This window comes from Microcoleus sp. N3A4 (assembly GCF_036701805.1).
Taxonomy (GTDB): Bacteria; Cyanobacteriota; Cyanobacteriia; order Cyanobacteriales; family Microcoleaceae; genus Microcoleus.
Window position 1 is genome coordinate 57,672 of the sequence record NZ_JAUBRJ010000001.1, and the last position, 57,157, is coordinate 114,828.

A 57,157-nucleotide genomic window follows, 5' to 3' on the forward strand; every position below is an offset into this window, starting at 1 on the left:
GCCCGCACCAAAACCCCAACCCTCGACGAGTTCGGTGCCAACCTGACTCAAATGGCGGTCGATGGCAAACTAGACCCAGTAGTCGGACGGCAAAAAGAAATCGAACGGGTAATTCAAATCCTCGGTCGCCGCACCAAAAATAACCCGGTGCTAATCGGCGAACCCGGAGTCGGCAAAACCGCGATCGCCGAAGGTCTGGCCCAACGCATCGCTAACAACGACATCCCAGACATCCTCGAAGAAAAGCGCGTCGTTACCCTCGACATCGGCTTGCTCGTCGCCGGCACTAAATACCGGGGCGAATTTGAAGAACGCCTCAAAAAAATCATGGACGAAATCCGCACTGCGGGTAACGTCATTTTGGTGATTGACGAAGTGCACACTTTGATCGGTGCAGGTGCTGCTGAAGGCGCGATCGACGCAGCGAACATCCTCAAGCCGGCTCTGGCAAGAGGCGAACTCCAGTGTATCGGCGCTACCACCCTCGACGAGTACCGCAAACACATCGAGCGCGATGCAGCCCTAGAGCGGCGCTTCCAGCCCGTTATGGTCGGCGAACCCACCGTTGATGAGACGATCGAAATTCTCTTCGGTCTGCGGGAACGCTACGAACAGCACCACAAGCTGAAAATCTTGGACACGGCCCTGGAAGCCGCAGCCAAACTATCTCACCGTTACATCTCCGATCGCTTCCTACCAGACAAAGCAATTGACCTAGTAGACGAAGCAGGTTCGAGAGTCCGCCTGATCAACTCGCAACTGCCCCCTGCCGCCAAAGAACTTGACAAAGAACTGCGCCAAGTCCTGAAAGATAAAGACGAAGCGGTGCGTTCTCAAGACTTTGACAAAGCCGGAGATTTGCGCGATCGGGAAATGACCATCAAAGCCGAAATTCGCGCTATTTCCCAAGCCAAAAAAACCGACTCGGCCCGCACCGGCGAAACCGACCCATCGCCAGTAGTTACTGAAGAAGATATCGCCCAAATCGTGGCAAGCTGGACGGGCGTCCCGGTCAACAAACTGACCGAATCTGAATCCGAAAAGCTGCTGCACATGGAAGACACGCTGCACCAGCGCTTGATCGGACAGGAAGAAGCAGTCAAAGCCGTTTCCCGCGCCATCCGCCGCGCCCGCGTCGGCTTGAAAAATCCCAATCGCCCGATCGCCAGTTTCATCTTCTCCGGGCCCACCGGCGTCGGCAAAACCGAACTCACCAAAGCCCTAGCCGGCTACTTCTTCGGTTCAGAAGACGCCATGATTCGGCTGGATATGTCCGAATACATGGAACGTCACACCGTCTCCAAACTCATCGGTTCTCCTCCGGGCTACGTCGGCTACAACGAAGGCGGCCAACTCACAGAAGCAGTGCGCCGCCGTCCTTATACCGTCGTGCTGTTCGACGAAATCGAAAAAGCCCACCCCGATGTCTTCAATATGCTCCTGCAAATATTGGAAGACGGCCGCTTAACCGATGCCAAAGGTCGCACCGTGGACTTCAAAAACACGCTGCTGATCATGACATCAAACATTGGTTCTAAGGTCATCGCAACAGGCGGCGGCGGCCTCGGCTTCGAGTTCAGCGAAAACCAAACCGATGCAAATTACAACCGCATTCGCTCCTTGGTTAACGAAGAACTCAAAAACTACTTCCGCCCAGAATTCCTCAACCGGCTCGACGAAATTATCGTCTTCCGCCAGTTGAACAGAGAAGAAGTCAAGGAAATCGCCGTCATTATGCTCAAAGAAGTATTCGGCCGCTTGACAGAACAGGGAATCACGCTGGAAGTGACCGAAAAATTCAAAGAAAGGCTGATAGAAGAAGGCTACAACCCCAGCTACGGAGCCAGACCCCTGCGTCGCGCCATTATGCGGTTGCTGGAAGACAGCTTGGCTGAGGAAATCCTTTCTGGCCGCATCAAAGACGGCGACATCGCCCTTGTGGATGTGGGCGAGGATGGAGTTGTTAAGGTGCTGCAAGGTCAAAAGCGGGAATTGCTACCCCAAGGTGCTGAGTAAGTGCCAAGGCGTGTGAAGTTTTGAAATAACAAATTTTGCAGCCGCAAACAACTCAAAATCCTCACATAAAAAAAGGTAGAGAATTTTAATTCTCTGCCTTTTTTATGAGTTAAAATCAAGAGAATGCACTACACTTTTCTAAGTATCTTCGTCTCAAAAAATATTAGACCGATCGACTCGGTTTCTGTAGGGCGGCGCCCCCGTGTTCGCCCTTCCGGGTTTCTGAATACCCCAACAAAGTTTTACGTTTAATTAGAGCGAGCTACTTCAACGGCAATTAGATAATTAGCAAGAACTATATAGTGGAGAAATAAATGACATCTGAAAAAAAAAAATTGGGTACAGAAGTAGCAGAAAATCCGGCTGATACTTCGACTTCGCTCATCACAAGAACCTGGTGGCAGAAAGCCTGGAAGTCGCAGCGAGAAAATCTTCAAATAGTAATTATTGCTTTGAGTTTAGCAATAGTTATTCGAGCGTTGGTCGCCGAACCGCGCTTCATCCCCTCAGATTCTATGGTACCAACTCTCCACGTGGGCGATCGCGTCGTAGTCGAAAAAATCTCCTACTACCTCGAACCTCCAAAAACTGGCGACATCATAGTATTTGCCCCGCCCGAAAAGTTGCAAGAACAAGGCTTTACCCAAGACCAAGCATTCATCAAGCGGATAATTGGCTTACCGGGTCAAACCGTCGCTGTTAAAAAAGGTTTAGTCTACCTCAATGACAAACCAATCGTCGAAAAATATATTGCCGAACCTCCTAAATACCAGTGGGGGCCTTATCGCGTCCCGGAAAATCAATACTTCGTGATGGGAGACAACCGCAACAACAGCAACGACTCCAGCAGGTGGGGATTTTTACCTAAGCAGAATATCATCGGCCGCGCTGTAGTGCGGTTTTGGCCTCTAGAACGCATCGGGGAAGTTTGAAGAAGTCAGTTGTCAGTTGACAGTTGACCGTTGTCAGTTGACAGTTGTCAGTTGACAGTTGTCAGTTGACAGTTGACAGTTGTCAGTTGACAGTTGTCAGTTGACAAGTTAAGACTTAATTGCATTTGTCAATCAGTAATATTACTCAAAAAAACTGCTTTTTTAGGAGTGGAAAATTCACGATTTGAGAGGGAGTAGGTATAAATATCACCCTCGGCACGATCGCACGATCGCCCAAATCTCAGTTTTCGGCCCAAAATCCGAGTAAATGTTGAGCATAATTTGCTGATTGACAAATGCTTTCTCAGCTTAACTTGTTACCAATGGTTGACAGTTGACTGTTGTCAGTTGACTGTTGTCATCGCAAGCTCCATTCCCAATGCCCCATTCCCAATGCCCCATTCCCAATGCCCCATTCCCAATGCCCCATTCCCATGCCTTATCCTGTACGGAAATTTCTACTGATTCTTGTGCCTTGAGGGGTAGGGACTTCCTCCGGCAACTGATAAAATAGTACAAATAGCAGCGGGAGTTCTCGCCTCGATCGAAATTAGTTAAATATTAAAAAATTAGGAAAGCTATGGGATTTTTTGATTCAGAAATTGTTCAGCAAGAAGCCAAGCTGTTGTTTGAAGACTATCAATCTCTCATCAAACTAGGCGGCAATTACGGCAAATTCGATCGCGAAGGCAAGAAAATGTTCATCGCTCAGATGGAATCAATGATGGAGCGCTACCGTATTTTTATGAAGCGCTTTGAGCTGTCTGAGGACTTCATGGCTCAGATGACTGTAGAGCAGTTAAAAACACAGCTCAATCAATTTGGCATCACGCCCCAGCAGATGTTTGAGCAAATGAACTCAACCCTAGAGCGGATGAAATCTGAGCTGGAAAAACAATCGTAAGATCGGAGAAAAAAGGAAGGCACAACACGGATTTTGACACGGATACACGGATTAATTATCGAGTGTGAGCCAGAAGCCAGAAGTCAGAGGAGAAATAATGGGTAATTGTCAACTGTCAAACACCAACTGCCAACTGCCAACAGTCAACAGTCAACTGACAACTGACAACTGACAACTGACTGATAATTAAGGCCGCTCAAAATTTGAAGCAGGTTTGAAACTTTCTGCGGGAACGCCCTGCAAAGCTTGGCTCATAAAATCGCGCCAAACAGGGGCGACAATAGTACCGCCAGTAGCACCGTAGCTCATCGGTGTGTAATCGTCATTGCCCATCCAAACAGCCACCGACAACTGCGGTACGTAACCCACAAACCAGATATCCCGTTCTGAGGAAGTTGTACCAGTTTTCCCAGCCGCCGGTCGCCCAAGTTGGGCCGCCCTTGCGGTTCCGTTGTTAATCACCCCTTGGAGGGCACTGTTGACAGATGCAGCAGCCCAGGAATTGAGAACTAATTTGGGTTTGGGCGTATTGTCGAGCAAGACGTTGCCGCTGCTGTCAGTGACTTGCACGATAAACGTGGTGTCAGAATGCCAGCCGTTATTCGCGAAGGTAGCAAAAGCTCCGGCCATTTCTAAAGGAGTCAGGTCAACTGCACCCAAGGGCAAAGAAATCACCGGTTCCATCGGACTTCTGATGCCGAGCACCCGGCAAATCTCAATCACTTTATTCAATCCGACTTCTTGACCGAGCTTGACGGCGGGAATGTTCAGCGATACTTCCAATGCTCTGCGGATGGTGACGGCACCGGAGAAGCCGCCGCCGTAGTTTTGAGGGTAGTAGTAGCCGTCGCCGTCGCGGTAGCCGACCGGGGAGTCGTAGACAACTGAATCGGGGCTGTATTTGCCGCTAGCAAAGGCAGCGTAGTAGATAAAAGGCTTAAAAGAAGATCCGGGCTGGCGGCGTGCTTGAATGGCGCGGTTGAACTGACTCTTTTTGTAATCGACGCCCCCAACCATTGCTTTGACGAAGTGGGTGCGGGGATCGACGGCGGCTAGGGCAATTTGACCTTGGTCGCGATCGTAAAACAGCCCTTGGTAGTAAAGCCGATCGTGCCACGCTTTGACGGTTTCTTCGGCTATGCGCTGCATTTTGAGGTCGATCGTGGTTTGAACGCGCATTCCTCCCTTGAGCACGGCATCTCGCCCGAAACGCCTAGTTAGCTCTTGGACTACGGCTTGTGTTACGTAAGGAACTTGAGAGGTGCCAAAAGAGGTAATTTGGCCTAGCTTAATTTTTTGTTTGCTGGCGGCAACCTTTTGGGCGGGCGTAATCCATTTGAGATCCTCCATCCGGGTTAAAACTCTTTCCTGCCGCTCTTTTGCCAACTTGTAATTGACGAAAGGACTGTATTCTTCGGGGGCGGAAATTAAGCCGGCCAGCATCGCTGCTTCTGAAAGAGTCAAACTATCTGCTGACTTGTTGAAATAGCTGCGAGAGGCTGTCTCTACGCCGTACAAGTTGTGACCTAAGTAGATTTGATTCAGGTACAGTTGCAGAATTTGGTCTTTGTTGAGAATTTGCTCCAAGCGGATAGACATTACCGCTTCAGCTATCTTGCGGCTAAATTTTGACTGGGGAGATAGAAATAGGTTTTTGACTAGCTGCATAGTCATCGTCGAGCCGCCTTCAACGGTTCTACCTTTTTCTAGGTTGACTATGAGAGCTCGGGCTATCCCGCCGGGGTTGATGCCTTTGTGGGTGAAGAAGTTGCTATCTTCGATCGCCAGAACAGCCCGTTTTAGGTTCGGGGAGATTTTGTCAAGGGGTACGACATCCCGGTTGGCTTCGTCGTGGATGCTGGCTAGGGGCTTGCCGTTGATGTCGTAAATGTGGGTAGTTTCTGTGGGAGAGTAGGTTTGCAAGATGCGAACATCTGGCAAATTGCGGAAGCTGATCGCTAAGCCAACCAGTCCGCCTGCTACTACGGAACTGGCAAGCATTGTCATGCTGAGTATGGTTCCGGCGGTCACTTTACTGACTGACTGAACAAACTCGAATACAGGGGCTGAGTTTTCCGTATTTTTGCGGACTGCGTTGGTTGACACGTGGATTTCACTTCCTCAATCGATGTGGGGCTTAAGACTTTTAATTTTAGATGCGAACCCTAGAGACTGTCAGTCGATTTTAGATTTTAGATTTTAGATTTTAGATTTATTCCACAGATGAATCTGGGAGTTTGAACAAGAGTCTAAAATTTGGGGATCTCCACGACTGTTGTCGGGGGCTGGTATCCGTTTTTGGGCGGGGTCAGCTAATGAAAGCCGGTCAGCTTTGGGATTATAGTAGCTTCATAGTTATGTTTTTATGCGTCAACCAGTGAGTGTAACTAATTCTGCTGCACTTTGGCAAAATATGATGGACGATCGCTCCCCTATGATTTCTCCTAACTTTTCTGGAATTTACCGCGGCGTCAGCGAGATTTTTCCCGATCGACCTGATTCTAGCAACCCTGACGAAAATTTAGCCCAATTGCTGGCAAAAGTCGATCGACCGTTGCGCGTCAAACTCGGAATTGACCCGACAGGCAGTGACATTCACTTGGGACACAGCATTTGCGTCCGCAAGCTGCGAGCATTTCAGGATGCCGGTCACACAGCCGTACTGCTCATCGGAGATTTTACCGCAAGAATTGGCGATCCGACAGGGAAGTCGGAGATGCGAAGCCAGTTGACGGCCGAACAAGTGGCGGAAAATGCCAAGACTTATTTAGACCAAGTGCGTCCCATTTTAGATTTTGACACACCCGGACGTTTGGAAATTCGCTACAACTCCGAGTGGTTGTCGAAATTGGACTTGGCGAAGATTTTGGAACTGCTGGGGACGATGACGGTGCAGCAAATGCTCGCTAAAGAGGGATTTGATAATCGGATGCAGCAGGAAAATGCAATTTATCTGCACGAGTTTCTGTATCCACTAATGCAGGGTTACGATTCGGTGGCTTTGGAAGCGGATGTGGAGTTGGGGGGAACCGACCAAAAGTTTAATATTGCGGTGGGGAGAGATTTGCAGCGACATTTTGGGATGAAACCGCAGTTTGGTTTGCTGATGCCGATTTTGATCGGGACTGACGGCGTACAGAAGATGTCGAAATCTTTGGGAAATTATGTAGGTTTGTCGGAAGACCCGCTGACGATGTATTCTAAGTTGGAGAAAATTGCCGATAGTTCGATCGCCCAGTATTTTGAACTATTGACAGATTTGCCGCTTGATGAATTGCCAGAAAATCCGCGAGAAAAACAGAAGCTTTTGGCGGTCGATGTGGTAAGTCAGTATTGCGGGAAGGAAGCAGCCGATCGCGCACAACAAGATGCAATGGCGCTGGTTAAAGGTGCTGCGGGACAAGCGGATGCTGTGCCCGAGTTTTCTTTGGCAAACGTGCAGTTTCCGGCTAAGTTGTTTTATATTCTGAGTGCTAGCGGACTTTGCAAAAGCAGCGGTGATGCGCGGAAGTTGATGCAGGGCGGCGGGGTGAAGTTGGAGGGCGATCGGGTTTCTGATGTTAACCTCACTTTTGAATCACCTGTTGATTTATGCGGTAAGGTTTTGCAAGTGGGCAAAAATAAGTTTGTTCGATTGGTGTCTTGAGTCTATTTTTTTACCGCCGATAAACGCAGATGAACGCTGATAATCGAATTATTGTTGCTTTGGATGTTTCGAGTCAAGAAGATGCGATCGCCCTTCTTGACAAACTGCCTGATGTATCTTTCTGGAAAGTGGGTTTGGAACTGTTTGTGAGTTCCGGGCCGGGGATTTTGGAAATTTTAAAACAGCGGGAAAAGCGGATTTTTCTCGATTTGAAGTTTCACGATATCCCGAATACTGTGGCTGGTGCTTGTCGGGCTGCTGCTAAGTACAATGTGGATTTATTGACTATCCATTCTACTTGTGGTAAAGATGCTTTGAAAGCGGCACAGTTGGCTTTGACTGAAGGGGCGGCGGCTGTCGATCGACCGACTCCTAAGTTGATTGCAATTACTCTATTGACGAGTTTGAATTCGCGACAGTTGGCTTTTGAGTTGAAAATACCTTTGGAGTTGCCGGAATTTGCTTTGCACATGGCATTGTTGGCTAAGGAAACGGGTTTAGCTGGGGCTGTTTGTTCTCCGCAAGAAGTGGAACAGTTAAGAATGAGTTGCGGGGATGATTTTCTGTTAGTTTGTCCCGGTGTGCGTCCGAAATGGGCCGATGGGGGCGATCAAAAAAGAGCGATGACTCCAAAGGCAGCTTTGAAAGCTGGTGCGGATTATCTGGTGATTGGGCGGCCGATTACTGCTGCACCCGATCCGGTGGCGGCTTTTGCGCGTATTTGTGAAGAGTTGGAGTAACAATAGAAATGTTTTTTTTAACCGCAGATCAACGCCGATGAACGCCGATGGAATTTTATCTGCGTTCATCTGTGTTTATCTGCTGATATCTGCGGTTGCAACTCCGACTTTGGCAGTTAATTTGGTGACAAATCATGCTAACAGTATCAATGCAAGTCGGTATGGTTTGTTAGCCAGATCGCCCTGTCCTGCTGATTTAGAAACTCTGGTCGATCGCCTGTTGCAAGATTTGCCTAGTTATGCTAATCGCGTAATTGTGCGATCGCACTTTTCTCCTAACAAAAACACACCGCCCGGTTACGCGCTGCCTCAAATAATTTTAGCCGGTCGCCCGGAGTTTGAACCGTTACCTTTAAATTCTGGGGATGCACTTCCTGAAAATGCCAGTCAAGTTTTCATTACGACTTTGGAACGGCAGTATCGCGGGGGAAAACGAGTTGAGATTCAGCAGTATCACTGGCTGTTTCTAAGTAAAACGGAGAACGGATGGGAGTTAGTAAAAATTGTTTCTAGGTATGGTACGGTGGCGGATGTTCGTCCTTTATTCGGACAAGATAGCGATCAAAGCGAAATTGCTGAGGCAATTCGTTTGTGGCTGCGAGATTGTCAGGCAAAGCCATAACTTTCGCTGGTTCAGATGATTTTTTTTACATTTAAAAATAGCCTCTTGACAGCACGTCATCTTCGTCTAGTTCATCTTTACCAATCATCCCTTCAATCTCACTTAAAAATCTCATAAAAACTTCCGGTGCAAAGGGGTTGTTATCGAGATGGCTTACAAAATAATCTCGATTTTTCTTTCTTCCCTCTACTGTACTAAAAGCACTTCTTATATTAGACGATAAGCGTTTTGCTTTTCTCAGAATTAGTATCTCATCAATAGCTGTGAGTGATGAGCTAATCGGCGACATATCAAGCCACTCACATAGCAAGAAATACTTGGCTCCTGGTACACTCAATTTTACATCCAGGGCAGTTGCTGCGCCCTCTTGAAACATGGTTTTATCAAGATTTGTTTTACACTCAGCCGCAACATAAGCAATATTTGCCTCGCGGGAGGTAGTCTCCTTAAAATCTTGGTTATGAGAGGCTTTTAGAAATATTTTTCTACTAATCGCAAAATCTTGATCCTTGGCTCGAATACTCATCCCACCGCCTTTTGGACTGAGTTTTAAACTTGACTCAAATCGTAGTGATGAAAAACACTGTGTTGGGCCAAAGGATAATTCTTTGTCCTTTAATGAATCTGCAAATACGGTTGTAACTAAGATAGGTATAAATTCTTCAATAATTGAGTTGTCAAGTTTTAATTGCCCTTTTTGACGGTACAAAAAATCATTGTCACTGTCAAAAATTAGTTCAACGTCAATGTATCGCTTATAGGAGGTTAGATGGGATACCATCTCTGAAACAACTGTCAGATCGTCCCCCCTGATGTTTTTAAGCGTTTCCAACCATTTTTTATAGTGTTCGATTGCTTGATTAACACGCCGTTTATCTGTAGGAGGTAATTTCTCGTTATCAAGTAATGCTGCTAGTTTGTCCCCATGTGGTTGAGCTAAATTAAACATAATTTTCTTCTTTTGGGTTGAGTATTTCAATGGTTTTCCGTGAACGATGCAGATCGAAATAAGGTGAGGGCTGTACTGTGGCCACCTTATCGATAGCATCCTTGATTTCATATTTTACTTGTTCATTCGCTACGGAATAAGCCGATATTAAAGCTTCTATAGAAAGAGTTCTGGCTTGATGTATGGCAAAATAATACTGTAAGTCTTCTCTTTTTGTAAAGTGTAGTATATCTTCTTTGATAATTTTTCCATAACGATTTAGAAAACTTCTTTCTTGACGGATATCTAAGCTAATTCCCAATACTTGACAAGCAACTTCTGCAACTAACTCCCCGTTTAAAAAAGGCGTTCCTCTAATATTTGATTCTTTACCTACTACAAATATCATTCTACTGTTAGGGCTGCATATTCTTAACAATTCTTGCAAAGTATAGGCGATGTCTAAGCAATATTGAATGACAGTTAGAAATCTATTACTTCTATGCTTGCGATTAGAACCAAACTCTGATTTTGCCACCTCTAAAATTTTCCAGTTTAGTGCTTCAGTAGAACCGCGATACTGCTGATGATAGTTAAATACATTGATATAAGGGGGGGAGGTAATCACAAGATTGACGCTGGAGTTTTGTAAGGGAACGTGTCTTGCATCGGCATTGTAGGCATTTATCTGCTTTTTACTATAGGGTAGTTTAAGGACAAAAGTAGCGATATTTGTCGCAATTGTAAAAACTCTTGATTTGGTAAGTTTTTTGTTTTCTAAGTCGAGCAATATCACTAATACTTCATTTAGAATATTAAGGAACTTTTCTTCATCATCAACGGCTACGTCTACAATTTTATCTATTAAATCATTGGGTGTAAGTTCTTTTTGTATTGTTTGGAAGAGTGGCATTCTCTCCCATATCTCTGTTTTTAGTTGAGCGAGAAAACAATTGATACATTTTTCACGCTTTATTGGTGAAAGAGTGATGAATTTATAAGTGTTAGCTAGGATTAAACCTGCTGGGTTGATTTCTGTTCCGCAGGCTTCCAGTCCGAATCTTCCTGCCTCATATAAAACTGTTCCACTACCTAAAAATGGATCAAAAATCACACTATTTTTATTAGCATATTTATCAATCAAAGTTTCGATGAACTGGGGTGAAAATTGCCCTTTCCAAGGAAGTGGATTAGTACGTTGCTTATCTTCAATGTCTAATAGTTCTTGAGCAATTTCTTGTCTATTGATAGGAGTTTCACTAAAAATACTAGAGACAACCATAATTCGGATTTTTACTGCGGGGCGTGAATTTGTGAATGGAAAGCGGGAACTTGTTTTGTAGATGGCAGGTAAAAATCAGAGATTGTTGGTGAAACCCGCCCGCTACAAATTGCAAATGAAAATTAATTATAATTTTTCGATGGTTGGGGCGGGTTTTAAGATTGTGGGTAAAAATCAGAGATTGTTGGTGAAACCTGATCCGACAAATCAACAAGAAAAATTCATTACATTACAATTGCTCTTTTAATTCATCCAATTTAGCCTTGATAGCCTGCATATCTTGCCACATAAACCATTTCGGAGTTTCCGGTTCGCGGGAGGGATTTCGCAGCAAGTACGATGGGTGAAAAATTGGCATACACAAACGATTTTCCCATTCAATCCACTGACCTCTGATTTTACTTATCGGCCGCTTGTCGTTTAGCAAACCTTTGAGGGCTGTTGCACCGGTTAATAAAATAATTTTGGGGTCTAAGATGCGAATTTGTTCTAGCAAGTAAGGTTTGCAAGCTTCGATTTCTTTTGCTGTCGGAGGGCGGTTGTTGGGAGGGCGACACTTGATGACGTTGGCAATAAATACGTCGGTTTCTGCACTCAATCCCACGGATTCTAAAATCTTATCTAACAGTTGGCCCGATCGCCCGACGAAGGGCAATCCGGTTTCGTCTTCGTTTTGTCCGGGCGCTTCTCCCACAATCAAAATTGAGGCTTGAGGATTGCCGCGCCCGATGACAGCGTGAGTGCGCGTATTGCCCAATTCGCAGCGGTGACAGCGGTTGCAGTGCTCGCCGATTTGTTCCATATTTTGATAAGTGCCGGGAGGAATCGGAATTTTGGCATTTGCTGGTATTGAGTCAGTTTGGAAAGTGGCACTTTGATTGTTGTCAAAAAGGCTCAGTTGCAAGTCGCTGGACATACATTTTACAATTAGGGAGATTTTTTTGAGTCTAGAGTTTATAGTTTAGATCGGGTTTGGTGATTTGAGATTGGCTAGAAGCTTGTATGCGATGCTGTCGATTCCCTACGGGATAGCTACGCTCGCGCGTACAATCTCAAATTAATACTCGCAAGTCTCACATTATTTCGTTGAGCTCGTACAGGCAAAAATATGTTCTCTAACCCGTTTTTTGACGATCGCGCCGATGCAGGCGAAAAACTGGCCGAGGCAGTTCTGGGCGAGCTCGGCAAGTTGAATTTAACGGCACAGGAGGCTGTTAAACCGATTGTTTACGCCTTGCCGCGCGGAGGTTTGCCCGTTGCGGTGCCGGTGGCGCGCCGCTTGGGCTGTCCTTTGGATGTGGTTGTCGCCAAAAAAATTACTCGCCCAGATAATTTAGAATTGGCGATCGGGGCTGCAACTGCTGACGGCCATGTTCTCTGGCAAAAGCAAAAGCAGCACAATTTGCGCTTGCAAAAATTAGCACTGCCCCTGGCTCAAAATAATGCTCAATCTCTGCTGGCGGATTTATCTCCGGGACGCCCCAATGTCAGCGCGGGGGGGGCTTTGGCGATTTTGGTGGACGATGGCATTGCTACGGGGATGACGATGGCTGTGGCGGCGCTGGCTTTGCAGTCGCAGCAACCGGCAGCTTTGTGGATTTGCGCGCCTGTCGCCCCGGTAGATTTGATGGGATTTTTGGCCGAAATGGGCGATAAGTCGATTATTTTGGAAACCCCAGACCCTTTTTACAGTGTCAGCCGCTTTTACGGGCAATTTCCGCAGGTTGAGACGGCGGAGGCTTTAAGGTGTTTGCAGCAACAAACTGAGTGGCGATCGTAGGTTAAGCTAGAAGGCTAAATCCAAAAGTTCGATCGCTAAAACATGAGACCTTGGCAATATTGGTTGGACACTTTGATTCTGTCTACTCAGCACAATCCGCCTCGCTTTGTTGAGTTGGTGATGTTGACTTTGGCGATGATTTTGCTCGGGCTGTGGAGTGTAACACGGCAGTGGCAGTATTTAGCACTGTCTTTGAGTTATATAATTGGTTCGTCTTTTTCAATTTTGGTGCGGGAATCCATCGGCCCGCGGCCTCAATTTCAACTAACTCATCTGACAGCATTGTTGTTATTAATTATCAGTTTTTATAGTTTTGCTGAACTGATGAGATAGTTAAGGCTGTTTTGAGTTGTAGAGGCGGGTTTTAGAATGTCATTGCGAAGGTCGTGAAGCAATTGCATAACTTATATAGAGCAGTAGGTTGGGTTGAACGCAGTGAACCCTGCGCTTCGCTCCGCCCAACATCCATATGTGTTGGGTTTTCACTTCGTTCAACCCAACCTACGTATATTATAGTAATCGACCGGACATGATATGAACTAGATGTTTTTTTGAACGAACCGCGAAGACGCGAAGGAAGAGAAGAGAAGATCGAGAGTTCACAAATCATTAGCCATCATCCTACATTCTCATGGGATTGATGTAAAATTATGCGGTTGCCGGCGGGATCGAAGGCATAGATTTCTAGACCGTGAGCAGCTTTGATGATTTCTCCGGCGGGCGGATATCCTAAAGCCCAAATTCTGGCGATCGCAGTTTCGATATCGCTAACTTCCAAACACAAACTCATGCCTGTTTTGGCTCGATTTGCAAATTCCGATTTGTGGGAATCTTTGGGTTTGAATATGCCGAGTCTTAAGCCTGGGAGTTGAAATTCAGCATAAGTATTGGGAATGTAGGGGTTTGGTTCTAGGTCGAGAAATTTTGTGTAAAATTTAACGAGAACTTCTCGATCGAGGTCTGCTAAAGTCACTAGGGCAGCGCGGTATTGGAAACTCATATAAATTGGTAATGGCAAATTAGTAATATTATACAACATTCACTGCGATATCAAAACTTCGGAACTCAAAGGGGAGTGACTGTGCAAGTCTTGGTATAATCAATTGCTTCCCTGCAATCCCTTTACTCTTCAAAGTGAGATGAATCCAAAAGGAAATCAAGAGAAAAAGAATCTTAGAACACTCAGAGTTACTGCAACAACCCCAGATTCTAGGTTGATTGAGAATCCAGCATCTAGCTTTCCGCGTGCAGTTGCTACGGCGATAGATGATGCTCAAGAGGTTATGAACGATCTCTATCGAGCAGAGGCAGAGTACGGAGATGGAAGTTGTGCTTTTATGGTGATGAAGGAACAATTTGAAGCTGGAGTAGAAAAAAAGTCAAAGCCCCTAAAAAAAGACACTTTACACGATACAAAGTGCCGTCAATATATTTCATATTTTAAAAAAAGATTGCTAGATTTGCCCTCTGAGCCTAATGAGCCTAAAGAAAAGATTACTGGAGAAATTGAAAAAATGGAAGAGGCGCTACAATGGGCTAAAGACTACCGCAACGGAAACGATCCGGTGATTCCTCGATGGGCAAACTCTTGGAAAGATCAGTTAGGAAAATAATCAATGGATATTATTAAGCGAGAGAGCACTTACAAAACACAGTATCAGGGCAGGAACTGGCGGGATACAAAGCATGAGCTTCCTATCAAGCCAAAGGACACTCTGAGTTTCTGTGACTTAAGAAATTGCAGTCTAGAAGGACTCGACTTATCAATGGTAGAGTTCTTTGGTTGCCGTCTGAATGGTACCTTATTTAAAGGTGCAAAGTTGGATAAAGCGGGATTTATTGGCTGTTTTTCTTCCGATGATTGTCCGCCAACGGATTTTAGTCGTGTTAGTGGCCATGCGTCTGTAGTACATTCTCACCTTCACTACAAAGGCGAATTTATGGGAGATTCTGTTTATATGGACGATAATTTTTGGATGGGAGACAGTCTAGAGTCCAAGTGGCCTGATGTTGTGGCTGCTGCTGCTACCAAAACACTTTCCGATCGCAATGATGTCAGATATAATGCTGCGGCCAAATTAGGAGATTTAGATAATCCTGTTGTTGCTCCCATACTGGCTTGTCTCCTCGCTGACGATGAGTGGGATGTGCGATCGATTGCCCTCGAAACATTAGGAAATCTACGGCATCAGGAATTCCCGCAGGGTGACAATATTTTATTGCAGTGGATGTTCTTACGTCTCGGAGATCGACATTCGATTGTACGGCAGACAGCGAGAAACCTGGTTGAGATTCTATCACCACCAAACGATGTATTGCTTGCTTCTATTAACCGGATGATGTCGTCGGAGTCTGAGGAAAGAATTTCGGGCGTACTTGCTGCTATTGAGTTGTGCAGGCTAGACGAACAATATTCGAGTTTACTGGAGCCCCAAATTATTGAGAGTCTCTTGTTGGATGAAGCACCTGATGTTCGGCAAGAATCTTCCTATCTTCGAGAAATTTTAGACGATTGTTAGAAACTTTAACCGCAATCTGCTGTAAATTTATACCTCCTTAAAATCCTCCAATTCGTCCGACAATTTGGATTTTACCTTGTGGAGATCCTTTGAGAATCACAGCTTCGCCGCTTTGCGGTACAATATCAGCGATCGCGGTAATATTTACTTGATGAGTTACCAGAACAATCGCGCCTTTCGTGTTTCGATTGTCAACAATTAATTTGCGGAGTGTGGCTGTTTGTCTGGCTTCTTTGCTGCTGTCCCTAAAGAACGAGTTCAGTGCTGGGAAAGGTTCGACTTTGCCTAAATTTATCAGTTTTGCTGTTTCCAAACACCTACACCACTGACTCGATAAAATTCTGGAAACTTTGATGTTGCGGCTGCGAAATTCGGCTCCAATTTGCTTGGCTTGAGTTCTTCCTTGTGCTGATAAATTGCGCTGGGTGGAACAGTCACCCAACTTAAAGTTAGCAGGATCTCCCGTACCTGGGGCGATCGCGTGTCGCATTGCTACCACCAACCCCGTCTCGCCCCGCTGCAACAATTGCCACCCCGCTTGAGTTTGCGCGTTGGTTGCTGCGTCAGAAGTTGCAGTTGCAGTAATTAAGCCGATCGACAATACTAAAGCTAGCAACCCGAAAAAGCTTTTCCAGTTGAGGTAAATCCGCTCAGCCATGTTCCAGAAGTTAGAAATTAACTTATCATATTCTAATACAACAAATATTGCTCTATGGAACTCACCAATTTTATTGCTCTGTCTGTCATTGTTGCTCTCGTGCTGGGGATTGGGTTTGGAACAATGACTTGGGCTTACTTCGGCAAGGGCAGCATTTCTGTACTCTTTAAAGAACCAATTTTAACTTACCCAGAATTTCCAGATACCGACAGCGGCAGTAAAGCTTCCGTTTATTTTCAACAAGGAATTGAGGCTTATCAGTCGGGAAATTACCGCAAAGCCAAAGATAAATTTACCAGCGCTTTAGAACTGGTTTCAACCTTGGCAGAAGCGTACCACAATCGCGGCTTGGCTTTTGCGAATTTGCGATCGGATGACGAAGCTGTTGCAGATTTAATCCGTGCCAGCGAATTATACCAACAGCAGGAGGCTGGATTTGCGATCGACACGATTAAACAAAATCTTGCCGCCTTGAAGCAGCGCAAATTAGAACGAGAAAAACAAAAAGCAGTAGCGACATAAATTATTAGCTTGGGCCCGTGGAACTCAACCCAACCCTAGAATTTTGGTTTGAAAAACCCGGTTTCTTTAAGGGTTGGGAGAAACCGGGTTTGTTTGCAAAATTTTTATTAAAGTTGAAAATCTAGATTTAACATTCTCCCGATCGACTAAATTTTTCTAGCAGCTTCTATTTGGTCGATTTGAGAAATCATCATTTCTCGGCTAGATGCCACAACTCGATAATTAGTAATGGGATCGTAAGCTTCCCACTCTTGAGTCACTTCGCTGTCTTGCCACAAAAACCATTCCCGGTAAATTTCGCCGTCATCAATATCGCCGCACAATGGCAGCCAATCATCTCCTCCCAAGCTATCAAAATCTCCTCCTACTAAATCAATCCAAGCTGCAACAATACAAGATTCAATAGCATTATTGTTAACAGAAACGGTGTTAGATTCAATAGAAGTTTCGGGAAAACAAAGTGTGGATTTCATAAGCTGTACCTGAATGTTATGTTATTAATTTATAAAAATTTACTCAACGGCAGTGAAAGCAGAATGCCGCTATCTCAACCTCCACAGTTCCCACCTGGAAACACCTTGACAACCAAAGCGCTCAAATGCTTCTGCTGTATGACTTGATAGCGCTTTGACTCAAGTCGCGACAGAGGCTGAATTGAGCCAATTTGCCAAGTGGCATAAGAGAAAGCCCGATCGACCAAATGTTGCTAGCGAAGGATCTCGCGCATTAAGGAGCAAAGACAGCGCGACTGCCAATTGTATACTGGGTAAGTTGGCGAGTTTCAGTACAGTTTTTGTGGTAAAATTAGCAGCAACCGGACTTTCGTACCGACAGCGCGGTTTTGTCAAAAGCTTTCCAACGAGCTTTCCAACAGTGGTGCGATCGCCTGTTTGGATTTATTGTTAATTTTGCGAAATGCCGATCGACTGTTAAGGGAAAAAATTTATGCAAGCAACCAACCAAGAAAGAATTATCAATCTGACAATCCACTATACCAACGGCAAACAGCAACACTTCGAGTTCATTGCGCCAGAGGGAACAGTAGGAGAGCAAGCAACTTTAGGCACTCGCCTGCACAAAATGTTGACGGCAGACCCGATAATTCTCGAATTGGCAGATAAACTGGTAGTTATCCCAGTTCACAACATACAAAGTATTGAAATATCGCCGATTCCTTCCAAATTGCCAGAGGGTGTCCTTCACCCAATGCGAGAAATCAACAAATAGCTAAGCTGTTCTGCATCCAAATTCAACTGAAAAGGCGGGCTGAATACCCATGTCATGCCGAGTTTGAATAAACATAAATGTACCAATTAAAAACGCAACAAGTTATTACAAATAACGATAAAAATAAAAAAAATGTTGCGGGCAGTGAAACCTGTTACGAAAAAAAATGCAACAGTATACAAACTCCCAACCCTTATATCATCACTAATTCCCAATCTAAAATCTAAAATCTAAAATCTAAAATCGCATGACGATATATCTCACATGAGTGAGGGGAATAATTGCAGGTTTTACAGACTTAAACTTACCGAAAAAAATGCTAGAACTCCACTGCCACACAACTTATTCCGACGGCACTCTCACCCCTGCCGAACTCGTAGCCGCCGCCGCGTCTTCGGGGGTTCGCGCTTTGGCCGTCACCGATCACGATACGATGTCGGGTTGGGATGAAGCCTTCGCCGCGGCGGCTTTGTACGGTATAGAAATAGTCCCAGGACTCGAACTCAGTACCGTTCACAACGGCCGTTCGCTGCACATTTTAGGTTTTTATCCCGATGCAAATAAGTTGCGAGTTCCTTTGAACGATCGCCTGGAAGGAAGGTTTCGCCGATCGCAGGAAATGGTCGAAAAATTAGCAGCAATGGGATACGCGATCGAACTGCCAAAAACATCCCCAGGAATGGCACCGGGACGGCCTCACATTGCCTCTGCGCTGGTAAAAGCCGGTCACGCCAAATCATCGCGGGAAGCATTCGATCGCTGGCTGGGAGATGACGGCCCGGCTTACGTTCATTACGAGAAATTCTCGATCGCCGAAGGCATTGATTTACTGAAGAGTTGCGGCGCAGTACCAGTGTGGGCTCACCCTTATTTATTTCGCGGGGGCGCTGTGGAGGAAGTTTTAAAAGAATTAGTAGATGCGGGTTTAATGGGAGTTGAAATATACCATCCCAGCCACAGTTCCAGCCAAATCCAAAAGTTGAAAGATTTGTGCCTTCACTACGGTTTGCTGGCAACTGGTGGCAGCGATTATCACGGCCCAGATCCTGAAAGGAAAGCAGCAGATAGCACTCAATTGAATATGCTGCATTTGCCGTTAGAATTACTGGAACCGATTAAAGTTGCTGCGGCGAGTTTGAAATAGTTGTTTATGACGCATTTTGCACTATTCTCAAGAACGGGCAAGATGCCCGTTCCACAAAAGATAAATTTTTTTGTGGAACAGGAATCTTGCCTGTTCATAAAAGCCGTTCCACAAAAGATAAATTTTCTTCTTGTGGAACAGGCATCTTGCCTGTTGATAAAATCCTAATTGAGAATGGTGCAATATCTAAGTTATGACGAATTTTGCCGATTTTGCCGATGTATACAGTTGTCAAAAAAAAATCCTTGGCTTTTTGAGTGACGAGTTTGCTGGAAGTAAATCATCAGCAGAAGACCGAGGTCAAGCAGAATATAAATTAATATGAAGTTAAAGGCAATTGCAGGCGAGTTGATTTTACAATTTTAGTATAGCAACTTGCCAAACGGAGCTTATCATGAGTACAGAAGACAGAGCGAAGGCGATCGGCAAAAATTTAGAAGGCAAAGCTCAGGAAATTTTCGGCAACATCACGGGCAACAAAAAAGACCAGGTTGAAGGCCAAGCCAAACAAGCGGAAGCTGCTGCCCGCCACGCAGCAGAAGATGCTAAAGATGCTGTGAAAAATCTGACAGATAAAGCCAAAAGGTCGATCGACAAATTGTAGAAACCGCGCTATACCAAATCCCGGCTAATAGTATTCGATTCATATCAAACCCTGTGTCATCAATTGGGTTTGATATGATTTATTTTTGGAATGTGCATAAAATTGGGTGACTCCTGCGATATCCCTTCAAAAGCGCAGTGGAGAAGTCCCTATGATGATTAATTTTACAACAGAAACGGAGAAAGTTTGGTACAAGTCTCCTGCGATTGTAGCTGCTGTGGGTGTCAGCTCGATCGCCCTTGCAATGTTCGTTTACCCAGAATTCGCCGCTCAACCGATCGTACACTACCGCGCTGACGATAATTCGCTTTCAGCCGATCGCTACACCTTGCAGCGACAAACGCACTGTCAACTCAGCAGCCAACATTATAAACCGGGAGATACCGCTGTTAGCATTCCGTTTGCCGATCGGGCCGTCGTCACCAAAACCATCTCAATTGCCAACAGTTTAACCCTAATGGGGGAATGTCAACACAACGGGCGATCGATTACCAACAAACAACCGGGAACTTCTCTTGTTGCCTTATTGGAACGGAGTCAAAGTGCCATTCAACAACAGCATCAAACCAACAAAAATCCCGGCATACTAACCATTGTAGCCAATGACTTTGAGCCGCGTCAAGGGGAGCGGGCGATCGATTTTAGTCGAGTCAAAACCTTAGTTGACGATATCGAAAAACAGGGAGTACTCATCTCTTTTATCGTGCCTAAAGGTCAATTATACGAAAACTTGAGTAACGAGTTGAGCGGCAAAGAGAGCATTTGTGTTTTAGACGAAGGCAAAGATGAAGATGCAGTTAGGCGATCGATGACACCTTGCATTGATGCAGCCTTTACCAAAGCGCGAAAAATGACGGCTAAATCAAATTAATTCGGTTCAGAGTATAGCTTAAATATCCCCTGTCTTAGTCCGCGAAGGCGGACTTTGTGTGTGTAGACGCGGTTTCAACCGCCGAGTCATAGAAGGGATAGCCAAACAATTTATCAAAATTCTGCCTAAATCTTCAACCTCTAGCGACACTATCTTATCAAGCAAAAAAATAGAGGTAAAACCAATGAATTCCACCAATCACAACCACAATTCTGCCGCCAGCATCGTAGCATGGCAATACCTGCACCAAGAATTGACCGCCCTACTCCCCAAACAAATCAAATCCCAAATGAGTCAGCGGGAAAAACGATATGCAGAAGGAGAAAAAGCGAAAACTCGCATTAACGATTTAACTCCTTTAGCGAAACGCACCCCCAACCCTCAAACCAAGAAAATAGTGAATATTGTGGTAGGGGTAATGAGTGCGTTTACTTTCAGTGCGGGAGCGCAAATACTGACTTCTCGCTTGGGAAGTATGAGCATTCCAGCGAGTTTGTTAATCGGGGGCGCGGCGGGGGTAGTGGCGGATAAAAAAGTGATGAAAGTCATGGAGCATTCTCGCAAGAAAAACGGCACTCAGCAAGTATTGAAGGATATAGTAAAACAAAAACAAGCTCATCCCGCCAAAAATGAATTTGGCGAACTATTTTACGAAGCTCAAACTGCATTAGTTCTGAAAGTGGAAGGCCAATTTTTGGATAAACTACCCCTTACCGATGTAGGTTTAGCCATTGGATTGAGCGGCACGGAGTATGCGATGTCTCTGGGGATTGTCATCGGGTTGGGATTGCCGGGAGGAATTGTCTTAAATGCGATCGCCGCCAGCCTGCCCGTGGTAATGTTATGGGGAGCAGCCTCCCTGCAAAATGATGCCTTTGAAATGCCGGGGCACGCCCGCTCATTAATTGGGCAATACGAAGATAGTCTCCCTAAAGAAATCACCCAATTGGAAGCAAATCAGATTGCCGAAATAGACGAAGAAGTTGCTATGAAACAGCGAGAACTCGCCTATGAGCAAGTCTTAAACCTGCGTCGCGAAAAATTTGTCAGCGAAGGCGATACCAGCGGGCGATTGAAGAATTGGAACATGGTAGAAGCCGACTTTCAAATCGGGTGGTATGAGACCGAAAATCATCAAATTGAAAAAGAACAGGACGAGAAACGGGAACAGCGGTATTTTAAGTTTAAAGCTGATATTGCTCAAATTGCCGAACAGTATAAACCGCCCGCTGGTACTTATTCGCCGGAACAAGTGGCTCAGTTAAAAATTGAATGGATGGAAGTCCAAGAACAAAAATTGAAGGAAAGTTTCGCCCATGACATTCAGTGGTTGAATCACAAATACAGTAACAAAATCAAGCATTACGAGGAGGAAATCGCCGCCGCAGAACGACGGTATGCGGAAGCTGAATCTCGGTGGCGGGAAGAACGGCATTCTAATGCAATGAAGGATACTGTTTAAGACTGAAACCCTCTGTATCTCTCGTTTGTATCGCAGTCTAGATCCCCCTAAATCCCCCTTAAGAAGGGGGACTTTGAATGCTCTTTTCCTCCCCTTAAACAGACTTTGAAAGCTCTTGTCCCCCCCTTTTTAAGGGGGGCTAGGGGGGATCTGGCCTTAATCGTCAAACAGTTGTCTGTAAATGGGTTTAACGTTAAGTTGACACGAAGAAGAGCGCGGTGCGATGTCCTTCCATCGGGGACACCACTAAAAAAATTCCCCTCAATCTGCATAAACCCCCCGACACCTGCGACATCAATATATCAACCCCAAAAAATTCCACTATGACGAGACATGATACCCCCGTCGAACCTTTACCAGGCTTAGTTCCTGTAGCCGCAAGTTTCAACTTGTGGCTGGATTGGGAACTCAAGCCGATTTCCTTGACTTTGTTACTGCTGGCACGTTACAGCACTATTTTCTCTGGGATAATCGAATTACCCCGATGCTATCCGAACGTGCCTGTGAACACCGAACTCGATTCAAAGGTCAAAAGCCTGATATTACAAGCTCTTGCTGAGTCTGAATACTCCCAGCGACTCAAAACGATTCAATCTCTACTCGATTTAATTGACTACTTGCCAAAAAGCAAGACTAAAGAGCGCATCGATATGGGTTTACAAACCTATTACGATGAGGCACTCCAAATGACTGTCAAATACATCACAGAAAATTTGGAAAATTTTTCAGAAAGGTACGATATTGATGTTGACAATGCCACTCCTTCTGATGTGTGTCAGTGTTTTGTTCGGTGGTATAACCTCAATATAAAAGGTGATTGCATAGATGTGCGACGCAAACACAAAAAAATCAGATTTGTCAATTTAGACGAACCTACAAGCGAAGAAAATGCCACAACAAAAGAAGATATTATACCCGATCCGCGACCAAAACCGCCCATCGATTATGTAGAACAACAAGAGCGTTTTCTGCAACTAAAAGCTTATTTAGAGCAAGACCCGGAACAAAGATTGCGTAACTGCTGTAGTCGGAAATACCCGATTTGCAACTGTTGGGAACTGATTAAGCGAAGGATTTTAACATCTCCGCCCCAGACCTTTAAACAAATCAAAAAAGACCTGAATATTCCTCCTGACAATGTTACCAGACTTTGGTACAATAACTGTGTCCCTCTATTGGCCGAGATAGCTCAAAAGATTGGGTACGAAATTGATGCCAAAAGATTACAACAAATAGAGGAGGAATAGTCATGACTAATGCTACTGAATATTGCATCACAATTCGTTTCAAGGAACAAGACTGCGAGTTAGCTCGAAAATTCGCAGATTCTCAACCCAATGCTGAGAAAAATCAACAAGTTTATCGCAATACTCTTGCTGTTCTAGCAGTTAATACTTTTGTGCAAGAACTTCGCTATGAAACTGACTTGGATGCTGGGGAAAGTTGGCATCCGGTGCTCAGAATGTTTCACAATGTCGCCGATTTGGTTTTGCCGGGAATTGGCAAGATAGAATGCTGTCCGGTTCAGCTTGGAGAAACCGCGATTTCTCTGCCGGAAGTGCGGGAAAATCGCATTGCTTATGTCGCAGTTGGGTTTGCCGAACCTTTCGATAAAGTCAAACTTTTGGGGTTTATTCCGGCTGTGGAAATTCTGGATGAAACTGAAGAAATTTCTCTAACTAATCTCAAACCTGTTGAGGAATTGTTGGATTATTTGGATCGGATTGAGTTGGCAATTCCGCTGTTGCAAGGTGAAATTGAAGAGTTGCTATCGGATTTGGCAGCAGATGACCCCGTACAAGCACGAGTTCGGGAGAAGTTGCAACACAAATCTATTGCTGAAATGGCTGCAATTTTAAATGGCGTTTTTCACAGTAGCGAGAAATCTGACTGGGGATATGAAGGGGGGAAGGCTTTAGCAGGAAGTAGTTCTAGTCGTGGCGGTTTGGGAAATCGAGATTCATATTTTTCAAGTCATAAATCTTCACCTGGTGAGAAGGTTTCGGATATTGAGGAGGAGGTGAAAGCGGAACTGAATCTGATTGCTGAAGAGTTGTTGGAGAAGTTAGCTGAGATTTGGGGAGATGGTGATGATTTGTAGGGATTTCACCGACTAAAGAAACCGGGTTTTTGGCCACATCTGCGGGTGGAAACGAAATATTGTCGTAAAAACCCGGTTTCTGGGTTCCCACAAATCAACCCTAAAATTCATTACAATGAATCAATGGAAAATATCTCATTGAACAGATATGACTCAAAATAATTTACTGTCTCGCATCTCAATCGACTCGAATATCTGCTTTGGCAAACCTTGTATTCGCGGCCATCGCATTTGGGTTTCTCTGATTCTTGACTTTCTCGCTAGCGGCATGACTGTGGAAGAATTGCTTGAGGAATATCCGGGAATTGAACGAGAAGATATTTTGGCTTGTATTGCTTATGCGGCTGAGTTGGCAAGAGATTGTTATGTCGAAATTCCTGTTGGTGAAACAAAGGTAGTTGCAGGGTGAAGTTAAAACTTGATGAAAATTTGGGCAGCATTCGCGTTGTTTCGCTGTTACGTTTAGCTGGCCACGATGTGGCGACTGTACGGGAACAAAATTTGACTTCAACGGCGGATGGATTGTTGATTGATATCTGTCGGAGAGAAGGTAGATGTTTGGTGACTTTGGATAGGGGGTTTGGCAATCGCCTCCGCTACAATCCTTCTGATTATTCTGGGATTGTGTTACTGCGTCTGCCTTCTCAAGCGAAACCGCAAGATTTGCAAGCGGCAGTAGAAATATTAATTCGCGGATTGGATGCGGCAGAAGTTGCGGGTAAATTGTGGATTATCCGAGGGGAACAGCTTTTGGAATATCAAGCAATATCGGAAGATGAATCTGATTAAGAAATTACTAGAGATAGTGTAGGGTGCATCGCTACTGACAATCTCCGAAACTGAATCGAAAATCTCTACCCTACAAAACAAAGAAACCGGGTTTTTGGCCGCATTTGCTCGCTCTAACGAAGTCTTTTTGTCAAAAACCCGGTTTCTGAGCCCGCCGAAAAATTTTTTCTGGAATTTTGCGTAAATTTTCCCCAAACTGGCGATATATATACATACACCATTAAAGGTAAATTCCTATGAGTCTCTTGGATTTGTGGTTAAAACTTTATCGAAAAGTACACAAAATAGGTAATGAAATCACTGAAATTCTTACGCCAAAACACATAAGCTATATCAATCACCGGATAGCCAGGAGAGCCATTCCTATAGACGAACAACGCTTGAACGCCTATCTCCAACTGATTCAAGCCCTGCTGGCGTGCGATAACGGTGAAGAAAATGATATCCTTAACGCCAATCGAGAGTTAGTTGATGCAGATTTTGTGCGAATCATAGAAGCGGTTGCGGAGCAGATGGCGGCAGAGGGTAACTCGAATGCAGCTTGGTTGCAAAATCTGGCGGCACAATTGGCAAATTATGTCGGCTATACAGTAACTCTTGAAGAGTATTTATCTTTTTTGGCGGAGGTGTTGCAAACAAGGTCAGATAGTGACCTAAATCCTCAACTTGTCTATCCTATTTTACAACAAAACTTCGATAAATTGGATTTGAAATTTGCTAAATTTTTACAAGCTTGGGCAACATCCAGATTCACAGAAATTACCTTAGAAGAAGCTACATTTAGTGCAGCAGTTATTGTCAATTTTGGTAATTTAATTAATCAGTTTACCCTGGGAACGCGATCGTGGAATTTAGAAATAGGCATTGCTTGTTATACTGCTGCATTAGAAGTCTACAAGCGCGAGAATTATCCCGAAGAATGGGCAATGATTCAGAAGAATTTGGCGATTGCCTATAGTGACAGAATAGAAGGAGTCAGGGCGGCGAATATAGAACGGGAGATCGAGTGTTATACTGCTGCCTTAGAAGTCTACAAGCGCGAGAATTATCCTGAACAATGGGCAGAGACTAAAAACAATTTGGCGATTGCCTATAGTGACAGAATAGAAGGAGTCAGGGCGGCGAATATAGAAGGGGCGATCGAGTGTTATACTGCTGCATTAGAAGTCTACAAGCGCGAGAATTATCCCGAACAATGGGCAGATACTCAAAATAATTTGGCGATTGCCTATATTTACAGAATAGAAGAAGTCAGAGCAGAAAATATAGAATGGGGGATCGCCTGTTTTACTGCTGCATTAGAAGTCTACAAGCGCGAGAATTATCCCAAAGAGTGGGCAATGATTCAAAACCATTTTGGGTACGCCTATATTTACAGAATTTCAGGAGTCAGGGCCGAGAATAGAGAACAGGCGATCGACTGCTTTACTACTGCATTAGAAGTCTGTACCCGCGAGAATTATCCCGAACAATGGGCAGATACTCAAAACAATTTGGCGATTGCCTATATTTACAGAATAGAAGGAGTCATAACAGAAAATAGAGAACGGGCGATCGCCTGTTTGACTGCTACATTAGAAGTCCGTACCCGCAAGGATTATCCCGAAAAGTGGGCAGCTACTCAAAACAATTTGGGGGAAGCCTATAGTTACAGAATAGAAGGAGTCAGAGCCGAGAATATAGAACGGGCGATCGCCTGTTACCGCTTAGCCTTAGAAATTTATACTCCTACTGCTTTCCCTTTAAACTGCTTGGAATCGGGTAGAGGCCTCGGCAATACCGCTTTCACTGCTGGTTTCTGGGATATCGCCCTAGAAGGATTCGAGAAAGCAATTCAAGCAGTGGAAACCAGCAGAAGTTGGGCAACTTCCGACGATATCCGCCAACAGATTTTAGCAGAATCCATTGGCGTTTACGAAAAGGCAATTCAAGCTGCCGTCAACAACAACCAACTGGAAAAAGCGATCGAATATTGCGACAGAACCCGTGCTCAGCGGTTAGTCGATTTGATGCACAGCAATGACTTGTATGCTAGCGGCGAAATCCCGCCGGAAGTGCAAAAATATTTGCAGGAATTTGAAGCGAAGCAGCGGGAAATTGACGCAGAAGTCGAACAACTCCGCAATCCATCTGAGGGGAATAAGGGATTAGCTGGTGTGGGGAGTCAGTCGCGGAATCGGGCGCATACTGAGGCTTACAGTGACAAGATTCAAGAATTGGAAGCCCAGAAACAGCGAATCTGGGAAAACATCCGCAGTTTAGATCCGGTTTTAGCGGGACAAGTTCAAGTAGATCCGATGCAGTTTGCGGCGATGCAGCAGTTGATTGATAATTCCCAGACGGCGATTCTCTGTTTTTACACGACGGATGATGACACTCATGTTTTTGTGATTTACAAGGATAAAGCGCCGCAGATTCACACTTGTCATGGAGAGGGTTGGGGGAATTTTCAGCAGTGGATTCGCGAGAGTTGGCTGTCGCCTTATTTGGGGGATCGGAAAGCTTGGAAACAGGGGATGGGTGAGTTTTTGTCTCAGTTGTCGCAGCGGTTGAAGGTTGATGAGTTGATTGGTAATTGTTTGGAGGGGATTGAGGAATTGATTGTGATTCCGCATTTGTTTTTGCATCAGATTCCGCTGGCGGCTTTGCCGGTAGAACCCCCCCAACCCCCCCTTAGTAAGGGGGGGCTTAAGAATCAAGATTCTGCCCTTGGTGTTGAGGAAGAACCCGCTCTTTCTCCCCCCCTTAGCAAGGGGGGGCCGGGGGGGGTTCTTAGCGATTATTTCCTAATTCGTTATGTTCCGAGTTGCCGAATCTTGGAGTATTGCCGTCAACGTCCAGCCATCGAATCGCCGAAATACGGGATTGTAGAAAATGCAACTGATGACTTGTATTTCACTCCTTTCGAGTGCGAACAAATTGCCAATATCGTGCCAGTAACCCAGCGCTTACAAGGCAGTCAACAAGCAACAGTCGCCGCCTATCGAAAGCTAGCCCAAAATGTGAATGTCATCCACTCCAGCCACCACGCTGTCTCGCGTTTGGACAATTCTTTGGAATCGCGGTTGTGTTTAGGTGGTGATACCAGTATCACGTTAGGAGAGTTAATGACTCCCGGTTGGCGGTTGCCGGAATTATTAGAGGTGTTTCTGGCCTTCTGTGAAGCTCATTTAGGTTCCACGGAAATCACCGACAATCTGCTCAGTTTGGGAACGGGATTTTTGTGTGCGGGGGCGCGGAGTGTGGTCAGCACTTTGTGGGCGGTGGATGATTTTGCTACGGCTTTGTTTGCGATTTTTTACTATGAGTATCGCGGGCAAGGTTTGAGTCGTCCAGAGGCTTTGCGGCGGGGACAGGTGCGGTTGCGGACAATTTCAGGGGCGGAGTTGCAGCAGCTTTATCAGCCGCAAATCGATCCGTTGCTTCAGACAATTATTGGGGATTTAGAGGGGGAATTGGCTGCGGTTCAACAGGAAAGGAAGGAGTTAAGATTGCGGCAGAAATCCTACAATAAGGGGACGGATGAGTTTAAGGAGTTGGATAAGAAGTTGAAGGAAATAGCGAAGCAGGAAAATCAGATTCAGGAACGGAAGAAAGGATATGAAAGTTTGGCAAAAAATCTTTATAATATGTCAAATCCTTTTGATGATTTGATTTATTGGTCGGGGTTTATTTGTCAGGGTTTGCATTGATTTCTGGTGTTTGATTGTTTCAACAAACACGTTATATCATGTCCGGTGATATCGGAATTAATATAACCCACAGTCAGGACACGGCAGTGCCGTGTCCCTACAATTGATCGGGCGATGGTTACATAAAAAGCGAGGAAGATTGATTGTTTTGGGGTAGGGAAACGGCATTGCCGTGTCCTCCATTCCTCAATGAGTCGATCGCACAAATTATCCAATAACAAATCAACATATTTCATCCGCCCTAATTCCCGTTCACCTGCGCTTAAAAATCGGGTTCCGCGGCCAAAAGCTCGATCGACAAATCCATCTGTTCCTTCCCCCGCGCCAAAAAGCTTTCGCACTCCTGCAAACACTCCACAGCCACCGCAAACTGCTCGAAAACCTCCTCTAGAGGCAATTCTCCCGATTCCACCCGATCGATAATCGCTTCAATGCGATCGACCGTTTCCTCATAATTCCAGTCAGACTGGCGCAACTGCGAATCAATCATAACTTTTCTTCTGCATCTAATACTTCTACAATCTTAACTTTCAGCACGCCCCGACTCAACCTCACAGTCAATTCCTCTCCCAATTCCAAACCGTCGGTTGTGCGGACGATCGTACCGTCACTTTGGATTACCGCCGCATAACCCCTTTGCAATACCGCAGCCGGATTTAATGCGGATAATTTTTCTTGCAATACTTCCAGTTTACCAGTTGCTTGCCGCAAAGTTCGGGATGTCGCAGGCAAACCTTTTAATCGGTTTTGTAACAGTTGCAAATGCTCTTGTTCTGTCTGAAATCTTGCCCGCACAGCGTTTGCTAAATTGACCATTCGCTGCTTGTGTTCAAAGTAAATATCTGCTAAAATTGGTACAGCTTGAGCCGCCGCGGCAGTGGGAGTGTGGGCTCGTTTATCTGCTACTAAATCGGCGAGAGATTCGTCTCTTTCGTGTCCGATGCCTGTAATAATTGGAATCGCACAATTCGCGATCGCCCTGACAACTCTCTCATCATTAAAACAAGCCAAATCTTCCGCAGAACCGCCGCCCCGCCCTAAAATTATGACATCGGCCCTACCGTCCAATTCTACACGGGCGATCGCCCTAGCAATGGCAGCAGCAGCCAATTCTCCCTGCACTCCTGTCGGCGACAGCAACACCCGCAAACCGGGATATCTTTGGGCTAGAGTCCGCTGAATGTCTCCCCAAGCAGCGCCAGTATCGGATGTCACCACGGCAACAATTTGCGGGTGTGCGGGAATCGGGCGCTTTCTGGCGGGATCGAAGAAACCCTCAGCATCCAAGCGCGATCGCAATTGCTGCAACCGCAAAGCCTGCAACCCTTCCCCAGCCGGCAGCGATTGCACAACAGTCAACTGGTACTCGCCGCGATTTTTGTAAACCCGGATGCTTCCCAAAACCAGCAACTGTTCCCCTTTTGCGGGCAACTTCAATAATTTTTGCCGCTGAGAATTCCACACCACGCAGCGAATCGCAGCGCTTTTGTCGGTGTCGCACAGAGTGAAAAAGCAGCCGCTGGGGTGGTGCGAAACGTTCGACACCTCGCCTGTCAGCCAAACTGATTGCAGGTTGCGATCGCCCTCCAACAAGTCTTGCAGGTAAGATGTTAGTCCGGCAACAGATAAAGCTGTATCGGGAAAAATTGAAGTCATCCAATTTTAGATTTTAGATTTTAGATTTTAGATTTAGGCTACTATATCTAAAGTAATTTATTTGTAGGTCGATCTGGCGATCGTAAATTAACTGCAAACAAACTAATGATATCAGATACAATGACTTCGATGAATGTGCTGCGCCAAGAGGCGGCGGCGCTGGGCATTACTGAGGCCGAAGCTAGAAAATATGGCGACCTCCGGCATAAAAGAACTTGGTCTTTGGCGATCGAACATCACCTCTCAATGCAAGATTTTGCCGATCGAATAGAACCATCCTTCACAACTTCCGAACCCGATTCCTCCAGCGCACTCAACCAATCTCAGACTGCGGAGTCGAAAGACTATGGTATTCAGCTAACTGCGAACCTAGGCGAATCTAGAGTAACCAGGGAGAACCAAACAGCATCTCTTGCTTCGTTTCCACAACCAACAGAAGAAATCGGGCGATCGCACAACAAATCCATCCAGGGCATCAAGCAAGCTCGAAGTTTTGAACAAGTAGTTCAAAATCACATTAAAGCCTTAAAAACTGCATCTAATGCTCGCACAAATGAAGCACATTCATCGCTCGGCAATTGGGTTTGTCCTGAGTGCGGCCCGCAAGGTGAAATTAGCTGTCACCTGTGTGAAGGTACGGGCAATATCAGCGACATTGCAGCTATTGGTTGGACGCTAGCTTATATGGAAATGTTGGGCTGTTCTGCTCGCGAAATTGAACCGATCAGGAAATTTTCGCCTGCGTCCAACACTCTAGAATTGAATTTCAAAGTTTGTATTGCTATCAAACACAGTACCGAAGTTTTAGCCCGGACTGAAAAATGGGTAATAGGGAATCGGTAATTGGGAATTGGGCGGAGCGAAGCGGAGGGATGGGGCATTGATTATTAGTTGCGCTCCCCACAAATAACAAATAACAAATAACTAACCTAAAAATTACTCCAAATTAAGTATTGATTCTAGCTTTTTCAAAGCAACTTCTAAATCATCGTTGACAACCTGAAAATCAAATTCCCCCGCAGCTTCAATTTCCTCTTTAGCCCGCAGCAACCGACGGGCGATCGCACTTTCGGAATCTTGACCCCGACTCCGCAAGCGCCGTTCCAACTCATCCCAAGAAGGAGGTAAAATAAAAATTCGCAGCGCCTCTGGAAACTTATTCCTAATTTGCCTCGCCCCTTCCAGCTCAAGTTCCAGGATTACCGATTTTCCCTCACCGATTCCTTGTTTGAGACCCAAATAAGGAGTACCGTAAAAATTACCGGCAAACTCGGCCGATTCGGCAAATTCTCCAGCCTCAACCATTTGTTGAAAGCGGCTGCGGCTGACAAAATAGTAATGCTTTCCCTCAATTTCTCCCTCACGGGGCGATCGAGTTGTCACCGATACCGAAAGATACAATTCGGGATGGCGATTGAGGAGCGATCGTACTAGGGTGCCTTTCCCCACACCGCTAGGCCCCGTCAGAACAATTAATTTACCAGATTTCATTTTTAGAATAGAAACGTGTAACAATTTAAGTTTCCGCTTACTTTAGACTGTAAACGCTCAAATTGCAACTGACAAACCTCAATCATCCCGACCTTGACCGTCTTTGCCGATCGCAAAACGATTAGCAACCGTTTCCGGCTGAATCGCCGAGAGGATGACATGACTCGAATCTGTAATAATTACCGCTCTCGTGCGGCGGCCGTAAGTCGCGTCAACCAGTTGTCCCCGATCCCGCGCATCAGTAATAATCCGCTTAATTGGCGCTGACTCGGGACTGACAATCGCAATCACTCGATTAGCAGACACAATGTTACCAAAACCGATATTAATTAATTGAATATCCATGAAAATCTTAATCTATGGGTGAACGACTAACTATCAATCCTTACTTTTTATCATATATACAAAGATTTTTTCTGACAATCCTAAAATTAATCCCAACTAAGTTTTTTAGTTAATACTTGATTTTTTTTACATTTTGGACGCCGAGTCCCCCGCTCTTTATCAAAACTTTAAAAAACTACCGCTGTTGCCGCTCTATATTAAAGATTCGGTAAAAGCCTAGATTTTTCGTTGCCAATAAAAGCATTAGCTGTATCGATCAAACAGCCGATCAATGTTGAGAAATATAAAGCTAATTTCAGGGAGAGGGAAAGTTAAGTATAATCAGTGTTAAATGACAACAAATATTCGCAAATGCTGCTTTGATGAGCCTTCAACCTAAACTAAAAGCTGCTGGCGATCGCACTTTATGCCCGATTTTCCACAAAAATAGGACTAAGGCCAAGTGGCACAAAGGTATGTAGTTGCGCTTCAGCGCTCTTTCCTAAACTAAGAGCGCTGAAGCGCAACTACATACCTAAAATTTAATACCAATTTGTGACAGTTGGCCTTAGTCCTAAAAAAGATTGGGGATGATGTGCCAAACTACAGAGGTTTCTGGCATCATGTTCTACAATAAAATTGGTTTGTAGTGAGGAATGCAAGTCTTATTAATACCAATAAAAAAAGTGTCGATCCAATTATCAATTTTATACCAATAAAAGTTACGCAAAAAGTGATTTTACGCATGAATTATAGCGGATTCCAGGTTTATGAAGTGTAGGGACACGGCAGTGCCGTGTCCCTAGGGATATCGAACGATCTGGGGTGTAATTTATAAACCTGGAATTGGCTGTATAGCGGTAAGACTCCATGCACACCGCACCCTACGCATACAGGATATGCGTAAATCTTGTTCAACAAAAAACCGGGATTAATGCAGATAAATTCACCCAGATTAATCCCGAGTTATTCCACACTTAATTAAGCCGCAACTAAACCGCTGTGCCTCAACAAAGCTTTAGTGCTCGGTTCGCGTCCCCGGAAAGTTTTAAACACTTCCATCGGGTGCAAACTGCCGCCCAATCCTAACACTGTATCTCGGAAGCGCTTGCCTGTAGAGGCGATCGCACTTTCATCTTCCAAACCCGCTTCCTCAAACGCCGCAAAAGCATCAGCGCTGAGCACTTCCGCCCATTTGTAACTGTAATATCCCGCCGCGTAGCCGCCCGCAAAAATGTGTCCGAAAGCGCACAAAAATGCGTCTTCTTTTAGAGGAGACAAAACAGTCGTAGTTTTAGCGATGCGGTTGCGGACATCGGCCACAGTTTCGCTGCCGCCCGATCGGTAGCGGTGGTGCAATTCGATGTCAACGCTGCTAAAATGTACTTGCCTGAGCATGGCGGTGCCGCTCATGTAGTGGCGCGCTGCTAGCAGTTTTTGGTAGTAGTGTTCCGGCAAAGTTTCCCCAGTTTGGTAATGCTTTGCCATCCCGAACAAAGTAGCGCGATCGTAACACCAATTTTCCATAAATTGACTGGGCAATTCCACCGCATCCCACTCAACATTATTGATGCCCGAGGCCCCCGGATAGTCTACCGTTGTCAGCATATGCTGCAAACCGTGACCGAATTCGTGAAACAAAGTTTCTACTTCCAAAAAAGTCATTAAACTCGGTTTACCGTCAACAGGAGGACTTTGGTTGCACACCAAATAAGCCACCGGCAACCGCGTGGTTGTCTTGGACGCTTCCACAAATTTAGCGCGCACCACGCACTCATCCATCCAAGCACCGCCGCGCTTTTCCTCGGGGCGGCTGTAGGGGTCTAAATAGAAATTGGCGATCGTATTTCCTGCTTCATCATCTATTTGGAAATAGCGCACATCTTCGTGCCACACAGGAGTTTGACCGTCTGCCGCAGTTACTGTCACGCCGAACAGCCGATTTACTAATCGAAATAACCCCTCTAATACCTGCGGCAAAGCAAAGTAAGGGCGCAATTCTTCGGCACTAAAAGCAAATTTTTCTTCCCTGCGCCGTTCCGACCAAAAACCGATATCCCAGTGCTTCAAATCCCCAGCTTCCGGCGCGCCTTTTTCGGCAGCAAAAGCTTTCAATTCTTCTAAATCTTTGACAGCCGCACTGTAACTAGCTAAGCGCAATTCTTCTAACAAAGCTTCCACTGCTGCAACGTCGGGAGCCATTTTGCTCGCCAAGCTCAATTCGGCATAACTGCTAAACCCGAGCAAAGCAGCTTTTTCGTGGCGCAAAGCTAAAATGCGATCGGTCAACGGCCAGTTATTCAATTCTCCGCTACTGGCTCTGCCGATAAAAGCTTTGTACAACTTTTCGCGCAAGTCGCGGCGGGTGCTGTGCTGCATGAAAGGGCCGTAACTCGGAAAGTCTAAAGTGATCCGCCAAGGGCCGTTTTCGGCATCCGCATTTTCTTCGCCCGCGCTGCGAGCGGCTTGAGCTGCTAAACTCAACAAACTCGGCGGCAAACCGTCAATTTCGTCTTTGTTTGTGAGGGTGATGCTGAAAGCTTTGGTAGCGTCGAGGACGTGATTGGAAAATTGGGTAGTAATTTCGGCTAATTCTAATTGAATGGCATTAAAACGCTCTTTTTGCTCGCCTTCTAAACCGACGCCGGAGAGTTGGGCGTCTCGGAGAGCGGCTTCGACAATTCGCTTTTGAGCTGACTCTAAGCTGTCCCAATTTTCGCTTGCCCGCAGTGCTTTAAAAGCTTCATAAAGCGGTTTGCTTTGACTGAGCTTGCTCCAAAATTTTACTACTTCCGGCTGCACTGTTTCGTGAGCCGATCGCAGTTCCGGGCTATTTTTCACGCCCATCAAATGTCCGACAATGCTCCAGCTCCAATTTAAACGTTCTCCGAGCCGCTGCAACGGTTCTACTAAGCCGCTCCAAGTCGGCTCTACAGACGATTCTAAGGTAGCTAGCGAGGCTTCTAATTCGGTCAGCAGTTGGGTAACAGCGGGGATTACGTGCTCCGCTTCGATCGCGTCAAATGGAGGCAGTCCTTGACCGATTAGTAACGGGTTATCAGCAATAGTTACGGTTGCAGTCATTTAATTTTCTTGTAACAGGTTGAAGACAGGTGAACTAAGCAGATTAGCTTTTCATTTTGTAACACAATTGTCGAAAAATTTGGGTTCGATCGGGCGAGAGTCATTCGATTTTAGATTTGAGATTTGAGATTTTGGATTGACCCCACGGATAAATTCGGGGGCTTGAGGATTTTAGATTTGAGATGCTTTCGATTGACTCCACGGTTCGATCGCGTGGCGGGTACCACCTTTGCAATTCGCTTGTCAGAGAGTCGGATAGTGTCTCAGTGTCCGATGGAAAAAGTATTCCTTCTGACTGATGACTGATGACTGATGACTGATGACTAATGACTACTGACTACTGACTACTGACTACTGACTACTGACTGCTGACTACTGACTATTCTCTTGCGTGTGCTGCAACTCTTTGACAACCGAGATTAAGCGCTTGAGGTGAGGTTTGACAACTTCTTGCTGCTCGTGTTCCAAACGGTGGATTTGAGCTTGGACGATCGACAAATCCGCAGTCGATTCGTGCGCGGGAGCTTGCAGTTGGCTTTGCAGATTTGCCATGACTTTCTGGATTTCCAAAAATCGAGTATTTACTGCTTCCCAGTCGTCTCGCGTGAGAGAAGTTTCTGCCAAGCCTTGCGTGGCGCTTTGCAGTTGCTCTATAGCCTGTTCCACAGCTTCGAGATTCGCCGGTTGGCCTTCTCGAAAATCTTGCAGTTGTTCGCTCACCTGCTGGCGGACATCGAGCACAGCAGACGCTACGATTTCTTGCAAAGAAGCTACCGACTCTCCCAAACTCAGCAACTGCCGCTGGATGTCGATCGACTCCTCAAAGCCTTCTGCCCTAGGCAGTGCAGCCATTTGCTGGCGCAGCGCTGCAATATCTCCTGACAACTGCTTGCGTAATTTAACAATTACCGTCACCGCCGTTTTTTCGACCTTATTTACAGACTTTTGCACTTGAGCCATTTCCGAATTTTGATGCACCCGCACTTGCTGCTCGAACCGATACCGGTTAGCAACATTCAGCGACAAAGCCAAAGTTAGGGGAGCCACCCCATAAAAAGCTTGACCCGACACAGCCACCGCCAGGGAACCCACACCAGAGGCCGCCAGAGAGGCGTATTCTGCCAGCTCCAGCCAGTGCCTTTGAGGAAAAATTGGCCTCAAGTGGTTTCCAACAGAGGGTTTTGGCTTCCGCACGGCTCTTTGAGTCATAGTATTTTCTCGTTGTTGGTAAGGTTGCGAGACTGGGTGGAGCATCGATTTCTATCCTTTTTTCAGTTATATGTTTTAGATTATTTCCTGAAACTCTTCTATTTTTACCTTTGTCAGTAAACTAAGGATGACTGACAAATTATTATGTATTTGGGATCTGACGGCGATCGCGCCCAATTCCGGCTGTTAAAAGGTTCGCCCCAACGCGCTCTCTATTTTACAGGACGCGGGCGCGATCGGGTTCGGGCGATCGACAATAGCTTCCCGGCCCAACCGAACAATGCCTAAGACTATTTTAGATTTTAGATTTTAGATTAAAAATTAAAAAAATGCGACCTACTGAGGGCGATCGTCGTTTGGAGCTTGTCTGGAGTTGCTTTTTTGTGCGCGCATTGGTATAATTTACAGTTTCTCAATTGCCCGGATAAAATTTACTGCAAAAATTGACCGATGAACTCAGAAAAACCAGGAATTGCCGATCGGCTAAAGTCTATTTTCAGTATCGCCATCTTTATCATTCTCGTACTAGGAGTAGGCTTTTTAAGCGTGAATTTTATTTCTGCTCTCTATGCAAAATTTTATTAAAATTAGGACTTAGCACGGGGCCCAGAAACCGGGTTTTTTGCGAAAATATTTCGTCGCAGCCACAGATTCAGTAAAAAACCCGGTTTCTTTAGTCTGAGGGAATCCCGCCAGCGATCGGGACACGGCAATGCCGTTTCCCTACCCGATTAATTGTAGGGAAACGGCACTGCCGTGTCCTGACCGTGGGTAATTTATCATAATTTCAACTGTAAAGATTGTGGTCTGGGTCTAGCCAGACAATAGAAAAAACATTTTCACTAAAAAAGCCATGCACTCTGCCGTATTCATTAGCAGATATTTGAAACTGGTAGGGAACATTTACTAGCTCAGTTTCATTGGGAATGCCAAAGCCATTGGGTTCAGTTGTATTTTTCCAAACTATGCTATGACAGCGCAGACTTTTACTCTGATTATTGATAATTTCTGGAGCATTCAATTGTGACAAATCGCGCAGCCTTCTCAGTAAAGATGCTAGATACTTAGCATCTCTACCGCCAATTGAGAACTTATCTTTATCATCCTGATAATACCTGAAAGAAAAACTAACTCCTTCCGGTATTTTTACATCGAGACGATTGATGCTAGATAAAGATTGCTGGCGACGTATATCTGCTTTCTTAATTTTCTTCGATGACACGGGTTTTGTAAAATTCTCTCATTGATTCCTTGGTAATAATAGCATGAGAAGGTTCATCTTTTGGCAACTCACCTCTAGCATTAATCCAAGGGTCTTCGCGGCGCACCATCAATTCTAACTCATAGGCATCGCAAAAGAAATATTCGTCGGACAACTCGTCTAAAAACTCTTGTACTTCTTCGGGAAACTCTGGTTTTTCGACTTCTTTCAGAATTGGCTTCCAGTCAAATTGTTCTTTGTATTCATAAAATAAAGCCGGGATAGTCGGCCCGTGCACCCAAGCTTCAAAATCTTCCTCAAACAGCGGTGTATCCTCAAATGCTAAATACCATGCTTGGGCGTAGTACAATAGTTTTTGTAGCTTGTGGTTGCTGAGATAGGAGCCTACGTCATTCGCAAACCAGATGTAGTAATCAGCGAGTTTGGAGGCTGTTGTGACTGTAGTTATTGTGGTCATATAACTCGACTCAATAAGTTTTGTATTCTATGATAGCACAGGGCGATCGTTCGATTTTGGATTTTGGATTTTAGATTTTGGTTGCAACTCACATCTTGTACCATTTTTAAGAACAGGCTTTCCGGCCTGTGAAGCGAAGAACTAATTTTTTTGTGGGGAGTAGGGGTTGGGCATCTTGTACCATTTTTAAGAACAGGCTTTCCGGCCTGTTCCACAAACAATTAATTTTCTTGTGGGGAGTAGGGGTTGGGCAGGAGATCCAGCCCATAAAAGACTGATTGAGAATGGTGCAATATCTCAGTTACAACCCTTTGATATATTGCCTCAATGCAGGTGGCAAAGTGTAAAGACTTTCCTGTTTGTCGATCGAGCAGCGCCGCATACTATTTTCAAGAACAGGCTTTCCGGCCTGTTCCACAAACGGTAGTCATGCACAGTAATGATATCGTTTTCTTATGCAAGAATTATAAGCTGTTCTGTATTTAAATTGTCTGTCAAAAAACAATTAAACTCTTGTGGGGTGGGCGTCTCGCCCGCCCTGAATATACAATTTAAATGCGCGACAGCTTAGTGATGTACAAAAGACCTCTTGCAAAAATAATTAGGACGGGCCGGAGATCCCATCCCACAAGAAACAATAACTCTTGTGGGATGGGCCGGAGATCCCGTCCCATCAATTGATGAAAAGGATTTTTGCAAGAGGTCTACTGTGCATCACTACCTGATATCAATTGGTTCCCAGGGTCTGCCTGAGAACCGAGATATAGAGGCTCTGCCTCGGAAGGTTTTAAGGAAATTGGAGGCACAGCCTCCGGATCTGCGTTACCAGGCTCTGCCTGGTAACGAGTAGATACGTCGATCGCACTACAAGTTGATTAAGATGCTCCGAGATTGATTTTGGCGACTTCACCCGCGACAACATTAACTGTTTGTTGAATTTGACTTCCGTCAACTTTCAACTGATAAGTTCCCGGAGAAAGCTCGATCGCCCCAAACCATCCTTTACCATCCGCGCGCAGTTGGCGCACCTTGCCCGCAGCATCGATCGACTGCAATGTCAAGTTCGCACCGTCGCAAGTTCGATCGCACCGCTGCAAATTTCCGGCGATCGCACCTGTAGTCGGCCGCGACTTCCAAGGCATATCGGGAACGGCTGCTGCTGTCGCCCACACAGGCTGAGTTTCATAGGTTTTGCCCGTCGCAGCGTCAACGTATTGACTCGGCTGCGAAAGCGCGGTGTAAAACAAATCGTTGCTTTGGGGAACGTATTTCCAAGGCTGGCGGGGCAAATCTCCGCTGCCGCCCGATCGCAGTTCCACATTCGTGTACACGTTGCTGCTAGCGTAGGAATAGAGCACCGTACCTGCGACGTGATTTCCTTTCGCAGACGGCTGTTCGGCGCGGCGAATCTGGCCTAGAGTGTCTTCGATGTAGTTGAGGTAATTGCCGGGGCCGATCGCAATTTGGCGGTTGTACTGGTGGTCTTTGGCGTACTCGATCCAGCGGTCGTAAGCGAGTTTTTGCGATCGTTTGTACTCGCGCTGGTAAGTCATCGGCATCGCCATGTCTACGATCCCTTCTTCCAGCCAAGCGCGCCAATCTTGCAATACTTCTTTGTAAGGCTGCGTTTGATACCACGCTGCATCGTTTGTTGGGCCGTCGCCCCAGGCGATCGTGGCGGCGGTAATTTTAACACGCGGTTTGATTGCAAGGCTTTCTACATAAAGCTTCCGCACTAAATTTGTCACCTGATCGCGCCGCCACTGCATCCACGCGGGATCGGTGGGTGCGGGTTTGCCCGATCGACCTGTTTGCTGATTGAAACGGGCGATCGCAGTCGGATTGTAGCCCCAAGTCGGCCCGCCGTAGCGGACGTAATCCAACTGTACGCCGTCCACATCGTAGCGCTTCAGCAAGTCCAAATAGACGGAAACAGTATAATCTACGGCGTCTGGATGGCCGGGATCGAGGTAACCGGGTGCTTCGCCGCTCGAAGTCAGCATCGCCCAATTGTTGATTCCCGGGGCATTGGGCCCGTGTTGTTGCCAAACGTGACCGGCGGGAAGTTTGCCGCCGGAAACTACAGGCATCGTGACCATCCAAGCGTATACTTCAATGCCGGCGGCGTGGGCTTTGTCAATCAAATCTTGCAGTGGGTCGAAACCCGCTGGAACGTTGGGATCGAGGGTGCGGGGTTCGATCGCACTCGTGTAAAAAGCATCGCCACGGCGGCGGACTTGGGCGACGATCGCGTTGGCATTTGCCCGCTGCGCGTCTGCGATCAATTTTGTGACTTCTTGAGGCGTTTTGAAGCCGGGGTTGAAGGCGTCCACCCAGAAAGCGCGAAATTCGGCGGTTTGGGTTTGCGGGGGCATAAGTGCGATCGCCCGGGAGGGGAACCAGTTTGATAACCAACCAGGAGTCAGCAGAAAACTAATTGTTAAGCCAATCAGGAACAAGCTTGACAAAAAGAATGTTTTGGTATTTCGCATCAGAAATGTGTGAGAGAGCGTTTAACAGTCCTTTACGGACTTTTGGTTTGAGCGTCCGCTTGATATTTTCGCACAATGGTACATTAAGTGGGCAAATAAGTAAATAGTTGAGTAATACCGCTGGGAGAGTCGAGAATGAGATTAAAATTGACCTCGGCAAAATGGGCGATATTTTCCGATCTTTCAATATAGCGGTTGAGCCAGTAAATTGAATCCGCTACACCACTTAACATTGTTTTACAGGCTAAATAGGGTTTTAATGATTTTCATTTTGGCTGTATCAAGGCCGCATTCAAGCTTAGCAATTGGAGTTAGGCTTTTCCACTTGCCTTTATTCGCGTTGAAAATAGCATCTGCTGTTTTTTCTGCATCAATATTTTCAAAGCCTCCTATTTTATTAGTGTATAAGTAATTGAGACGATCAAAAATTTCATCTCTAGATGCACGTTTCACGCTAACTGCTTCAGGCGGTGGCGGCGGTGGCGCGAGTGGAGCAGGCGGCGAGAGATAGAATACTTTTGCTAAAGCATCTAACTTTTTACCCTTAGTAATGGAACATTTTAAGCTGGTAACAGGGTTAAAGTTTGACCAGGTTTCTCGATTGGCTGCTGAAATGCGATTAGTCGCTACAATGACATCCAATCCCTTCAATGCACTTCCGGGTTCTGCAGCCAAATATCTAAGTGCAGCAAGAATAGTATCTCTTGATGCTGTGCTAAGGTTAACTTTGGGTATTACTTCCCTTGCCAAAATTTTAGCTTGCTCAATGTTTTTAGATTCGGCTTCAATGATTATGCACCAGACTCGCTCTAGTTCAGCTTGTTGAGCGACTGCATAAATAAAGGAATTGCTGACTACTTGATATTGATAATCACCTGTTTCTTTAACAATCACAGGAATCCAATTGTGTCCGCCACCTTGCAGAACTGCCTCGGCTGCGGCGGTGATGATAAACTCAGATTCAGAGCATGGTTCCCCTGGTTCAATATCAGCTAATGGCAGGTGCATCAGCTTACCGATGTCATCATACTTACTCATTCTAAGAAATACTCCTTAATTAGACCCGAATAGTGTTCTAAAGCGATCTTGTTGAGAAAGACAGCGGGAATGTGAGAGAAGGCAGCATTAGCAACAGTAGCATAACTGGGAATACTAAAGATAGTTTTAATATCTTTTCCACTTGTAGATTTAGGCCAATAATATGGTAGCAGATCAAAACCATCTTTTTTAGCTTGATTAATTATTTTTCCAATTTCCTGATTTGCTGTCTGAAGGGCAGGATCTGTGAGCTTCTCTCCATTGAAAAAGATTGGTAGGGCAATTGGCCCACCATCTGCTCTTACTTGTTTAATTTCAGGAATAAACTGCGTAATCACCCTAGCTGCATTGTGTAGTGAGGCTAATCCATTATGCTTGGTAGGGATGAGAACAACATCAGAGGCATAAACACTGCTTTGGCTGAAAAATAACCATTGGGTAGGACAATCAATCAATATGTAATCATATTTTAAAACAAAAGGTTTAAGGATATCTCGCAATCTTTTTGCACCTTTTTGAATTTTTGATTCAGCTAGACGCTGATCGGTAAAGTCTTCCATGTCCTCACTTGATGGAATCACGTCAAAAAAATGTAGAATTTTTCCGGGCTTGTCAATGTGAGTAAAAGGAACCACTGTTTTGTTAACATCTGCTTTTGTATCAGTCAAACAGTCAGATAAAGTAATAGTTCCTACGTCTAGCCCAAGAGTTCTAGTTAAATCTCTTTGTGAATCAAAATCAACTACTAGAACCTTCTTTTTCTGTTTTCGCAAAATTGCTGCTAAATTGAGCGTTGTTGTCGTTTTGCCCACTCCTCCTTTATTGTTATAGATACAAACCGTCAATGCCTGGGGCGGGTTGTCAATCAAAGATTTGATATGTTGGACAATGGCACTAATATTACTTTTGTTAATCAGAGTGCAAGCAGTTGCTGGAATTACAACTTTCCCATGCCTCCGAAATAACTGGATATGAATGCCATTAGTAATAATGCCCCATTGAGCCGTTTGGCAGTTAGGAGATAGCAGATATCTTTTAATCTGTTCCCTAGACTCGTTATATTTGGGAGTACCTTCCGCTAAGTTAATTTTAGCTCCTGTCGCTATTGCCCGTCCCTTGCCTTCAACAAGTAAGTAGGGAGCGACAGGAGAGAACAAAAATTTCTCACTCTCAGTATTTTTACGCGCTGCGAAATCTACTTTCTGAGCACCCTGACCTGTTGGAAACTGTGGAAACTGGTCATTTTTAGTGAATCCAAGTGCTTCTATTAGAACCGACACAAATTGAGAGTTGACGATCGCTTCAATGGCATTCTCTGGAATGCTATCTAAAACTTGACCCCAGTTGATAGTTGTCATCATTTACAGTTAGATACTTAAGGAAAATCATAACGCTTGGTTTGAGTTTGTGTCATCGTTAGCTACCTCCCGATCTAGCTATATGAACAGTCAACATACTTTTGGATAAGTTATATATTTTCTAGTGCGCTTGACATTTTCGCACATCGGTGCAATTTTGGGCGACAATACACTGAACTGGCGATCGGCAACATCACCTAATTTTCTGGATACTTTCTTGAACTGTGAAGGATACGGAGAATTTCTACGTTTTCTTCTTTTACTCGATAGATGATGAGATAAGAGGTATTGGAAATGACAAGTTCTCTAGTAGCTTCTACGCGACCAACTCGACCCATAAAAGGAAACTCTGCGAGTTGACCTACAGCACCCTGAATCCTTAAAATTAATTGCCTTGCTGCCTCTGGATCGTCTTTAACAATATATGCGTGAGCCTGTTCTAGATTTCGCAAAGCTTGTCGCAGCCACTTAATTTTCATTGGTCAATTTGACAAAAACTGCTTGGACTTCATCATCGCTGGCAAAGTCTCCAGCTTCGGCCTCGGCAACGCCTTTATTAATCTCATCAAGCAGCCATTGATAGATGTCTAGGTAAGAAGCGATCGCTTCGTTCAAAACATAAGTTAAATCGCGATCGGTGACAGTAGCGATCGCCTTCAGCGCCTCTTTTTTTTCGCTATCAAGGAGAAATGTAAAACTTTCTTGACTCATGGCTGCCCTTTGCTGTTATGGGAAGAGAGTAAACTGGTAATATGATAGCGTATAGATTCCTATTTTGGCGAAAATAAACTGAACTCGCGATCCTCTTCGAGGGCTTCGCGATCGCACTTTTTGAACAAATGATAGTACCGCACTTTCAAACGCTAGCCCTTCCAGGTAACAGCTACTCAACTGCAAGCAATTTACTCGATCGAGTAGATGGCTGGCGCCAAGAAGCAACCCGAAAGTTGCAGCAAAGCCAGAGGGGAGAAAAGGGACAATTTTTAACACCTTCCTCAGTCGCAAGTTTGATGGCGGGAATGTTTGAATTTAACTGTCCCGATATATCGCTTTTAGATGCCGGTGCAGGAATTGGTTCCCTGTTAGCAGCCGTTGTTTGCGAACTTTGCCAGCGCCCAAACAGACCGCGTAGCCTGCACGTTACAGCTTATGAAATTGACCTTATTTTGATAGAATACCTCAAGCAAACTTTAGAATTATGCAGTATAGAATGTCAGCATTTTGGGATATCTTTTACCTGTGAGGTTCGCGAAATTGATTTTATTCAAGACAGCGCCGATATGTTGCAGCCCAATCTATTTACACAACCAGTAAAACGGGAATTCACCCATGCAATTATCAATCCTCCCTATGCCAAGATAGACGCTAAATCCCAAGCCCGAACCTTGCTGCGTTCTATAGGAGTAGAAACCAGCAATCTCTACGCTGGCTTTACAGTTGCTGCTGCTCACCTGCTCAAACCAAACGGTGAATTAGTGTCGATTACTCCCCGCAGTTGTTGCAACGGTTTATACTTTCGAGATTTCCGCAAAGTATTCCTTCAAATGATGGCTTTACGCCAAGTCCACATCTTTGAATCCCGACAGTTGCCATTTCGCGATGATGCGGTGCTGCAAGAAACTATTATTGTGCGCGCCACCAAACAAATAGAACAGCCAGATACTGTACTAATTACCTCAAGCAGCAGCGTGGGCGACGACCTGGTTTTGTCTCACCAACTGCCCTATACCGCCCTAATTAATCCCAATGATTCCGAGCAATTTATTCGGATTTTACCGGATTCTGTCAGCCAGAAAGTAGTCGAGCAAATGGCTCAATTTACTTGCACACTAGAGGAACTAGGCTTAACAGTTTCTACCGGAAAAGTTGTAGATTTTCGCGTTCGCTCTGACTTGCGGCTAAAAGATGAAAACGGTACAGTTCCGCTGATTTATCCCGCACACTTCTCGGCTGGCGGTGTTGAATATCCCACCGCAACGAGAAAGCATCAAGCTTTAGCTATCACGGAAAAAACTGCTGCACTCCTCGTACCTAACGAACATTATGTTTTGAGCAAGCGCTTCTCGTCAAAGGAAGAGAAAAAGCGAATTGTTGCAGTTGTCTGGGATGCCAATAAAATTAATAGTTCTCGCGTTGGTTTTGAGAACCATTTGAATTACTTTCACCAACAAGGACGCGGATTAGACCTCACCCTGGCGCGTGGATTAGCCGTTTATCTAAATTCGAGTTTGGTAGATGCGTTTTTCCGACTGTTCAACGGACACACTCAAGTTAATGCTACGGATTTACGCAATTTGAAGTATCCTAATCTAGAGCAATTACTTTTACTTGGCGCTCAAATAAGTGAAATATTTCCTACACAGCGGGAGATTGATAAACTTGTCGAGAGACAACTGCTGAACGCAACAAATCCGTTAGAAAATAGCCCGATGACAATCAAGAACCGTATTGATGAATCTCTAGAAATACTTGCAGCACTGGGTTTTCCAAAAGATCAGCTTAACGAACGTTCAGCTTTAACCCTTCTGGCTTTGCTTGACCTCAAGCCAAAGGATGCTTGGGAATCGGCAAAATCTCCACTTTTGGGAATCACACCAATTATGGAATTTATGGATCGGCAATACGGTAAAAAATATGCACCAAATACTCGGGAAACTGTGCGCCACCAGACGGTGCATCAGTTTCTCGATGCAGGTTTAATTGTTGTTAATCCTGACAGTCCAGAACGTCCGGCGAACAGTCCAAAAACCGCATATCAGATAGAAGAAAGTGCTTTGGAACTGCTGCGAACTTATGAGAGTTCTGACTGGGACAAGAATGTTCGCGCTTACCTCGTCCATTTTAACGGAGAAAATCTTTTGCAGGTTTATTCAAAAAATGAAAATAGTTTTGAGTCTGAATGATGCTAAAATGCACTATTTATATGGCTGCCACTGGCATCGGAATGGCATATACTGTGATGCCAGGGGTTGAATTGACCGGAATTGTCGATCGCACTCAGTAAATCAAATAAGTAACTAGGTAAAATATCTCTGCAATGGAAAAAAAGCATAACGCTGGATTGTGGGTATCAGTATTATACTTCGCTCAAGGTCTCCCTTACACCGTCGTTAATTTAATGTCGGTGATTTTTTTGAAAGGTATGGGAACCAGCAACGAATTGATCGGATTGACAAGTCTGTTGTCTTTTCCTTGGGTTTTAAAAGGTTTGTGGGGGCCAGTTGTTGATTTGTATTCCACCAAACGCAAATGGATTTTAACAACCGAAATCATTTGTGCTTTTCTGTTTGCTTTCCTAGCTTTTGGCGTATTGACGCCGGCACCGATTATTATATCGCTTGTCATCTTTACCGCGATCGCATTTGTATCCGCTACTCACGACATCGCCATTGACGGATTTTATTTAAACACTCTCAATAAAGACCAGCAAGCCTTGTTTGTCGGGGTTCGCAACACGGCTTATAGAGGTGCTGTCATTGCCGGCAGCGGTATATTGGTTTTCTTCGCCGGGAAACTGGCCGAACAGCATTTAGTCACCGGAAATACAGGCGACACCAAAATATATCAAGACATTCCGCTGTCACTTTTCGGTTCGGATTTTAGCGTGTCTGCGCTTAACTACGGATGGGCGACAGCCTTTGGCATTTGTGCGATTATGTTTGTGCTGATATATCTCTTTCAGCGGTGGTATCTTCCCTATCCTAGAAATTACGATCTGGAATCCGGCGCCCCCCAACAAACAACAAGCTTTATCGAAGCATTTAAAACATATTTTCAGCAGGATAAAATTGGTTGGATTGTTACTTATGTCTTGATTTTTAGGTTAGGCGATGCCTTGACGTTTAAAATGGCTCCTCCATTTTTGATGGATAAAGTTGAGAAAGGAGGATTAGCAGTTTCTACATCGGACATGGGTCTGTTATCGGGTACTTTAGGGGTAATGTTTCTGTTAATTGGAGGTTTACTGGGCGGCTATTTAATTGCAAAACAAGGATTGAAAAAATGGATGTGGCCGACGGCAATTCTGCAAAATTCGACTAACGTGCTGTATTGGCTGTTGGCAATCAATCAACCGGGTATTGAATGGGCTTATGCTGTAAACTCGATCGAGCAATTTACTTACGGACTTGGCGTAGCTGCCTATACAGTGTTCTTGATGCGGACTGTCCGCCCTGAATACGAAGCATCTCACTATGCAATTACAACGGCTTTTATGGCCGCAGGAGTGCTGATTCCGGGCGTTTTTAGCGGCTACTTGCAGGCGAATCTCGGCTATCAAAATTATTTTTTGATGAGCGCGCTGGCTGTGATTCCCGGTATGCTGACTATTTTCTTTCTGCCCCTAGAAGATGAGAAAAAATTAGCATCCATGCCCAGGCCAGGACTGGACGATTTCGATTAATATCAAGTCCGGTCGCTATAATTATAATATCCGGGCGGGGGCGGGTTTACCAAAATCTGCACTACTTTTTCGAGATTCGGGCGAACCTGCCCCTACAGGAATATGGATGTTTTTAATCACTAACTGGTATAAATTGTGCGTGCCTTCATAAGATAAAATCAGGACACAACATTGTTGTGTCCCTACCGAATACCTGTATTGCCAGCCGCCAACTAAATTGAAATAAAATCGCTAGCTGTTAGCGGACTCCTTGGAATGCCAGGAATACTGGCAAGAAGTTCGCCGTTACTGGCAATTTCGATCGTCGTTGAAATCTCGCCTTCAGTAACTTTCAATTGGTTGAAGCTCAAACCTCGGCTCAAACCGATTAAATCTTGACCCTTTTGAAAGTCTATAAGTGTGTCTGTACCGGCGCCTATTCCTAACACCAATACGTCGCGTCCAGCGCCACTAATTAAGAGATCCGCACCCACTCCACCAATGAGCGTATCGTCTCCTTCTCCACCGTTCAAATTGTCATCCCCTTTGCCACCGAATAGCTGGTCGTTGCCGGCGCCACCGCTGATAATATCGTTGCCTTTGTTGCCGCTGAGAGTGTCGTTTCCTCCATTGCCAATGATAATATCGTCCCCTGCAAAACCTGATGCTGTATTGTTGGCATCGTCGCCTACTAATTGGTTATTTTGGGATGGATCGAGAGCAGTTTGCATTGCCACAATGTTTCCTAAAAAGGAGCTTCCCGGAGCGGTTCTTAATTGTTCTAAACTGCTGCGCGACTGCAGCGATGTTCCCAATGCCGGCAGTGCAAAGTCTAAGCCAGCTAACAGCTCTAAATAATCTGAATCTGTGAAAGTGAAATCCGGGCGGTTCAACTGGTCTACAGAGATTTCGGCCTGAGTTAAGCCGGGAGGAGGAGCAGTTAACAAACCGCTTTGGGTGTGCTTGTCCAACACCAATAGCGGGTCAATAATCGGGTTAGTAAATGTTTGCAAAACTACTTTGCCCGGGATAAAAGCTTCTCCTCCCAAACTAACAAAATCGCCGCTAACTATGTAGTGAGTTACATTTTTTCCGGCGCCGGCTTTCTGCTTAAATGTATTGACTGTACTCTGAGCAACTCCGGGAGAATTGAAGGTGACAACATCTCCGATCGCAGATGTAAATTCGGTGGCGGCTAGTTGCGTTATGGCGCCGCCCAAGCTGTGTCCGAGAAGGTCGGGTGGCAAGCGCCTGGGGTTTTTTGCTGTGTCTTGACCGATTTGTGTCAGCCAATTTCCTAATGCCTGTTTGTTGGCTTCAAATTGGTTGAAACCGGTGCCGCGCTTGTCTGCGTTGGCAATATCGTCTACGGGCGAGTCAGTGCCGCGAAATACCAAAACAGGCGGTTTGTCTGGGGTGGTGGAAATTAAGCCGATCGCGTGAAATCCAGTCCCGGGATCGTCAAACGTGCGATCGATTTGGTAGCCAGCAGCCACCAAACCAGTTTGAACTAAAGTTTGAAACTGAGGGTTATTATCTATGTAAACAAGTTGCTTGGCTATAGTTTCGTAAGTGGCGGGTGAGGAAGGCATATTTTTTTATTTCCTTTCGTTTGAGTGGGAATTAGTTTTTAAGCTACTTAACTAAGTTTACAATAAATACAGTTTATTGACAATATTAATTTTTCCTATTGCGTTGCTTTGTACGGGCAGGTTTAGCCAACATTTTTTTTGATACAAAACAATCTCGCTACAAAACCAGCCCGCTTCCGTGCCACCCAAACTACCAATTTTTCTCGCACTAAAGCTACACAAAATCTACCCGCGTCAAATCGCTTGCCACTACGCCTCTGAGAGTAGCAAGAATTTCCCCAGTAATCGGGATAGTAATTAAAGCTCCGTCCACACCTTGGCTGATTCTAATTTGAGGAAAAGTTAGACCCCGCGACAGTGCAATTAAATCTTCACTATCTTGAAAATCTACAATCACATCTGCTCCGCCACCGGATTCCAATACAAAGCGATCGCGCCCCGCACCACCAATTAAAAAATCGTTGCCAAACTCGCCGGAAATCAAATCGTTTCCGTCGCCACCCTCCAAATAATCGTTATCTCTGCCGCCGTACAAGAAGTCGTCGCCAGCGCCGCCGCTGATGCTGTCATTACCTCGATTGCCTCTGAGAGTATCGTTACCGCGGTTGCCGATAACTGTATCCTCTCCAGGGCCGCCGGTAGCAGTATTGTTGCGATCGTCCCCCAATAAATAATTCGGTTGCACAGGAGCTAAACCGTACTGCATTTGTCTGATTAACTGCACAAAAGAAAATTCTGGTGCTGTTCTCAAACTCTCTGCACCGGCTCTGGTTCTGATTGCTATTGATACATTTGGCAGGGCAAAATTTAGTGCACCGATAAATTCGTTAAAATCTGAGTCGTTGTTGTTATAAGAAAAGTCGGGACTGTTTAAGTCTTCGACGGAAATTTGCCTCTGGAAAAAACCCGCTGGCGGAGTAGTTAACAAATTTTCACTTCGATGTTTTGCCAAAACAGTTAAGGGATTAATACTCGGGTCTGTAAAACTTTGGATAAATACTTTTCCCGGCAGAAATGCTTCGCCAAACAAGCTGACGAAATCTCCGCTGACAATGTAGTGATTGACATTTTTGTTGCCGAGCCTGCTGAGATTTTTCCGAAAAGTGTTGAATGTACTCGTTGACACTCCCGGAGAGTTGAAAGTAAAGATATCGCCGGTAATAGATTGGTATTCGGTTGCTACAATTTGAGCGACTGCTCCGCCCCAACTGTGACCGACGACATCGGGCAATAATTTGTTGGGGTTTTTCGCAGTATCTTGACCGATTTCTGTGAGCCAGTTTTTGATGCTATCTTTGTTGTTTTCAAATTCGGGTAAGCCTATGTCCCGAGAATCGGAAAATATAGCGTCGCCGTCGATGAAATCTGTACCTCGAAATACGAGGACGGGCGGTTTTTGGGGATCGGACGAACCGAAGCCGATCGCATAAAAGTTGGTTTCTCGGTCGTCGAATATGCGATCGATATAGTAGCCGTTAGTATCCAGGAAACGCGAAACTTCATTTTCCGCGTTGGGCTTTTGATTCAAAAAAACAATTGATTTAGCCAGAGCTTCATAAACAGCAGGTGAGGCACTCATAATATTATCTTTTGTGTTTGTTGGTATTTGCGATCGCTCAAGCTTGAGCTAATTGTCCAGTGGCAGCCATTATAGCTGACAAGATTTGTATGGTACACTTGATAATATCAACTCAAGAATTAAGTTTTTGCGGTTATGGCTATCATTCGTCAATACATTGCTCCATTTATAGCGGTATTAGTATTTTTCGCGGCTCTGGTAGCAGTCAGTGCTCGCATCTTTTTGCCTGGTGACATGGCTGCCCCGGCACCCATTGAGGAAGCGATCCCCCAAAAGCAAGCTGCAGCAGTCAATCCAATTTTCTTGGGGCTAAATTATGCCGCTCTCCGTGTCCGCTGAGCTGATGTCTGCTCAACTAATACCGGGTTACTGGCTGCGATCGGGATCGGGAGTCGATCGGGCAAAACTGGTAAAGTTCCTGCACCGGACTTACCGAGAGCTTTATCCCGATCGGGAATTGGGACATTTGGCTCAAACTGTCGAGCAGTATTTTTCTAACCAGACGCCGGTTTGGTGGGTAGAGTGCCAGAAAAACAGCCAGGAAGAGGCAGAAATTTTGCCCGTGCTGCCCTCGCAGTATCTCAACCCCAAATCTCAAGTCCAAAATCTCAAATCGGTTGTCGGATGTTTGTGGTTGGGAAATGCGATCGACCAAACCACAGGAGCGCGCCACGCTCACATTTTTCTGCTCTACGTAGCACCGGAACACCGCCGTCTGGGGATCGGTGCAGCTTTAGTTATTCATGCTGAAAATTGGGCGCGGGAAAGGGGCGACGGGCAAATTGGTTTGCAAGTTTTTCTGAGCAATCAGCCTGCCATGAATCTCTATCAAAAATTAGGCTATCAGAGCCATTCTGTCTGGATGATCAAATCCCTTTGAAATATAAATTCTACTGGTTGGAAATCAGGACTTTAGTCATTATTCATCCAAATTATGAAGACTGAAGTCCTCAACTACAAACTTAAGTAACAGCAGAGATATTTCTTTGTAGTAACTCATATGTTGCACCATTCTCAATTAGCCTTTTATGAACAGGCTTTCCGGCCCGTTCCACAAGAAAATCTACTCTTTGTGGAACGGGCCGGAGAGCCCGTTCTTGAGAATGGTGCAATATCTCAGTAGTAAGGTACTGCGCGCGCACCCTACAATTATTGACAAGCGAATTTCAAAGGTGGTACCCGCCACGTGATTGATCCGTGGAATCAATCGAAAGCATCTGGAATCTAAAATCCTCAAGCCCCCGCATTGATCCGTGGGGTCAATCTAAAATCTAAAATCTAAAATCTAAAATCGATTGACTGCTGACTGCTGCCAACTGACTGAGTTGCTTAGGAGCATCCTCTGTGCGGTAAAGTTTTTTTATGAACAATAACGACTACCCCAACGCCCTTGATACTGATACGGAACTGGAAAGCCCTTTGGATCAATTTGACGAATCCGAACCCCCGCTGCCAGATCCCGAGGAAATGCTGCCTTTGCTGGAATCCCCGGAACCTCAGCACCGGATGATTGCGGCGCGGGCTTTTTGCGAACTGCAGGACGATCGAGCAATTTCGCATTTAATTAATTTGTTGAGAGACGGTTGCCCCTTGGTGCGGGTGAGTGCGGCCTATGCTTTGGGGCGAAATCCGAGTCCCGATGCCGTGGAACCGCTGATTCTTCAGCTTAACCGCGACTGGAACGGTTACGTTCGCAAAGGGGTAGTTTGGGCCTTGGGAAATTGCAGCGACCACCGCGCTTTGCCATCTTTAATTGATGCTCTGAAAACTGATATTTCGGCGGTGCGTTTGTGGGCGGCGAGTTCTCTGGGTCAAATGGCAAAAGTTGGTTACTATGTGGTGATTGCGGCGATTCCGCCGTTGATTGAATCGCTGCGGCGGGATGCTGTATCTGCTGTGCGGAGCAACTCTGCTTGGGCGATCGGGCAACTGGCGCGGGAATTGCCGAATAATGTAGTGTACGCTGGGGCGATCGACGCTCTGATTGAATCTTTAGAAGAAGATGAAGATATGGGCGTGCGGGAAGATGCTAAATCTTCCCTGTTGCGAGTCGGCGACCCGCGCGGATTGCAGATAATTGAAGACTTAGAAATGGAAGGACTTTTGTGATATAATTACTATCATTAAATACCCCTTACTAATTACCCATTATGGAGTTCATCAACCCTAAGACCGATTTTGGATTCAAAAAAATCTTTGCTTCGCCCCAGAGCAAAGAAGTTTTAATGAGCTTTCTCAATGCTATGCTCTACAACGGAGAGCCAACAATTAAAGACTTAGAAATAATCGATCCATACACCGCACCGAGCATTACTGGGTTAAAAGACACTTACCTAGATGTCAAAGCGAAAATTACAGGCAACAAAACTGTAATTATCGAAATGCAGGTCATCAATGTAGAAGCTTTTACTAAGCGCGTTATATATAATGCAGCAAAAACCTACGCAACTCAACTCAAACCGAGAGAAGGCTACTCAAAATTAAATCCTCTCATCGCTCTCACGATTACAGATTTTATCCTTTTTGAAAATACCGAGAAATTTCTGTCACATTTCGTCTTCAAAGAAGTCGAAGAAAACTTCGAGTATTATAGAGAAATAGAGTTAGTGTTTCTCGAACTCCCTAAGTTTCACAAAAGATTAGAAGAAGTTGAAAATCTGATTCAAAGCTGGATTTATTTCATCAAGAATGCTCCCAATCTCGATCAAATACCGGATAAATTGGCATCAGTACCCGAAATTCAAACAGCTTTTAACATCGCTAACAGGTCTAATTTAAACCTTGACGAATTAGAAGCATTAGAAAAGCGGGAAATGTTCTTTGAAGACCAACGAGGTGCTGTTATTAAAGGGATGCAAGAAGGTCGCCAAGAAGGTCGCCAAGAAGGTCGCCAAGAAGGTCTAATTGAGGGGCAAACAGCTTTAATCTTGCGTCAAATCGCGCGGCGCACTGGCGAAATCCCACCAGAAATTCAAACTCGCATCCAGCAGCTATCTCCCCAACTCTTGGAGGATTTAGGAGAAATCTTGTTAGATTTTACCAGTCAAGAGGATTTGATAGCTTGGTTGGAATCGGTGTCAGGATGAAAGTCTGACGCACCGTAAAAATTAGTAAGGTGCGTCGCCATTTGCAATCTCCAAATTCCATTGAACATCTCATAGCGACGCACCCTACAAATTAGCAGCACAGAATATAGCTAGTAAGGTGCGTCGCCATCTACAATCTCCAAATTCCATTGAACATCTCATAGCGACGCACCCTACAAATTAGCAGCACACAATATAGCTAATCTAATAGGTCGGGTTCCCGGCGCACAATCGTGTCATAAAGCGGTTGAAAGCTAAACCATCCCATGCGGTGAGTCCCTACTTGTTGCTGTGTCAAACGCGCACATTCCGGCTTGATGAGAATTGGTTTTCCTGCTGCTTCGGCCATTAACTGCGCTTGACAAGAACGTTCCATTGCAATAAACCACCAAGCCGCTTCATCTACTGTTTGACCTACTGTTAACAGTCCGTGATTTTGTAAAATAATCGCTTTTTTATCCCCTAAACTTTTGGCAATTCGTTTAGCTTCTTCGATTTCCAAAACTACTCCGGTGTAATCGTCAAATAAAGCTTGGTCTTCATAAAAAGAACAAGCATCTTGCGTCAGCGGGTCAAGCAGGCGACCGAGAGTTGACCAACTTTTGCCGTAGGGAGAATGGGCGTGAGCTGCTGCTACTACGTCGGGGCGGGCTGCGTGCACTTGGGAATGAATCGCAAAAGCTGCTTCGTTTACGGGTTTGTTTCCTTCCACAACTTCGCCTTTGTGGTTGACTAAAATTAGGTCGCTGACTCGAATTAAACTAAAGTGCATTCCAAAAGAATTGACCCAGAAATGGTCGAGGTGTTCGGGGTCGCGGACGGTGATGTGTCCGGCAATTCCTTCGCTGAATCCGAAGCGGGCAAATAATCGGAATGCGGCGGCTAAACGCTGTTTGCGGTGGCGGCGTTCTTCTTCAACTGAGTTGAATGTTGGGGGTTGAATGGTGACTTTTGGGATTTTTAATGCGACCATATATTTGGGAGTGGGGAATTGGGCATGGGGCATGGGTCATGGGGCATGGGGCATGGGTTACTGCTTATTGGTTATTAGAACCCAAAAATATCCAATAACTAATAACTGCTGACTACTGACTAATGACTGCTGACTGCTGACTTCTTGCTTCTTCGCTGAGGCGCAAACCTGCGATGTTTTTGCAGTCGAAAGTGGCGTTGTTCCCGGGGTGGCGCTCAATTAATTCGATAATTTGTCCGGCGGGGTTTTGCAGAAACCACTGGGTTAATGAGCCGTAGTCTAAGGGTCGATCGGACAGCGGTTGAAAGTTTTTATTTTGCCATATTGTAGCAGCATTCTGCACGTTTTCGACTCGAATCGCAACGTGGTGAACTGCTGCTAATCCTCTTTCTTGCTGAAAGCGGTTTTTTTGGTCGCCGGCTGCGTGGGGCGCATCTAATACTACTAAGCCGCCCGCTGGCATTAATAAGGTCATTAAATGCAGCCACAAATCGGAGGGAACGTTAATGTTTTCCGAACAAAAGTTGATCGGGAATAAGTCGGGGCCTTCAACTGTTTTGGCGCCGAAGGGGCGAAAAGATTTGGCGTATTTTTCGAGTGCGCTGCGGCTGGGAAATGTGATGACAAAGTGGTCGATCGCAACTTGTTCGTCGTACAGGTGTGTTTCAAACGTCCAGGTTGTTAAAAATTCGGGAGTGATAAATTTGGGGTTGAATTCCAGCAAGCCATTTTTTTCGATGAAAGGTGAGTCAACATGGCTGTCAAGGTTGCGATCGAACTTTAGGGTTTGTAGATTCAAGTTTTTCATCTGTCTTCCCCGATGTTGAAGGACGCAAAACTGCGAATTTTGTCTGCAAGCCGAAGTTAACGCACATTTGGTGCGCCTTAATTCAAAAATAACACAAAATTTAATACTGGCAAGCCGATCGCGCGATCGCAAGTCCCAAACCTTTACACAGCAAATATTCCCCAATCTAAAATCTAAAATCTAAAATCTAAAATCGGATGGTTGGCCGATCGCGTTTCCGGCCAACCACGCCGTAGTCCAAGCACTTTGGAAGTTGAAACCGCCCGTCACGCCGTCGATATCCAAGATTTCGCCAGCAAAGAAAAGTCCGGGACAGCGGCGGCTTTCCATTGTCTTAAAATCGACTTCTTTGAGGTTGACACCGCCGCAGGTGACGAATTCTTCTTTAAATGCGCCTTTTCCGGCAATCTGATATTCGCCTTGAACGAGTTCTTGCAGGAGGCGATCGAGCATTTTATTCGATAAGTCGGCCCAGCGTTTTTGTTCGTCAATGCCGATCGAACTTGTCAAACGTTCCCAGAGGCGGCGCGGCACCGGAAACGGACAGCTAGAGACAATCAATCGGTGGGACAACTGCGACTTAACTGCTAGGAGTTGCTGCCGCAAAACTTCCGCATTGTACTGGGGAAGCCAATTAATCAGCACAGATGTTTTATAATGGCGATCGTGCAAAAATCTCGCACCCCAAGCCGAAAGTTTGAGTACAGCAGGCCCGCTTAACCCCCAGTGAGTAATTAGCAAAGGCCCGCTTTGTTCTAATTTAGCTCCCGGCAATTTCACCTTAGCATTAGGAACAGAAATTCCCGCTAAATCTTTGATTCTGCTGTCGGAAATATTAAAAGTAAATAGAGAAGGAACGGGCAGTTCTACAGTATTACCTAACTCTTTTGCCCACTTATAACCCGACGGATTGCTGCCTGTAGCGAGAAGAATGCGATCGCACTTCAATTTCTCCCCGGATTTCAACTCAATTTCAAACCTAGGGACGGTATCCCCTTGTTCGCCCTCTGCGTTATTCCCGGTTAATTTCGTTACTGAAACTACTGCATCGCCAGTGCGAATTTTTACGCCTGCATCCTCAGCAGCCCGGATCAAACAGTTAACAATTGTCTCCGAATCGTCGGTGATCGGAAACATTCGCCCGTCTTCTTCTGTTTTCAACTTCACGCCGTGACCGGCAAACCATTCAACAGTATCGCGGGGTTGAAATCGAGAAAAAGCACCGCGCAGAGCTTTTCCACCTCTGGGGTAATTCTGCACTAAAACACCGGGGTCAAAACAAGCGTGAGTAACGTTGCAGCGCCCGCCGCCAGAGATGCGAACTTTGGCCAGGAGTTGCCGGCCAGCTTCTAGTAAAGTGACGCGGGCCTGCGGGTAGGTTTTAGCACAGGTAATTGCACTAAAAAAACCCGCTGCACCGCCGCCGATAACTGTAATTTTGAGGATTCGATCGGACAAATTTTTTCTCGCTTATTCTGGTTCAAAATCGGATTTTGCCGCCCCGCAAGTGGGACAAACCCAATCGTCTGGGATATCTTCAAAGGCAGTACCGGGATCTATGCCCGAGTCGGGGTCGCCTATTTCTGGATCGTAGACGTAATTGCAAACTGTACAAACGTATTTTTGCATTTGCTTAACTCAATTTTATATTGCAAGCCTATAGATTGTACTTGACAACGCAACCTAATGCAATACTAATTTCAAAAAGTAATGAGATTTTCGGGAATTCCCAAATTATTATTAAAAATTAAGTTGTTCACAATTATAAAATCTAAAATCTAATTAAGTTGTTCACAATTATAAAATCTAAAATCTAAAATCTAAAATCTAAAATCGTCAAAGCCTCTAGAAGCACAGTTCTAGAGGCGGAATTTTATTTTTTATTAGTTTGCTGCCATTGGAAGACTAGACTTTTGCTAAAGGCTTAGTCCAAACGCCGTTTTCATCTTCTTCGTACTGCTGGTGAAT

At 45.3% G+C, this 57,157-nt stretch carries 59 protein-coding genes and 1 pseudogene (2 of these 60 only partly in view); 30 read left to right on the forward strand and 30 right to left on the reverse strand.

The annotated features are described in order from the left end of the window. Both QUA56_RS00295 and lepB read left to right on the forward strand, forming a co-directional pair. Positions 1-2,016: the 3' portion of an ATP-dependent Clp protease ATP-binding subunit gene (locus QUA56_RS00295; protein WP_333351807.1), read on the forward strand. The gene continues 462 nt to the left of window position 1, outside the view; only the last 2,016 of its 2,478 coding nucleotides appear in the window; its start codon lies off the left edge, out of view; it ends in the stop codon at positions 2,014-2,016. A 314-nt stretch (positions 2,017-2,330) separates the two neighbouring features. Further along, the gene (gene lepB / locus QUA56_RS00300; protein ID WP_333351809.1) at positions 2,331-2,948 is read left to right on the forward strand and encodes a signal peptidase I; all 618 of its coding nucleotides are present in this window, start codon (positions 2,331-2,333) and stop codon (positions 2,946-2,948) included. 309 nt (positions 2,949-3,257) lie between these two features. On the opposite strand, the gene QUA56_RS00305 is transcribed toward lepB, so the two are convergent. Then, a complete protein-coding gene (locus tag QUA56_RS00305; protein WP_333351811.1) occupies positions 3,258-3,467 on the reverse strand; it encodes a hypothetical protein in 210 nt (69 codons plus the stop codon). Between the two features lie 61 nt (positions 3,468-3,528). On the opposite strand from QUA56_RS00305, the gene QUA56_RS00310 reads away from it, so the two are divergent. Further along, on the forward strand, positions 3,529-3,852 hold the full coding sequence (locus tag QUA56_RS00310; protein ID WP_006632589.1) for a DUF1825 family protein: 324 nt from the start codon (positions 3,529-3,531) through the stop codon (positions 3,850-3,852). Positions 3,853-4,038: 186 nt separating this feature from the next. On the opposite strand, the gene QUA56_RS00315 is transcribed toward QUA56_RS00310, so the two are convergent. Further along, positions 4,039-5,958 (reverse strand): transglycosylase domain-containing protein, encoded by a 1,920-nt coding sequence (locus QUA56_RS00315; RefSeq protein ID WP_333351813.1) that lies wholly within the window; start codon positions 5,956-5,958, stop codon positions 4,039-4,041. Between the two features lie 307 nt (positions 5,959-6,265). Between QUA56_RS00315 and tyrS the strand changes: the two genes are divergently transcribed. From tyrS to QUA56_RS00330, 3 genes are read left to right on the forward strand one after another with little or no spacing between them, the layout of a single operon-like run. Next, entirely contained in the window at positions 6,266-7,498 is a 1,233-nt protein-coding gene (tyrS, locus tag QUA56_RS00320; RefSeq protein ID WP_333352167.1) for a tyrosine--tRNA ligase, read from the forward strand. A gap of 29 nt (positions 7,499-7,527) precedes the next feature. Next, positions 7,528-8,238, forward strand: a complete 711-nt coding sequence (gene pyrF / locus QUA56_RS00325; RefSeq protein WP_333351815.1) for an orotidine-5'-phosphate decarboxylase — start codon at positions 7,528-7,530, stop codon at positions 8,236-8,238. 37 nt (positions 8,239-8,275) lie between these two features. Continuing rightward, the gene (locus QUA56_RS00330; protein WP_333351817.1) at positions 8,276-8,860 is read left to right on the forward strand and encodes a hypothetical protein; all 585 of its coding nucleotides are present in this window, start codon (positions 8,276-8,278) and stop codon (positions 8,858-8,860) included. Positions 8,861-8,891: 31 nt separating this feature from the next. Here the strand turns inward: QUA56_RS00330 and QUA56_RS00335 are convergent, their stop codons facing one another. From QUA56_RS00335 to QUA56_RS00345, 3 genes are all read right to left on the reverse strand, one after another. Further along, complete coding sequence (locus QUA56_RS00335; RefSeq protein ID WP_333351819.1) at positions 8,892-9,809, reverse strand: Bpu10I family restriction endonuclease; 918 nt, start codon at positions 9,807-9,809, stop codon at positions 8,892-8,894. Continuing rightward, a complete protein-coding gene (locus QUA56_RS00340) occupies positions 9,802-11,070 on the reverse strand; it encodes a DNA methyltransferase (protein WP_333351821.1) in 1,269 nt (422 codons plus the stop codon). Before QUA56_RS00340 ends, QUA56_RS00335 begins: the two co-directional genes overlap by 8 nt. Before the next feature lie 229 nt (positions 11,071-11,299). Next, complete coding sequence (locus QUA56_RS00345; RefSeq protein ID WP_333351822.1) at positions 11,300-11,986, reverse strand: uracil-DNA glycosylase; 687 nt, start codon at positions 11,984-11,986, stop codon at positions 11,300-11,302. 192 nt (positions 11,987-12,178) lie between these two features. Between QUA56_RS00345 and QUA56_RS00350 the strand changes: the two genes are divergently transcribed. Continuing rightward, entirely contained in the window at positions 12,179-12,850 is a 672-nt protein-coding gene (locus tag QUA56_RS00350; RefSeq protein ID WP_333351824.1) for a phosphoribosyltransferase family protein, read from the forward strand. A 42-nt stretch (positions 12,851-12,892) separates the two neighbouring features. Continuing rightward, complete coding sequence (locus QUA56_RS00355; protein ID WP_333351826.1) at positions 12,893-13,183, forward strand: hypothetical protein; 291 nt, start codon at positions 12,893-12,895, stop codon at positions 13,181-13,183. 283 nt (positions 13,184-13,466) lie between these two features. Here the strand turns inward: QUA56_RS00355 and QUA56_RS00360 are convergent, their stop codons facing one another. Further along, a complete protein-coding gene (locus QUA56_RS00360) occupies positions 13,467-13,850 on the reverse strand; it encodes a VOC family protein (protein WP_333351828.1) in 384 nt (127 codons plus the stop codon). A gap of 139 nt (positions 13,851-13,989) precedes the next feature. Here QUA56_RS00360 and QUA56_RS00365 point away from each other — a divergent pair, with 139 nt between their 5' ends. Both QUA56_RS00365 and QUA56_RS00370 read left to right on the forward strand, forming a co-directional pair. After that, positions 13,990-14,463 carry a hypothetical protein gene (locus tag QUA56_RS00365; protein WP_333351830.1) on the forward strand — a complete coding sequence of 158 codons (474 nt, stop codon included), beginning with the start codon at positions 13,990-13,992 and terminating at the stop codon, positions 14,461-14,463. A 3-nt stretch (positions 14,464-14,466) separates the two neighbouring features. Next, positions 14,467-15,369: a HEAT repeat domain-containing protein gene (locus tag QUA56_RS00370; protein WP_333351832.1), complete on the forward strand. Its 903-nt coding sequence runs from the start codon at positions 14,467-14,469 to the stop codon at positions 15,367-15,369. Positions 15,370-15,406: 37 nt separating this feature from the next. Here QUA56_RS00370 and QUA56_RS00375 read toward each other — a convergent pair whose 3' ends face one another. Then, positions 15,407-16,027, reverse strand: coding sequence for a histidine phosphatase family protein (locus QUA56_RS00375; protein WP_333351834.1), 621 nt, complete (start codon positions 16,025-16,027; stop codon positions 15,407-15,409). 54 nt (positions 16,028-16,081) lie between these two features. On the opposite strand from QUA56_RS00375, the gene QUA56_RS00380 reads away from it, so the two are divergent. After that, positions 16,082-16,549 carry a hypothetical protein gene (locus QUA56_RS00380; protein WP_333351835.1) on the forward strand — a complete coding sequence of 156 codons (468 nt, stop codon included), beginning with the start codon at positions 16,082-16,084 and terminating at the stop codon, positions 16,547-16,549. A gap of 146 nt (positions 16,550-16,695) precedes the next feature. On the opposite strand, the gene QUA56_RS00385 is transcribed toward QUA56_RS00380, so the two are convergent. Beyond that, positions 16,696-17,022, reverse strand: a complete 327-nt coding sequence (locus QUA56_RS00385; protein ID WP_333351837.1) for a hypothetical protein — start codon at positions 17,020-17,022, stop codon at positions 16,696-16,698. Positions 17,023-17,176: 154 nt separating this feature from the next. Between QUA56_RS00385 and QUA56_RS00390 the strand changes: the two genes are divergently transcribed. The 3 genes from QUA56_RS00390 to QUA56_RS00400 all read left to right on the forward strand — a co-directional run bounded on the left by QUA56_RS00390 (position 17,177) and on the right by QUA56_RS00400 (position 18,920). Then, positions 17,177-17,455 (forward strand): hypothetical protein, encoded by a 279-nt coding sequence (locus QUA56_RS00390; protein WP_333351839.1) that lies wholly within the window; start codon positions 17,177-17,179, stop codon positions 17,453-17,455. Between the two features lie 39 nt (positions 17,456-17,494). Next, a complete protein-coding gene (locus tag QUA56_RS00395) occupies positions 17,495-17,776 on the forward strand; it encodes a hypothetical protein (RefSeq protein ID WP_333351841.1) in 282 nt (93 codons plus the stop codon). Between the two features lie 316 nt (positions 17,777-18,092). Continuing rightward, entirely contained in the window at positions 18,093-18,920 is an 828-nt protein-coding gene (locus QUA56_RS00400; RefSeq protein ID WP_333351843.1) for a PHP domain-containing protein, read from the forward strand. 94 nt (positions 18,921-19,014) lie between these two features. Here QUA56_RS00400 and QUA56_RS00405 read toward each other — a convergent pair whose 3' ends face one another. Continuing rightward, entirely contained in the window at positions 19,015-19,155 is a 141-nt protein-coding gene (locus tag QUA56_RS00405; protein ID WP_333351845.1) for a hypothetical protein, read from the reverse strand. Positions 19,156-19,314: 159 nt separating this feature from the next. Between QUA56_RS00405 and QUA56_RS00410 the strand changes: the two genes are divergently transcribed. The 8 genes from QUA56_RS00410 to QUA56_RS00445 all read left to right on the forward strand — a co-directional run bounded on the left by QUA56_RS00410 (position 19,315) and on the right by QUA56_RS00445 (position 28,439). After that, positions 19,315-19,524: a CsbD family protein gene (locus QUA56_RS00410; protein WP_333024814.1), complete on the forward strand. Its 210-nt coding sequence runs from the start codon at positions 19,315-19,317 to the stop codon at positions 19,522-19,524. 151 nt (positions 19,525-19,675) lie between these two features. Further along, positions 19,676-20,395 carry a hypothetical protein gene (locus QUA56_RS00415; RefSeq protein WP_333351847.1) on the forward strand — a complete coding sequence of 240 codons (720 nt, stop codon included), beginning with the start codon at positions 19,676-19,678 and terminating at the stop codon, positions 20,393-20,395. Between the two features lie 184 nt (positions 20,396-20,579). Continuing rightward, entirely contained in the window at positions 20,580-21,857 is a 1,278-nt protein-coding gene (locus tag QUA56_RS00420; protein WP_333351849.1) for a hypothetical protein, read from the forward strand. 323 nt (positions 21,858-22,180) lie between these two features. Further along, positions 22,181-23,104, forward strand: a complete 924-nt coding sequence (locus tag QUA56_RS00425; RefSeq protein WP_333351851.1) for a hypothetical protein — start codon at positions 22,181-22,183, stop codon at positions 23,102-23,104. 2 nt (positions 23,105-23,106) lie between these two features. Continuing rightward, complete coding sequence (locus QUA56_RS00430) at positions 23,107-23,958, forward strand: DUF1822 family protein (RefSeq protein ID WP_333351853.1); 852 nt, start codon at positions 23,107-23,109, stop codon at positions 23,956-23,958. Positions 23,959-24,106: 148 nt separating this feature from the next. After that, positions 24,107-24,367, forward strand: a complete 261-nt coding sequence (locus QUA56_RS00435) for a DUF433 domain-containing protein (protein ID WP_333280738.1) — start codon at positions 24,107-24,109, stop codon at positions 24,365-24,367. Beyond that, a complete protein-coding gene (locus QUA56_RS00440; RefSeq protein WP_333351855.1) occupies positions 24,364-24,747 on the forward strand; it encodes a DUF5615 family PIN-like protein in 384 nt (127 codons plus the stop codon). The genes QUA56_RS00435 and QUA56_RS00440 overlap by 4 nt, the downstream gene beginning before the upstream one ends. A 236-nt stretch (positions 24,748-24,983) precedes the next feature. After that, the gene (locus QUA56_RS00445; RefSeq protein ID WP_333351856.1) at positions 24,984-28,439 is read left to right on the forward strand and encodes a CHAT domain-containing tetratricopeptide repeat protein; all 3,456 of its coding nucleotides are present in this window, start codon (positions 24,984-24,986) and stop codon (positions 28,437-28,439) included. Positions 28,440-28,701: 262 nt separating this feature from the next. Here QUA56_RS00445 and xseB read toward each other — a convergent pair whose 3' ends face one another. After that, positions 28,702-28,929 (reverse strand): exodeoxyribonuclease VII small subunit, encoded by a 228-nt coding sequence (gene xseB / locus QUA56_RS00450; protein ID WP_015176394.1) that lies wholly within the window; start codon positions 28,927-28,929, stop codon positions 28,702-28,704. After that, positions 28,926-30,095 carry an exodeoxyribonuclease VII large subunit gene (gene xseA, locus QUA56_RS00455; RefSeq protein WP_333351858.1) on the reverse strand — a complete coding sequence of 390 codons (1,170 nt, stop codon included), beginning with the start codon at positions 30,093-30,095 and terminating at the stop codon, positions 28,926-28,928. The genes xseB and xseA overlap by 4 nt, the downstream gene beginning before the upstream one ends. Before the next feature lie 105 nt (positions 30,096-30,200). Between xseA and QUA56_RS00460 the strand changes: the two genes are divergently transcribed. Beyond that, positions 30,201-30,938 (forward strand): hypothetical protein, encoded by a 738-nt coding sequence (locus tag QUA56_RS00460; protein ID WP_333351859.1) that lies wholly within the window; start codon positions 30,201-30,203, stop codon positions 30,936-30,938. Positions 30,939-31,031: 93 nt separating this feature from the next. Here QUA56_RS00460 and gmk read toward each other — a convergent pair whose 3' ends face one another. From gmk to QUA56_RS00480, 4 genes are all read right to left on the reverse strand, one after another. Continuing rightward, positions 31,032-31,586, reverse strand: coding sequence for a guanylate kinase (gene gmk, locus QUA56_RS00465; RefSeq protein WP_333351861.1), 555 nt, complete (start codon positions 31,584-31,586; stop codon positions 31,032-31,034). Between the two features lie 78 nt (positions 31,587-31,664). Next, on the reverse strand, positions 31,665-31,931 hold the full coding sequence (gene remA, locus QUA56_RS00470) for an extracellular matrix/biofilm regulator RemA (RefSeq protein ID WP_333351863.1): 267 nt from the start codon (positions 31,929-31,931) through the stop codon (positions 31,665-31,667). Between the two features lie 960 nt (positions 31,932-32,891). After that, positions 32,892-34,994: a M3 family metallopeptidase gene (locus QUA56_RS00475; protein WP_333351864.1), complete on the reverse strand. Its 2,103-nt coding sequence runs from the start codon at positions 34,992-34,994 to the stop codon at positions 32,892-32,894. A 372-nt stretch (positions 34,995-35,366) separates the two neighbouring features. Beyond that, positions 35,367-36,203: a hypothetical protein gene (locus QUA56_RS00480; RefSeq protein WP_333351866.1), complete on the reverse strand. Its 837-nt coding sequence runs from the start codon at positions 36,201-36,203 to the stop codon at positions 35,367-35,369. A 144-nt stretch (positions 36,204-36,347) separates the two neighbouring features. Here QUA56_RS00480 and QUA56_RS00485 point away from each other — a divergent pair, with 144 nt between their 5' ends. Further along, positions 36,348-36,491 carry a hypothetical protein gene (locus QUA56_RS00485; RefSeq protein ID WP_333351867.1) on the forward strand — a complete coding sequence of 48 codons (144 nt, stop codon included), beginning with the start codon at positions 36,348-36,350 and terminating at the stop codon, positions 36,489-36,491. Positions 36,492-36,990: 499 nt separating this feature from the next. Here QUA56_RS00485 and QUA56_RS00490 read toward each other — a convergent pair whose 3' ends face one another. The 8 genes and pseudogenes from QUA56_RS00490 to QUA56_RS00525 all read right to left on the reverse strand — a co-directional run bounded on the left by QUA56_RS00490 (position 36,991) and on the right by QUA56_RS00525 (position 43,481). Next, positions 36,991-37,425 carry a hypothetical protein gene (locus QUA56_RS00490; protein ID WP_333351869.1) on the reverse strand — a complete coding sequence of 145 codons (435 nt, stop codon included), beginning with the start codon at positions 37,423-37,425 and terminating at the stop codon, positions 36,991-36,993. Continuing rightward, a complete protein-coding gene (locus QUA56_RS00495; RefSeq protein WP_333351871.1) occupies positions 37,406-37,882 on the reverse strand; it encodes a type II toxin-antitoxin system antitoxin SocA domain-containing protein in 477 nt (158 codons plus the stop codon). Before QUA56_RS00495 ends, QUA56_RS00490 begins: the two co-directional genes overlap by 20 nt. Before the next feature lie 875 nt (positions 37,883-38,757). Continuing rightward, positions 38,758-40,374 (reverse strand): family 10 glycosylhydrolase, encoded by a 1,617-nt coding sequence (locus QUA56_RS00500; protein WP_333351873.1) that lies wholly within the window; start codon positions 40,372-40,374, stop codon positions 38,758-38,760. A 107-nt stretch (positions 40,375-40,481) separates the two neighbouring features. Then, positions 40,482-40,607: pseudogene (locus QUA56_RS00505) on the reverse strand (alpha-E domain-containing protein); the annotation flags it as partial. 4 nt (positions 40,608-40,611) lie between these two features. After that, positions 40,612-41,412 carry a hypothetical protein gene (locus tag QUA56_RS00510; protein WP_333351875.1) on the reverse strand — a complete coding sequence of 267 codons (801 nt, stop codon included), beginning with the start codon at positions 41,410-41,412 and terminating at the stop codon, positions 40,612-40,614. Further along, positions 41,409-42,773, reverse strand: coding sequence for an AAA family ATPase (locus tag QUA56_RS00515; RefSeq protein WP_333351876.1), 1,365 nt, complete (start codon positions 42,771-42,773; stop codon positions 41,409-41,411). The genes QUA56_RS00510 and QUA56_RS00515 overlap by 4 nt, the downstream gene beginning before the upstream one ends. A gap of 194 nt (positions 42,774-42,967) precedes the next feature. Beyond that, complete coding sequence (locus QUA56_RS00520; protein ID WP_333252720.1) at positions 42,968-43,249, reverse strand: type II toxin-antitoxin system RelE/ParE family toxin; 282 nt, start codon at positions 43,247-43,249, stop codon at positions 42,968-42,970. Then, positions 43,239-43,481 (reverse strand): CopG family transcriptional regulator, encoded by a 243-nt coding sequence (locus QUA56_RS00525; protein ID WP_333351878.1) that lies wholly within the window; start codon positions 43,479-43,481, stop codon positions 43,239-43,241. Before QUA56_RS00525 ends, QUA56_RS00520 begins: the two co-directional genes overlap by 11 nt. A gap of 128 nt (positions 43,482-43,609) precedes the next feature. On the opposite strand from QUA56_RS00525, the gene QUA56_RS00530 reads away from it, so the two are divergent. Continuing rightward, the gene (locus QUA56_RS00530) at positions 43,610-45,673 is read left to right on the forward strand and encodes an Eco57I restriction-modification methylase domain-containing protein (RefSeq protein WP_333351880.1); all 2,064 of its coding nucleotides are present in this window, start codon (positions 43,610-43,612) and stop codon (positions 45,671-45,673) included. A 134-nt stretch (positions 45,674-45,807) separates the two neighbouring features. After that, a complete protein-coding gene (locus tag QUA56_RS00535) occupies positions 45,808-47,172 on the forward strand; it encodes an MFS transporter (RefSeq protein WP_333351882.1) in 1,365 nt (454 codons plus the stop codon). A 212-nt stretch (positions 47,173-47,384) separates the two neighbouring features. Here QUA56_RS00535 and QUA56_RS00540 read toward each other — a convergent pair whose 3' ends face one another. Beyond that, positions 47,385-48,743, reverse strand: coding sequence for a calcium-binding protein (locus QUA56_RS00540; protein ID WP_333351884.1), 1,359 nt, complete (start codon positions 48,741-48,743; stop codon positions 47,385-47,387). Between the two features lie 214 nt (positions 48,744-48,957). Continuing rightward, positions 48,958-50,322: a lipase family protein gene (locus QUA56_RS00545; RefSeq protein ID WP_333351886.1), complete on the reverse strand. Its 1,365-nt coding sequence runs from the start codon at positions 50,320-50,322 to the stop codon at positions 48,958-48,960. A 135-nt stretch (positions 50,323-50,457) separates the two neighbouring features. Here QUA56_RS00545 and QUA56_RS00550 point away from each other — a divergent pair, with 135 nt between their 5' ends. The 4 genes from QUA56_RS00550 (at position 50,458) to QUA56_RS00565 (ending at position 53,408) form a co-directional block, all read left to right on the forward strand. After that, entirely contained in the window at positions 50,458-50,661 is a 204-nt protein-coding gene (locus QUA56_RS00550) for a hypothetical protein (protein ID WP_333351888.1), read from the forward strand. A 4-nt stretch (positions 50,662-50,665) separates the two neighbouring features. Next, positions 50,666-51,202 carry a GNAT family N-acetyltransferase gene (locus tag QUA56_RS00555; protein WP_333351890.1) on the forward strand — a complete coding sequence of 179 codons (537 nt, stop codon included), beginning with the start codon at positions 50,666-50,668 and terminating at the stop codon, positions 51,200-51,202. A 482-nt stretch (positions 51,203-51,684) separates the two neighbouring features. Beyond that, positions 51,685-52,431, forward strand: coding sequence for a HEAT repeat domain-containing protein (locus QUA56_RS00560; protein ID WP_333351892.1), 747 nt, complete (start codon positions 51,685-51,687; stop codon positions 52,429-52,431). A gap of 41 nt (positions 52,432-52,472) precedes the next feature. Beyond that, entirely contained in the window at positions 52,473-53,408 is a 936-nt protein-coding gene (locus QUA56_RS00565; RefSeq protein WP_333351894.1) for an Rpn family recombination-promoting nuclease/putative transposase, read from the forward strand. 199 nt (positions 53,409-53,607) lie between these two features. Here the strand turns inward: QUA56_RS00565 and QUA56_RS00570 are convergent, their stop codons facing one another. From QUA56_RS00570 to QUA56_RS00590, 5 genes are all read right to left on the reverse strand, one after another. After that, a complete protein-coding gene (locus tag QUA56_RS00570) occupies positions 53,608-54,381 on the reverse strand; it encodes a class II aldolase/adducin family protein (protein ID WP_333352169.1) in 774 nt (257 codons plus the stop codon). 112 nt (positions 54,382-54,493) lie between these two features. Next, the gene (locus tag QUA56_RS00575; protein WP_333351896.1) at positions 54,494-55,189 is read right to left on the reverse strand and encodes a hypothetical protein; all 696 of its coding nucleotides are present in this window, start codon (positions 55,187-55,189) and stop codon (positions 54,494-54,496) included. A gap of 180 nt (positions 55,190-55,369) precedes the next feature. Further along, positions 55,370-56,647: an NAD(P)/FAD-dependent oxidoreductase gene (locus QUA56_RS00580; protein ID WP_445242862.1), complete on the reverse strand. Its 1,278-nt coding sequence runs from the start codon at positions 56,645-56,647 to the stop codon at positions 55,370-55,372. A gap of 12 nt (positions 56,648-56,659) precedes the next feature. Further along, positions 56,660-56,818: a rubredoxin gene (gene rd, locus QUA56_RS00585; protein ID WP_333351898.1), complete on the reverse strand. Its 159-nt coding sequence runs from the start codon at positions 56,816-56,818 to the stop codon at positions 56,660-56,662. A gap of 276 nt (positions 56,819-57,094) precedes the next feature. Continuing rightward, on the reverse strand, positions 57,095-57,157 hold the end of the coding sequence (locus QUA56_RS00590; RefSeq protein WP_333351900.1) for a ChaB family protein. It continues 705 nt past the right edge of the window; the window shows 63 of its 768 coding nt (coding positions 706-768); its start codon lies beyond the right edge, outside the window; its stop codon occupies positions 57,095-57,097.

Coding starts and splice junctions, on each gene's coding strand:
- QUA56_RS00510 (WP_333351875.1), bottom strand. CDS start 41,412: ATGAGTAAGTATGATGACATCGGTAAGCTGATGCACCTGCCATTAGCT.
- QUA56_RS00520 (WP_333252720.1), bottom strand. CDS start 43,249: ATGAAAATTAAGTGGCTGCGACAAGCTTTGCGAAATCTAGAACAGGCT.
- QUA56_RS00460 (WP_333351859.1), top strand. CDS start 30,201: ATGATATCAGATACAATGACTTCGATGAATGTGCTGCGCCAAGAGGCG.
- QUA56_RS00385 (WP_333351837.1), bottom strand. CDS start 17,022: ATGAAATCCACACTTTGTTTTCCCGAAACTTCTATTGAATCTAACACC.
- QUA56_RS00415 (WP_333351847.1), top strand. CDS start 19,676: ATGATGATTAATTTTACAACAGAAACGGAGAAAGTTTGGTACAAGTCT.
- QUA56_RS00445 (WP_333351856.1), top strand. CDS start 24,984: ATGAGTCTCTTGGATTTGTGGTTAAAACTTTATCGAAAAGTACACAAA.
- QUA56_RS00350 (WP_333351824.1), top strand. CDS start 12,179: ATGTTCTCTAACCCGTTTTTTGACGATCGCGCCGATGCAGGCGAAAAA.
- QUA56_RS00395 (WP_333351841.1), top strand. CDS start 17,495: ATGCAAGCAACCAACCAAGAAAGAATTATCAATCTGACAATCCACTAT.
- xseB (WP_015176394.1), bottom strand. CDS start 28,929: ATGATTGATTCGCAGTTGCGCCAGTCTGACTGGAATTATGAGGAAACG.
- rd (WP_333351898.1), bottom strand. CDS start 56,818: ATGCAAAAATACGTTTGTACAGTTTGCAATTACGTCTACGATCCAGAA.
- QUA56_RS00340 (WP_333351821.1), bottom strand. CDS start 11,070: ATGGTTGTCTCTAGTATTTTTAGTGAAACTCCTATCAATAGACAAGAA.
- QUA56_RS00345 (WP_333351822.1), bottom strand. CDS start 11,986: ATGTCCAGCGACTTGCAACTGAGCCTTTTTGACAACAATCAAAGTGCC.
- remA (WP_333351863.1), bottom strand. CDS start 31,931: ATGGATATTCAATTAATTAATATCGGTTTTGGTAACATTGTGTCTGCT.
- QUA56_RS00500 (WP_333351873.1), bottom strand. CDS start 40,374: ATGCGAAATACCAAAACATTCTTTTTGTCAAGCTTGTTCCTGATTGGC.
- QUA56_RS00550 (WP_333351888.1), top strand. CDS start 50,458: ATGGCTATCATTCGTCAATACATTGCTCCATTTATAGCGGTATTAGTA.
- gmk (WP_333351861.1), bottom strand. CDS start 31,586: ATGAAATCTGGTAAATTAATTGTTCTGACGGGGCCTAGCGGTGTGGGG.
- pyrF (WP_333351815.1), top strand. CDS start 7,528: ATGAACGCTGATAATCGAATTATTGTTGCTTTGGATGTTTCGAGTCAA.
- QUA56_RS00425 (WP_333351851.1), top strand. CDS start 22,181: ATGACGAGACATGATACCCCCGTCGAACCTTTACCAGGCTTAGTTCCT.
- QUA56_RS00375 (WP_333351834.1), bottom strand. CDS start 16,027: ATGGCTGAGCGGATTTACCTCAACTGGAAAAGCTTTTTCGGGTTGCTA.
- QUA56_RS00365 (WP_333351830.1), top strand. CDS start 13,990: ATGAATCCAAAAGGAAATCAAGAGAAAAAGAATCTTAGAACACTCAGA.
- QUA56_RS00540 (WP_333351884.1), bottom strand. CDS start 48,743: ATGCCTTCCTCACCCGCCACTTACGAAACTATAGCCAAGCAACTTGTT.
- QUA56_RS00485 (WP_333351867.1), top strand. CDS start 36,348: ATGTATTTGGGATCTGACGGCGATCGCGCCCAATTCCGGCTGTTAAAA.
- QUA56_RS00545 (WP_333351886.1), bottom strand. CDS start 50,322: ATGAGTGCCTCACCTGCTGTTTATGAAGCTCTGGCTAAATCAATTGTT.
- QUA56_RS00575 (WP_333351896.1), bottom strand. CDS start 55,189: ATGAAAAACTTGAATCTACAAACCCTAAAGTTCGATCGCAACCTTGAC.
- xseA (WP_333351858.1), bottom strand. CDS start 30,095: ATGACTTCAATTTTTCCCGATACAGCTTTATCTGTTGCCGGACTAACA.
- QUA56_RS00525 (WP_333351878.1), bottom strand. CDS start 43,481: ATGAGTCAAGAAAGTTTTACATTTCTCCTTGATAGCGAAAAAAAAGAG.
- QUA56_RS00370 (WP_333351832.1), top strand. CDS start 14,467: ATGGATATTATTAAGCGAGAGAGCACTTACAAAACACAGTATCAGGGC.
- QUA56_RS00360 (WP_333351828.1), bottom strand. CDS start 13,850: ATGAGTTTCCAATACCGCGCTGCCCTAGTGACTTTAGCAGACCTCGAT.
- QUA56_RS00430 (WP_333351853.1), top strand. CDS start 23,107: ATGACTAATGCTACTGAATATTGCATCACAATTCGTTTCAAGGAACAA.
- QUA56_RS00355 (WP_333351826.1), top strand. CDS start 12,893: ATGAGACCTTGGCAATATTGGTTGGACACTTTGATTCTGTCTACTCAG.
- QUA56_RS00495 (WP_333351871.1), bottom strand. CDS start 37,882: ATGACCACAATAACTACAGTCACAACAGCCTCCAAACTCGCTGATTAC.
- QUA56_RS00400 (WP_333351843.1), top strand. CDS start 18,093: ATGCTAGAACTCCACTGCCACACAACTTATTCCGACGGCACTCTCACC.
- QUA56_RS00335 (WP_333351819.1), bottom strand. CDS start 9,809: ATGTTTAATTTAGCTCAACCACATGGGGACAAACTAGCAGCATTACTT.
- tyrS (WP_333352167.1), top strand. CDS start 6,266: ATGATGGACGATCGCTCCCCTATGATTTCTCCTAACTTTTCTGGAATT.
- QUA56_RS00535 (WP_333351882.1), top strand. CDS start 45,808: ATGGAAAAAAAGCATAACGCTGGATTGTGGGTATCAGTATTATACTTC.
- QUA56_RS00420 (WP_333351849.1), top strand. CDS start 20,580: ATGAATTCCACCAATCACAACCACAATTCTGCCGCCAGCATCGTAGCA.
- QUA56_RS00555 (WP_333351890.1), top strand. CDS start 50,666: ATGTCTGCTCAACTAATACCGGGTTACTGGCTGCGATCGGGATCGGGA.
- QUA56_RS00410 (WP_333024814.1), top strand. CDS start 19,315: ATGAGTACAGAAGACAGAGCGAAGGCGATCGGCAAAAATTTAGAAGGC.
- lepB (WP_333351809.1), top strand. CDS start 2,331: ATGACATCTGAAAAAAAAAAATTGGGTACAGAAGTAGCAGAAAATCCG.
- QUA56_RS00570 (WP_333352169.1), bottom strand. CDS start 54,381: ATGGTCGCATTAAAAATCCCAAAAGTCACCATTCAACCCCCAACATTC.
- QUA56_RS00475 (WP_333351864.1), bottom strand. CDS start 34,994: ATGACTGCAACCGTAACTATTGCTGATAACCCGTTACTAATCGGTCAA.
- QUA56_RS00435 (WP_333280738.1), top strand. CDS start 24,107: ATGACTCAAAATAATTTACTGTCTCGCATCTCAATCGACTCGAATATC.
- QUA56_RS00515 (WP_333351876.1), bottom strand. CDS start 42,773: ATGATGACAACTATCAACTGGGGTCAAGTTTTAGATAGCATTCCAGAG.
- QUA56_RS00530 (WP_333351880.1), top strand. CDS start 43,610: ATGATAGTACCGCACTTTCAAACGCTAGCCCTTCCAGGTAACAGCTAC.
- QUA56_RS00560 (WP_333351892.1), top strand. CDS start 51,685: ATGAACAATAACGACTACCCCAACGCCCTTGATACTGATACGGAACTG.
- QUA56_RS00330 (WP_333351817.1), top strand. CDS start 8,276: ATGAACGCCGATGGAATTTTATCTGCGTTCATCTGTGTTTATCTGCTG.
- QUA56_RS00380 (WP_333351835.1), top strand. CDS start 16,082: ATGGAACTCACCAATTTTATTGCTCTGTCTGTCATTGTTGCTCTCGTG.
- QUA56_RS00310 (WP_006632589.1), top strand. CDS start 3,529: ATGGGATTTTTTGATTCAGAAATTGTTCAGCAAGAAGCCAAGCTGTTG.
- QUA56_RS00480 (WP_333351866.1), bottom strand. CDS start 36,203: ATGACTCAAAGAGCCGTGCGGAAGCCAAAACCCTCTGTTGGAAACCAC.
- QUA56_RS00565 (WP_333351894.1), top strand. CDS start 52,473: ATGGAGTTCATCAACCCTAAGACCGATTTTGGATTCAAAAAAATCTTT.